A 52,777-nucleotide genomic window follows, 5' to 3' on the forward strand; every position below is an offset into this window, starting at 1 on the left:
TCAGTAGTCACTCTTCAAGACTTGATATTTGTTTGCATCCGAAGATGCTGAGATATCAATCCTGCGAGTGCCCACACAGATTGTCTGATAAATTGTTAAAGAGCAGTGAGTTAGGCGCTTTCGCTTGCTAACTCGAGGTGGCGTATATTACGCTTTCCTCTTTCAGAGTCAACCCCGATTTTCAGGATTTTTTCTCTTTATCGAACCGGCTAATTTGTGAAGTGATTCACTGTGCCGTCTCGATGGAGGCGCATTATAGGGATCCCACTTTTTAGCACAAGTACTTTTTCGATCTTTTTTTCTGAATGTTTAGTTTTCACTCTTTTCGCTGAGATCCTGTTCGATCAGCCCTCTTTATCGCCCTTTACTCCCTTGCCATTGCTCAAGAAAGCGGCCACAGTCTATTTCTGTAATGAATTTCCCTGAGGTGTTTATGTCTGCGGTACTGCGCGCTTTTCAAAAAACTTTCCCTCAACTCGATGAACGAGTCATGGTTGATCCCACCAGCGTGGTCATTGGTGACGTAAAACTGGCGGATGATGTCAGTATCTGGCCGTTAGTTGCTATTCGAGGGGACGTAAACACCGTGACAATTGGAGCACGCACCAACATCCAGGATGGCAGCGTGCTTCATGTTACCCATAAGTCCTCTTATAAACCTGAAGGGAACCCGCTGATCGTTGGTGAAGATGTGACGGTGGGCCATAAGGTAATGCTGCACGGCTGCACGATCGGCAATCGCGTCTTGGTTGGAATGGGGTCGATCCTATTGGATGGAGTAGTAGTAGAAGATGATGTGATGATTGGTGCCGGTAGCCTGGTCCCCCAGAACAAGCACCTGGAAAGCGGCTTTCTCTATTTAGGCAGTCCGGTGAAACAGATTCGCCGCCTGACTGAAGCGGAGCTGGCCGGATTAACCTACTCCGCTAACAATTATGTGCGCTGGAAAGATGAGTATCTGGCTCAGGATAGCCAGTACCACCCTTGATCGCCTTCCTGCTCACTTTCTATCAGGCCTTCGGCTTCTTCTTCAAGATCCCAACGATATTCCCGAAATAAAGAAAGCCACTCTTCGGCGCCATTGCCGCCGAAGCGGCTGGCAATGGCCAATGAGCTTATCGCGCACTCAACCTGGAACCCCTGCACCAGCGCAGGAAAACGGATAGCCTGCCGCTCTTCATCCCAGACTTCACGATCCGGGAACTGAATGGCCTGGTTCACGCCGCCATTTCTCTTTTCAACGCCTCAATAACTGGCGCGACATCTGGCATGACGCCGTGCCAAAGCATAAAAGCGTGTGCAGCCTGCCCCACCAGCATGCCAAGACCATCCGCGTAAGACACTACACCGTGACTCGTGGCCCAGTTCAAGAATGGCGTCAGCCCTTTCTGGTAAAACATGTCGTAGCAACTTACACGGTGGGAAAGGAGAGAAACCGGCAGCGCAGGGATCTCACCGCCAATCCCGCTGGACGTGGCGTTGATCAGTAAATCGAATTCATGCCCCTCGAGCTGATCCATTGCCACGGCGTTAACACTTCCCGTATGGCTGAATAAATCAGCTAGTTCTGCCGCTTTGGCAAACGTACGGTTGGTTATCGTGACCGCACAATCTAATGATAACAAGGGCAACAGTACACCACGCGCTGCGCCGCCGGCCCCCACCAGCAGAATACGATCGCCGGGTTTGATCAGTTTCAAACGTTCAAGATCGCTCAACAAGCCAATACCATCCGTATTGTCTCCAAGCAAACGTCCATCTTCCTGGCGCTTGAGCGTATTGACCGCACCTGCCAGCGCCGCCCGCTCTGTTAGCTCGTCTGCACGAGTAAAAGCTTGTTCTTTAAAAGGTACGGTGACGTTGGCTCCCCTTCCTCCTTTATTGAAGAAGGCTTCAAGTGTTTCAGCAAAAGTGTCTAACGGAGCAAGCACGCGTCCATAAGGATGTTCAATTCCCAATTGTTCTGCGAAAAGGCGATGAATAAGAGGAGATTTGCTGTGCTGAATAGGGTTACCAAAGACGGCGAAAGTTTCCATAATTACCCCTGACGGAAGAGTTCGCCGGTTAAGGCATCGCGTATTTCTGAAGGATTAAGCCGCCCACCGGTATCCCCCATAAGTACAGGGAAACTTTGGCCAAACTGCTGCTGAACTTCTTCCGAACTGCGACACGGAGGCAAGCCCGTAAGGTTCGCACTGGTAGACACCAGAGGCTTACCGTAGGCAAGACATAGCTCTTTCACAAGCGGATGATTGGTCACACGCACCGCCAAAGAATCAAAACGCCCGGTCAGCCACTTTGGGGTGGAAGGCAAAGCCGGGAAAACAAACGTCACCGGGCCAGGCCAGTTTGCAAACACCACCGAAAGCTGTGCTTCATTAAGCGCAGCGGCATCAATATAAGGTTTCAGCTGCTCAAAATTGGCGGCGATAAGGATAAGTCCCTTCTCTACCGGACGCTGTTTCAGCTCAAGCAGGCGAGTAACTGCGAGTTCACTATCGGGATCGCAACCAACGCCAAAGACGGCTTCGGTTGGGTAGGCGATGACTTGTTCTTCTTTCAGGGCCGCTACGATCTGCGCGAGCTGGCCTTCAGGCAGGTTATTATTCACTGGCTTGTTCCGTCGTTACCGGCTTTCCACATTGTTTATTGGCGCAGAAACGTTTCACGCCCTGAGCCGTTTTCTTTTCAATAAGCAGCGGATACTGACATTCAGAACAGATACCCGCTACCGGTTTAACATTAATGACAAACTGACAGTCCGGGTAGCTGTTACAGGACCAGAACGTTTTCCCGTAGCGAGAACGACGCTGAACCAGTTGCCCTTTTTGGCATTGGGGGCACGCTATTGCCGTCTCATCGGGTTTATCAATGATTTCCGTGTGTTCGCATTCAGGGTAATTGCTGCAGCCGATAAACATGCCAAACCGCCCCTGACGTAGCACGAGCGTCGACTGACATACCGGGCATTGCTGGCCATCAAGTACTTTAACAATATGCCCATCCGTCTGGCTCTTTAACGGGCGAACATAATCGCATTCCGGGTAATGGGAACAGCCCAAAAATGGGCCGTGTTTACCGGAACGTATTGCTAACTCTGCCCCGCATTGGGGGCAGGGTTCATTTTTTGGCACCGAGAACAGTGCTGACTTGGCCATAACATCTCATGCTGCAACTTAATTTAGTGCAGCATACCTTCATTTGCCTCGAAGAGTAATTCTTCCATTTGCTGGTAGGCGTTTTCACACCCCGGAATGTTGAACAGCACCATCAGTACAACCCACTTCAGATCTTCCAGTTCGAATTCTGCTGTGTCCAGCGCCAGCACGCGCTCAATCACCATTTCGCGGGTTTCGAGATTTAACACCTGAATCTGTTCAAGGAACAGTAAAAAGCCCCGACAGTCTGCATCAAGCCGCTGGCTCTCTTCTGCGGTAAAAATACGCATAGAGAGAGGATCGGCAGCAAGCTGCATCGGTTCGGTCAAGCCATCCTGATAGTCGGCCAGCTTTTCAAGCCACACTAATGCGTTAAAAATGTCCTCACGATCAAAACCAGCGTCGGTGAGATCGCTCGTCAGCTTATCCTGATCAACGCGCATTTCTGCTTCGCTGTGGATGTAGGTTTCAAATAAGTACATTAGTACGTCGAACATGGCATGCCCTCCTCAATCGGACATAGCCGCCGGGTACAGCTGCGATCCATCCTGCTAACTCCAGTTCGAGTAACTGAGCTACCGTCTCTGGCACAGGTTGGCCGGCACGTTCAGCGACGACGTCAACAGGTGTAACCTCATCTCCTACGTTAGCCAACAGATGGGGAAATGGCAATGCGCCGTCCTGTTGATTTGGCGAATATATTGACACATTGTGCGAAGCGGGAAGCCAATGGAGTTCAGAGGCGAGATAATCGAGGATATCCTGCGGACTTCGTACTAGATTAGCCCCTTGCTGAATAAGCCAGTGTGGGCCATCGCTCCCAGGACTTCCTACCGTACCGGGCAGAGCAAATACCTCTCTTCCCTGTTCAACGGCATAGCGGGCAGTCACCAGGGATCCACTTCGTTCACCGGCTTCTACGACAAAAACGGCTCTACTCAGCCCACTGATGACACGATTACGCCACGGAAAGTTCGAGGGCTAGGGCGTACAGGAAAGGGGAAACTCGGATAGCACTGCCCCTTCTTGCTCGAGAATTTTCCGGGCTAACATCGCATGACGTTTAGGATGAACGCTGCCTAATCCATTCCCCAACACAGCAATGGTTTTACCCTTGACTCTCAGTGCCGCACGGTGCGCCACCCCATCAATGCCCAATGCCAACCCGCTGGTTATCACCAGTCCAGACTGTGCAAGCGCTTCACTGAACTGCCGGCAAAAGCGCTCGCCGTAATCTGACAGGTTACGACTACCAACAACGGCAAGCTGGTTCTGGCTGAGTAGTGAAGGTTCACCGGCAACAAACAGAGCGGCAGGATAATCATTTATGGCTCTGAGCTGCTCAGGATAAAGGGCGTCTTCCGCCGTCAGCAGATGGTGATTTGGCTTATCGAGCCAAAGAAGGCTAGCTTCAAGCTGGCGCTCATCGAATGCAGTAAATAATGCACATTCTCGGGCATTTAATCCCGCCGCGAGCAGACTCTCCCTTTCTACCCTTGGGCATCGTTCCAGGAAGTGGGCTATTTTTAGGAACTTATCCCCACTCAGCCCCTTAACAGCCATAAGACGTAGCCAAATCTCCATTATCTGCACTCAATCCCCCTGCCACAGGCCATCAAAGCAATCCTTGCGATTGGTCACTGATGCTGTCAATCAGCCGGGGAAATGTCTAGAATAGAGGGAATAATCCTTTCTACTACTGAACACAGCTCTGGAAATTTATGGCAGTTTTGCAAGTATTACATATTCCCGACGAGCGCCTTCGCAAAGTCGCTAAACCGGTTGAAGAAGTGAATGCGGACATTCAGCGTATCGTTGATGATATGTTCGATACTATGTACGCCGAAGAAGGCATTGGCCTGGCGGCTACGCAGGTAGATATTCACCAACGCATCATCGTGATTGATGTATCCGAGAACCGTGACGAACAGCTGGTACTGATTAACCCGGAACTGCTGGAAAAAAGCGGTGAGACCGGTATTGAAGAAGGTTGTCTTTCCATCCCTGAACAGCGTGCGCTGGTACCTCGTGCGGAAAAAGTAAAAATTCGCGCGCTCGATCGTGACGGTAAAGCCTTTGAACTGGAAGCAGATGGCCTGCTGGCGATTTGTATCCAGCACGAAATGGATCACCTGGTCGGTAAACTGTTTATCGATTATCTGTCGCCGCTGAAACAGCAACGTATTCGCCAGAAAGTTGAAAAACTCGACCGTTTGAAAGCGAAAGCTTAAGGACAACAAACAACGTGTCAGATTCTCTGCGTATTATTTTTGCCGGAACCCCAGACTTCGCAGCGCGTCACCTTGACGCGCTGTTGTCTTCTCAGCACCAGGTCGTTGGTGTATTTACCCAACCAGATCGTCCGGCAGGCCGCGGTAAAAAACTCATGCCAGGCCCGGTAAAAGCGCTGGCAGAAGAGAAAGGCATTCCTGTCTTTCAGCCGGCTACGCTGCGTAAAGCGGAAAATCAGCAGTTGATTGCCGACCTCAACGCCGATGTTATGGTGGTGGTTGCATATGGCCTGATTTTGCCTCAGCCGGTACTCGATATGCCTCGCCTGGGCTGCGTAAATGTTCATGGTTCACTGCTGCCGCGCTGGCGTGGTGCGGCACCGATCCAACGTTCTTTGTGGGCCGGGGATGCTGAAACTGGCGTCACCATTATGCAAATGGATATCGGTCTCGATACCGGCGACATGCTGTATAAACTCTCTTGTCCGATTGAGGCAGAAGACACCAGCGGAACCCTCTACGATAAGCTAGCAGGGCTGGGTCCTAAAGGCCTTCTGGACACGCTGGAACAGCTAACCAACGGTACCGCTACGCCGGAGGTTCAAGACGAAGCGCTGGTGACCTATGCTGAGAAACTCAGCAAAGAAGAAGCCCGCATCAACTGGAACCTTTCTGCCGTTCAACTGGAACGCTGTATCCGTGCTTTTAACCCATGGCCAATGAGCTGGCTGGAAATCGACGGGCAGCCGCTAAAAGTCTGGCGCGCGTCGGCGATCAGCACCCAGACAAATTCAGCACCGGGCACCATTCTGGCCACCAGTAAACAAGGTATCCAGGTTGCGACCGCCGAGGGCATTCTGAATCTTGAAGAACTGCAGCCTGCAGGTAAAAAAGCCATGAAAGCGCAGGACCTACTGAACTCACGCCGTGAATGGTTTGAACCTGGTACAGTCCTCTCCTGATAAAGCCGCATTTATACGCCCAGGGTAACCTGGGCATTTTTGTTTATAGCGCTGGAAAAACCAGAGCACGATAATGAAAAAAACACTGAATCTTCGCAGCCTGGCTGCCCAAACAATTGAACAAGTTGTCGAGCAAGGACAATCATTAAGTAATGTACTGCCTGGGGCACAGCAGAAAGTGTCTGATAAAGACAGAGCCCTGCTGCAGGAGCTGTGCTTCGGCGTGCTGCGTACCCTTCCGCAGCTGGACTGGTTGGTTGGCAAACTCATGTCACGCCCGATGACTGGAAAGCAGCGCACAATCCATTACTTAATTATGGTCGGCATCTATCAGCTTCTGTATACCCGTATTCCTGCGCATGCTGCGCTGGCTGAAACCGTTGAAGGTGCCATCGCGATTAAGCGCCAGGCTTTTAAGGGCTTAATCAATGGCGTACTACGTCAGTTCCAGCGCCAGCAAGAAAACCTGATGGCAGAAGCTGCTAAGCATGAAAGCCGTTTTCTGCACCCGGCCTGGCTGCTGCAGCGTTTGAAAAAAGCTTACCCGGACTGCTGGGAATCCATTGTCGATGCTAATAACCAGCGCCCTCCAATGTGGCTGCGCGTAAATCGCCAGCACCATACGCGTGAAGCATGGATGGCTTTGCTGGCTGAGGCTGGTCTGGAAGGCCATATACATCCCAAATACCAGGATGCTGTTCGCCTTGATTCACCCGCCCCCGTTCAGGCATTACCTGGTTTTGAGCAAGGCTGGGTGACCGTGCAGGATGCTTCAGCTCAGGGCAGCGTCGATCTTTTAGATCCGCAAAACGGTGAAACTATTCTGGATCTTTGTGCCGCACCGGGCGGTAAGACAACGCATATTCTGGAAGCGGCCCCGAATGCAAAAGTGATGGCCGTCGACGTTGACACCCAGCGCCTGAAACGCGTGCATGAAAATCTTGAACGCCTTGGCATGAAAGCAGAAGTAAAACAGGGAGACGGCCGTTTCCCTGCTCAGTGGTGTGGCGAAACTAAGTTTGACCGTATTTTGCTTGATGCGCCATGCTCAGCAACCGGCGTTATTCGTCGCCATCCAGACATCAAATGGCTGCGTCGCGACAGGGATACCGCAGAACTCGTTGCTTTGCAGAAAGAGATTCTGGATGCTATCTGGCCTCACCTTAAAACCGGCGGGACGCTTGTCTATGCCACTTGTTCTATTCTCCCCGACGAGAATAAGGATCAGGTGAGCGCGTTTCTGGCACGTCATGCCGATGCCAAACTGGTAGAAACCGGTGACAATAAGGCTCCGGGCATTCAAAATCTGCCTGCAGCAGACGACGGTGACGGCTTCTATTACGCTAAGCTAATTAAGAGCTGACTCCCTGCAGGGTGAGTCATAAGTTTCATCACTCGTGAAGCGATAAACGATGAAAATAATCATTCTGGGTGCGGGCCAGGTCGGCGGCACTCTGGCAGAAAATCTGGTCGGTGAAAACAACGATATTACCGTCGTCGATACTAACCAGGCCCGCCTGCGCAGCCTGCAGGACAAGTTTGACCTCCGCGTAGTCCAGGGCCACGGCTCTCATCCCCGCGTACTTCGTGAAGCAGGGGCCGATGACGCAGACATGCTGGTCGCAGTCACCAGCTCTGACGAAACGAACATGATCGCATGTCAGGTCGCTTATTCGCTGTTTAATACACCGAACAGAATTGCCCGCATTCGAGCCCCCGATTATGTTCGCGATGCAGAAAAACTGTTCAATGCAGAAGCCGTTCCCATTGATCACCTGATTGCTCCTGAGCAGTTGGTTATCGACAATATTTACCGCCTGATTGAGTACCCGGGGGCACTTCAGGTCGTGAATTTTGCCGAAGGGAAAGTTAGCCTGGCAGTAGTAAAAGCCTACTATGGTGGTCCGCTGGTGGGTAATGCACTTTCCACCATGCGCGAACATATGCCGCACATCGATACTCGTGTCGCAGCCATTTTCCGTCACGACCGCCCTATTCGCCCGCAGGGTTCAACCATTGTTGAAGCCGGTGATGAAGTCTTCTTTATTGCCGCGTCACAAAATATCCGTGCGGTAATGAGCGAGCTTCAGCGCCTCGAAAAACCTTACAAGCGCATCATGCTGGTGGGCGGCGGTAATATCGGCGCAGGTTTAGCGCATCGTCTCGAGAAAGATTACAGCGTAAAACTGATCGAGCGCGATCAGCAGCGAGCTTCTGAACTTGCAGAAATGCTGCAAAATACCATCGTATTTTATGGTGACGCCTCAGATCAGGAACTGTTAGCAGAGGAACATATCGATCAGGTTGATCTCTTTATTGCGGTCACCAACGATGATGAAGCTAACATCATGTCGGCCATGCTGGCTAAGCGAATGGGCGCCAAAAAAGTCATGGTCCTCATACAGCGTAATGCCTATGTCGATTTAGTGCAGGGGAGCGTGATTGATATTGCGATTTCACCTCAGCAGGCAACCATTTCTGCTCTACTCGGGCACGTGCGTAAAGCCGATATTGTTGGCGTTTCATCTCTTCGCCGTGGCGTTGCAGAAGCCATTGAGGCCGTGGCTCATGGAGATGAAAGCACCTCTCGCGTTGTGGGTCGAGTCATCGATGAGATTAAACTGCCGCCTGGCACGATCATTGGTGCGGTTGTACGTGGCAATGATGTGATGATTGCCAACGACAACCTTCGTATAGAACAGGGCGATCACGTCATTATGTTCTTAACGGATAAGAAATTTGTCAGCGATGTCGAACGCCTGTTCCAGCCAAGCCCATTCTTCCTCTAAACTCATCAGAGCAGAAATATTTTCTGCTCTGTTTCTTCATATAAAAACCATTTTAAAATTATGGAATTAACAAAAAATTCTTATTTCTTGTAGCAATGGAAATTAAGATAACCTTTGTTAGAATTATTACTGTCAGCCGGCACAAGGAGAGATTAATGAGTATTTTAAAAGAGTTTCGCGAATTCGCGATGCGCGGGAACGTTGTTGATTTGGCAGTAGGTGTGATTATTGGCGCAGCATTCGGGAAGATTGTTTCCTCCCTGGTAGCGGATATTATTATGCCACCACTGGGTTTGCTGATTGGTGGCGTTGATTTTAAACAGTTTGCTTTAACATTGCGTGATGCCCAGGGTGATGTTCCTGCGGTAGTTATGCACTACGGCGTATTTATTCAGAATATTTTTGACTTCGTGATTGTCGCGTTTGCCATCTTCATGGCCATCAAAGTGATCAATAAACTGAATCGTAAAAAAGCGGAAGAGCCTGCCGCACCTCCGGCACCGTCTAAAGAGGAAGTTCTGCTGAGCGAGATTCGTGACCTGCTGAAAGAGCAGAACCAACGGAATTAATACTGGTTATTAAAAGCAGAAAGCCAGTGGTAAAAAAGCGAATTGCTTGTTTGCCACTGGCCTCCCAGTTACCTCTCTTACCGTGTTTCTCATTTCTCTGATAACTGCCTTTCCCTTTCTTATTCTTCTCAACTCTTTGCCTGAACAGTGGGTCATGTAATAGCGCTTCAATGGCGTTATCTTTAATTTGCCCTTTATGATGGCGATACTTGGTGCTCATAGTTACTCCAGATGGGTTAAACGATCGCCGCGAGTCTATGCCTGAGGCTGTAAAAGATCAAGCGGCTATTTTTTGTTGCTTGCTCCCTGTTCCAGCGCTTCAAGGATAGAACAATAAACGCTACTGTGTGCACTGCCACAACAAGCATCATTCAGACGCTGCAGCGAGCGCCGCATATTCTGCAATTCTTTGATTTTAGACTCAACCTCACTCAGCCGGCTCTGCACAATCCCTTTCGATTCCTGGCAAGTATGATGCTCAGGATCGATACGGATCGATAAAAGCTCCCGGATGGCCTCAAGCGTGAAACCAAGTTGCTTAGCGTAACGAATGAATTTAAGACGCTGAAGATCGCTGTCGCTATACAGGCGAAAACCACCTTCAGTTCGCACTTCGTGATCCATCATGTTTTGTTTTTCGTAGTAACGAATAGTATCCGGCGTCACATCCGCCAGTTTTGCCAGTTCACCTATACGAAACATCACCTTTCCTCATCGATATGCTGCATCAATTTTACGGCATACTCACCACGTAAGAAGTCGGTGCTTATACCCGCCTGTCGGAGCTTAAGCTCAAGCAGTGCGAGCTTTTTACCGATCGCCTGATATTCCTCGCTCTGAATATGCACCGTTTTTAGCAGATCAACCAGCTCAATGGCATCCTTCCGCTGCTGCATCTCTGCCGGCAAGCAACCTGCATTTTTTAGCAGACGGTATCCGGCACGGAGCTCGGGAGGAACATGACTGTCATCGTCGAGCAATATAGGCTCACCGCTACCGACTAGCCCCTCGAACTCTCCGTTTCGCTGCGCATCAAGAATATGCCGTTCTGCCCATTGATCAAGCAACCACATAGCGACCTCAAAATTATCGGGAGTAATACAAGAATACGGGGAAAAGAGAGAAGGGGATATTCTGGATATAAAAAAACCGGGCAAGCCCGGTTTTTCTACGTTACTACAGATTACTCTGCAGCAGCTTCTGTTTGAGACTCGGCGCGATCAACCAGCTCGATGTAAGCCATCGGAGCATTGTCACCAGCACGGAAGCCACACTTCAGAATACGAGTGTAACCACCTGCACGGCTCGCGAAACGCGGACCCAGTTCATTAAACAGTTTTGCCACGATCTCGTTATCACGAGTGCGGGCGAATGCCAGACGACGATTAGCAACGCTGTCAGTCTTGGCAAGAGTAATCAGCGGCTCAACTACGCGACGCAGCTCTTTCGCTTTAGGCAGGGTCGTCTTGATGATCTCATGACGAACCAGTGAACCTGCCATGTTGCGGAACATAGCCTGGCGATGGCTGCTGTTGCGGTTCAGTTGACGACCACTCTTACGATGGCGCATGACCTTATCCTTCTCAGTAAAACCTTAACCTGTGATCCGGTTACTCGTCAGCAATGCTTGCTGGTGGCCAGTTTTCCAGGCGCATGCCCAGAGACAAACCACGAGAAGCCAGCACGTCTTTAATCTCAGTAAGAGATTTTTTACCCAGGTTAGGCGTTTTGAGCAGCTCAACCTCGGTACGCTGTACCAGATCACCGATATAGTGGATAGCTTCTGCCTTAAGGCAGTTAGCAGAGCGGACAGTCAATTCCAGATCGTCAACAGGGCGCAGCAAGATCGGATCGAATTCTGGTTTCTCTTCTTTAACTTCCGGCTGACGTACATCACGTAGGTCAACGAAAGCTTCAAGTTGTTCTGCCAGAATGGTCGCCGCACGACGAATCGCCTCTTCAGGATCGATTGTGCCGTTGGTTTCCATTTCGATGACCAGCTTGTCCAGGTCGGTACGCTGTTCTACACGCGCGGCTTCAACATTGTAGGCAATACGCTCTACAGGGCTGTAGCAGGCGTCGACCAGCAGACGGCCGATTGGGCGCTCATCTTCTTCCGAATGAATTCGGGTAGAAGCCGGCACATAACCGCGACCGCGCTGAACTTTGATACGCATGCTAATAGCGGCGTTCTCATCGGTCAGGTGGCAGATCACATGCTGCGGCTTGACGATTTCGACATCACCATCATGCGTGATATCGGCTGCGGTCACAGGGCCAATGCCAGATTTATTCAGGGTAAGGATAACTTCATCTTTACCTTGAACTCTTACCGCCAGCCCTTTCAGGTTGAGCAGGATTTCCAGGATATCTTCCTGAACGCCTTCTTTGGTGCTGTACTCGTGCAGTACACCATCAATCTCAACCTCAGTCACCGCGCAACCCGGCATCGACGAAAGCAGAATACGGCGCAGTGCGTTACCAAGAGTATGGCCAAAGCCACGCTCTAACGGCTCAAGGGTCACCTTGGCGTGCGTCGAACTCACTTGCTCGATATCTACCAGGCGTGGTTTTAGAAACTCTGTCACAGAACCCTGCATTGTGTCCTCTCTTTGGTACTAAGCTTTACTTGGAGTAAAGCTCGACGATCAGGTGTTCGTTAATGTCCGCAGACAGATCGGTACGCTCAGGCTTACGCTTGAACACACCTTCCATCTTGGCAGCATCAACTTCCAGCCAGGTTGGCTTTTCACGCTGCTCAGCCAGCTCCAGAGCGGCCTTAACGCGAGATTGCTTTTTGGCTTTCTCACGGATGCTGACTACGTCATTCGGAGTTACCTGATAAGAAGCGATGTTAACAACGCGACCATTTACCATGATAGCTTTATGGCTAACCAGCTGACGTGCTTCCGCACGAGTAGCGCCGAAGCCCATACGGTAAACAACGTTGTCCAGACGGCCTTCCAGCAGAGCCAACAGGTTTTCACCGGTGTTGCCTTTCAGACGAGCTGCTTCTTTATAATAGTTACGGAACTGACGCTCCAGCACACCGTAGATACGGCGAACTTTCTGCTTTTCACGCAACTGCACACCATAGTCAGACAGACGCGGTTTACGCGCACCGTGCTGGCCAGGAGCTTGTTCAATTTTACACTTGGTATCGATCGCGCGAACGCCAGACTTAAGGAATAAGTCGGTGCCCTCACGACGGCTCAGCTTGAGCTTAGGACCCAAATATCTTGCCATTTTCTTTCTCCAACAATCCTAGAAAACGGACGCGTTATACGCGACGTTTTTTCGGCGGACGACAACCGTTATGAGGGATTGGAGTCACATCAGTAATATTAGTGATGCGGAAACCAGCGGCGTTCAGAGCACGAATAGTTGATTCGCGGCCTGGGCCAGGACCCTTAACCATAACTTCCAGGTTCTTGATACCGTATTCTTTCACGGCTTCTGCGCAACGCTCTGCTGCAACCTGAGCTGCAAACGGAGTGGATTTGCGAGAACCACGGAAACCGGAACCACCGGCAGTTGCCCAACCCAACGCATTACCCTGACGATCGGTAATAGTAACGATGGTGTTGTTGAAAGAAGCATGGACATGAGCCACGCCGTCAGAGACTGTTTTTCTTACACGTTTACGTGCACGAATTGGTGCCTTTGCCATTATTCAATCACCCCGATTATTTCTTGATCGGTTTGCGCGGACCCTTACGGGTACGTGCGTTGGTCTTAGTACGCTGACCGCGCACTGGCAGACCACGACGATGACGCAAACCGCGATAGCAACCAAGGTCCATCAGACGCTTGATGCTCATGCTCACTTCACGGCGCAGATCACCTTCAACGACAAATTTGGCAACTTCGTCACGCAGCGTGTCGATTTGTTCTTCAGACAGCTCACTGATCTTAACATCTTCAGCGATACCCGCCGCAGCGCAAATGGCCTTGGAGCGAGTCTTGCCGACACCGTAGATCGAGGTTAACGCGATCACGGCGTGTTTTTGATCAGGAATGTTAATGCCTGCTATACGGGCCACTATGCACTCCTACTATTTAGATTATGCGTCCCATGCCGAAAAGCCCGTTTTCAGGATACTCAAATGGAAACGCATAGACATACAAAAGATTGGCTGGCTAATCTAGCCAGCTCAACCCAACTTTGCAAGAAAAATATGCGAGATAATCAGCCTTGACGCTGTTTATGCTTCGGCTCTACGCTGCAAATCACGCGAATAACACCGTCACGCTTAACGATTTTGCAGTTACGACATAATTTCTTGACGGAAGCACGAACTTTCATTTTTACTCTCCGTAACTTCTCAAGCGACGATTAACGGCCGTAGCCTTTCAGGTTCGCTTTCTTCAATGCAGACTCGTACTGACTTGACATCATCAGAGTTTGCACTTGAGCCATAAAGTCCATGATAACGACAACAACGATCAGCAGTGAGGTCCCACCGAAGTAGAACGGCACTTTCATTGCATCGCGCATGAACTCCGGGATTAGGCAGATAAAGGTAATGTACAACGCACCAACCAGAGTCAGGCGGGTCATTACTTTATCGATGTACTTCGCCGTTTGTTCTCCCGGACGAATTCCTGGTACAAATGCACCGGACTTCTTCAGGTTATCTGCTGTTTCACGCGGGTTGAAGACCAACGCCGTGTAGAAGAAACAGAAGAAGATGATTGCAGACGCATAGAGTAACACATAAAGCGGTTGCCCAGGCTGCAAATACAGCGAAATTGTTGTCAGCCAGTTCCAACCGGTACCGCCCCCGAACCATGACGCGATGGTCGCCGGGAACAGAATAATACTGGAGGCGAAGATCGCAGGGATAACCCCGGCCATGTTCACTTTCAGCGGTAAATGTGTGCTCTGCGCAGCATAGACACGACGACCCTGTTGACGTTTAGCGTAGTTGACCACAATGCGGCGCTGGCCACGCTCAACAAAAACAACGAAGAAGGTCACTGCAAATACTAATACTGCAACCAACAGCAACAGGAGGAAGTGCAGGTCGCCTTGCCTTGCTTGCTCGATGGTATGGCCAATGGCCGGCGGAAGTCCCGCAACGATACCCGCGAAGATTATGATTGAGATACCGTTACCGATACCACGTTCAGTAATCTGTTCACCCAGCCACATCAGGAACATTGTCCCGGTGACAAGACTTACAACAGCGGTGAAATAGAATGCAAAGCCTGGGTTTAACACCAGGCCCTGCATACCAGGCATATTCGGTAAACCGGTAGCAATACCGATTGACTGGAATATTGCCAGCACCAGAGTGCCGTAACGGGTGTACTGGCTAATCTTACGACGACCAGATTCCCCTTCTTTCTTCAGCTCTGCCAACGCGGGATGAACCACGGTAAGCAGTTGAATGATGATCGATGCCGAAATGTACGGCATGATACCCAGCGCGAAGATAGAAGCACGGCTGAGAGCACCACCAGAGAACATGTTAAACATCTCAATGATGGTGCCTCGCTGTTGCTCAAGCAGTTTGGCAAGTACAGCGGCATCAATACCAGGGATCGGAATAAAAGAGCCAATACGAAACACAATCAGCGCACCGATAACAAACATCAGTCTGCGTTTCAGCTCGCCGAGGCCGCCTTTAGCACTTTGAAAATCTAATCCCGGTTGTTTTGCCATCTGCTACTTATTCCTCGATTTTACCGCCAGCAGCTTCGATAGCAGCACGAGCGCCTTTGGTCACACGCAGGCCGCTAACAGTTACCGGACGAGTTACCTCACCAGACAGGATCACTTTCGCGAACTCGATCTGAATACCGATAATGTTTGCTGCTTTCAGCGTGTTCAGGTCAACTACGTCGCCTTCAACTTTCGCCAGATCGGACAGACGAACTTCTGCCGTGATCATTGCTTTGCGAGAGGTGAAACCGAATTTCGGCAGACGACGGTACAACGGCATCTGACCGCCTTCGAAACCACGACGTACGCCACCACCAGAACGAGAGTTCTGACCTTTGTGACCACGACCGCCGGTTTTACCGAGGCCAGAACCGATACCACGACCCAGACGCTTGGAAGCGTGCTTAGACCCTTCGGCCGGAGACAGAGTATTTAAACGCATCTCTTACTCCTCAACTTTAACCATGTAGGAAACCGCGTTGACCATACCGCGTACAGCAGGAGTATCCTCGCGCTCTACGGTGTGGCCAATACGACGCAGACCCAGGCCAAGCAGCGTTGCCTTGTGTTTCGGCAGACGACCGATTGCACTGCGGGTTTGAGTGATTTTAATAGTCTTTGCCATGGTCAATTACCCCAGAATTTCTTCAACGGATTTACCACGCTTGGCAGCGACCATTTCTGGAGATTTCATATTCGCCAGGCCATCGATAGTTGCACGAACCACGTTAATCGGGTTAGTGGAACCATACGCTTTAGCCAGGACGTTATGAACACCAGCGACTTCCAGGACGGCGCGCATTGCACCACCGGCGATGATACCGGTACCTTCGGAAGCCGGCTGCATGAACACGCGGGAACCTGTGTGCACGCCTTTAACAGGGTGCTGCAGGGTGCCGCTGTTCAGCGCGACGTTAATCATGTTGCGACGGGCTTTTTCCATCGCTTTCTGGATCGCTGCTGGAACTTCACGCGCTTTACCGTAACCAAAACCAATACGACCGTTACCGTCGCCTACCACTGTCAGAGCAGTGAAGGAGAAAATACGACCGCCTTTAACGGTTTTAGATACGCGATTTACCGCGATCAGCTTTTCCTGCAGTTCGCCAGCTTGTTTTTCGATGTGAGACATCTTACACCTCTACCTTAGAACTGAAGGCCAGCTTCACGGGCAGCATCTGCCAGTGCCTGGACACGACCATGATATTGGAAACCAGCACGGTCAAAAGCAACAACGGTGATGCCTTTTTCCAGAGCGCGCTCAGCAACAGCTTTACCTACAGCTGCAGCGGCGTCTTTGTTTCCAGTGTACTTCAGTTGCTCAGTGATAGCTTTTTCTACAGTAGATGCAGCTACCAGAACTTCAGAACCATTTGGAGCAATTACCTGTGCGTAAATATGACGCGGGGTACGATGTACCACCAGGCGAGTTGCACCCAGCTCTTTGAGCTTGTGACGTGCGCGGGTCGCACGACGGATACGAGCAGATTTCTTATCCATAGTGTTACCTTACTTCTTCTTAGCCTCTTTGGTACGCACGACTTCGTCGGCGTAACGGACACCCTTGCCTTTGTAAGGCTCAGGACGACGGTAGGCGCGCAGATCAGCTGCAACCTGACCGATCATCTGCTTATCAGCGCCTTTCAGCACGATTTCAGTTTGAGTCGGACATTCAGCAGTGATACCCGCAGGCAGCTTATGCTCAACAGGGTGAGAGAAGCCCAGGGCTAAATTCACCACGTCGCCTTTAACGGCTGCACGATAACCTACACCAACCAGCTGCAGCTTCTTAGTGAAGCCTTCGGTAACACCGACAACCATTGCGTTCAACAGCGCACGAGTGGTACCCGCTTGGGCCCACGCGTTTGCAAAGCCTTCGCGCGGAGCGAAAGTCAGAGCATTTTCAGCGTGTTTAACTTCAACAGCATCGTTGATAGTACGAGTCAGCTCGCCGTTTTTACCTTTGATCGAAATAACCTGACCGTTGAGTTTTACCTCTACGCCTGCAGGAACAACGACCGGTGCTTTAGCAACACGAGACATTTTATTCCTCCAATTACGCTACGTAGCAGATAATTTCGCCACCAAGACCAGCCTGGCGCGCTGCACGATCAGTCATAACACCTTTAGAGGTAGAAACGACAGCAATACCCATGCCGGCCATAACTTTAGGCAGCTCATCTTTTTTCTTATAGATGCGCAGGCCTGGGCGGCTGACTCGCTGAATGCTCTCTACCACAGCCTTGCCCTGGAAATACTTAAGAGTCAGTTCCAGTTCAGGCTTGATGTCGCCTTCAATTTTAAATTCTTCAATATAACCTTCTTCCTTCAGCACGTTGGCGATTGCCACTTTCAGCTTGGAGGAAGGCATGGTGACCGCAACTTTGTTCGCGGCCTGACCGTTACGGATACGGGTCAGCATATCCGCGATCGGATCTTGCATGCTCATCTGTCTCTACTCCCGTGATTCAATTGGTGACAATTACCAGCTAGCCTTTTTCAAGCCAGGTACTTCACCGCGCATGGCGGCTTCACGTAACTTGATACGGCTCAACCCGAACTTGCCCACATAACCATGTGGACGACCAGTCTGGCGGCAGCGTTTACGCTGACGGGACGGGCTGGAATCACGCGGCAGAGTTTGCAGCTTGAGAACAGCGTTCCAACGGTCTTCGTCGGTCGCGTTCACATCAGAAATGATAGCTTTCAGTTCTGCGCGTTTAGCGAAGAATTTTTCAGCCAAAGCAACGCGCTTTACTTCGCGTGCTTTCATTGATTGCTTAGCCATGAAGTAACCCTACCTTACTTGCGGAACGGGAAGTCAAAGGCAGCCAGCAGAGCACGGCCTTCATCATCAGATTTCGCAGTAGTGGTAATGGTAATATCCAAACCACGGACGCGATCGACTTTGTCGTAATCGATTTCTGGGAAGATGATCTGCTCACGGACACCCATGCTGTAGTTACCACGACCGTCGAAAGACTTAGCGGACAGGCCACGGAAGTCACGGATACGAGGTACAGCAATAGTGATCAGACGCTCAAGGAACTCCCACATGCGTTCGCCACGCAGAGTTACTTTACAGCCGATCGGATAGCCCTGACGGATTTTGAAGCCTGCAACAGATTTGCGTGCTTTGGTGATCAACGGTTTTTGACCGGAGATTGCTGTCAGATCAGCTGCTGCGTTATCCAGCAGTTTCTTGTCAGCGATCGCTTCACCAACACCCATGTTCAGGGTGATCTTCTCGACCCGAGGGACTTGCATGACAGAATTGTAGTTAAACTCAGTCATGAGTTTCTTAACTACTTCGTCTTTGTAGTAATCATGCAGTTTCGCCATCGTACTACTCCAAATTACTTGATAGTTTCGCTGTTAGACTTGAAGAAACGGACTTTTTTGCCGTCTTCGAATCTAAAGCCTACACGGTCAGCCTTGCCGGTTGCCGCGTTGAAGAGAGCAACGTTAGAAACCTGAATTGCAGCTTCTTTTTCAACGATGCCGCCTGGTTGGTTCAGGGCCGGAACCGGCTTCTGATGTTTCTTAACCAGGTTGATACCTTCAACAATGACCTTGCCGGAAGACAGGACATTTTTTACTTTACCGCGCTTACCTTTATCTTTACCGGTTAACACGATAACTTCGTCATCACGACGGATTTTCGCTGCCATGATTCGCTCCTTAGAGTACTTCTGGTGCCAGAGAGATAATTTTCATGAACTTCTCATTACGCAGTTCACGAGTTACCGGCCCAAAAATACGCGTGCCGATTGGCTGCTCACTGTTATTATTTAAAATAACGCATGCATTGCCATCGAAGCGAATGACAGAACCGTCCGGGCGACGAACACCCTTCTTGGTGCGCACCACTACCGCTTTCAGCACATCGCCTTTCTTCACCTTACCGCGAGGAATTGCTTCCTTGATGGTAATTTTGATGATGTCGCCGACGCCTGCGTAGCGACGGTGCGAGCCACCCAGAACCTTGATACACATTACGCGACGTGCGCCGGAGTTGTCGGCCACGGTCAGCATAGTCTGTTCTTGGATCATTTCAGTGCTCCGCTAATGTCAACTACTACTTCGGGACCTGGAAATCAGGTCGTTAAAAAGCCCCATAAACGAGGGCGCGGCATTATAACACCGGTTCCAGGATATGGGTAGAAAAAATAAACGGCTCATCGCTGAGCCGTTTATTTGTTTGAGAAAGGGTACTGTATTACAGAACCGCTTTCTCTACAACGCGAACCAGCGTCCAGGACTTAGTCTTGGACAGCGGACGGCATTCGCGGATTTCAACCACGTCACCGATACCGCATTCGTTGTTCTCGTCATGTACGTGCAGTTTGGTCGTACGCTTGATGAATTTCCCGTAGATCGGGTGCTTCACAACACGTTCGATGGCAACAACAATGGATTTCTCCATTTTGTCGCTGACAACGCGACCTTGCAGAGTACGGATTTTATCGGTCATTACGCACCCGCCTTCTGAGTCAGTAAAGTCTTAACACGTGCAACATCACGACGAACCTGCTTCAGCAGGTGAGTCTGTTGCAGCTGGCCACTTGCAGCCTGCATGCGCAGATTGAACTGCTCACGCAGTAGGTTCAGCAGCTCGGTGTTCAGCTCTTCGACGCTCTTTTCACGCAGCTCTTTTGCTTTCATTACATCACCGTCTTAGTTACAAAGGTGGTTTTGATAGGCAGTTTTGCTGCTGCCAGCTTGAAGGCTTCACGGGCCAGCTCTTCAGGTACGCCGTCCATTTCATACAGGACTTTACCTGGCTGGATCAAGGCAACCCAATACTCCACGTTACCTTTACCTTTACCCATACGCACTTCAAGCGGCTTTTCGGTGATCGGTTTGTCCGGGAATACACGGATCCAGATCTTACCCTGACGCTTAACTGCACGGGTCATTGCACGACGTGCTGCTTCGATCTGACGGGCAGTCAGACGACCACGGCCAACAGCTTTCAGACCGAAAGTGCCGAAGCTAACATCCGTACCCTGCGCCAGACCACGGTTGCGGCCTTTGTGCACTTTACGGAATTTTGTACGCTTTGGTTGTAACATCAGCGACTCTCCTTACTTACGGCCTTTACGCTGCTGCTTTTTAGGTTGAGCAGCCGGTTCCGGTTGTTCAACAGCAGCCATACCACCCAGGATCTCACCTTTGAAGATCCATACCTTAACGCCGATTACACCATAAGTGGTGTGCGCTTCAGAGGTGTTGTAGTCGATGTCAGCACGCAGAGTGTGCAACGGCACGCGACCTTCACGGTACCATTCGGTACGTGCGATCTCGGCGCCGCCCAGACGGCCGCTAACTTCAACTTTGATACCTTTAGCGCCCAGACGCATTGCGTTCTGTACAGCACGCTTCATCGCACGACGGAACATCACACGACGCTCCAGCTGAGAAGTGATGCTGTCAGCAACCAATTTTGCGTCCAGTTCAGGTTTACGAACTTCGGCGATATTGATCTGTGCAGGAACGCCAGCGATATCCGCTACGACCTTGCGCAGTTTTTCTACGTCTTCACCTTTCTTACCGATAACGATACCTGGGCGAGCGGTGTGAATGGTCACACGGATGCTCTTAGCAGGACGCTCGATAACGATACGAGATACAGACGCCTTAGCCAGTTCCTTAGTCAGGTACTGACGTACTTTAAAATCGCTGTCCAGGTTGTCAGCGAATTCTTTGGTGTTCGCAAACCAGGTTGAGTTCCATGGTTTTACAATACCCAGGCGAATACCATTAGGATGTACTTTCTGACCCATTGCTAGTCTCCAGAGTCTCAGCGATCGGACACAACCACAGTAATGTGGCTGGTGCGCTTCAGGATGCGATCTGCACGACCTTTTGCACGAGGCATAATGCGCTTCATGCTAGGGCCTTCGTCTACGAAGATTTTCGCGACTTTCAGATCGTCAATGTCAGCGCCATCGTTGTGTTCAGCGTTAGCAATGGCAGATTCCAGTACTTTCTTAACCAATACAGCCGCTTTCTTATTGGTGTAGGTCAGAATATCCAGAGCCTGCGACACTTTCTTACCGCGAATCAGGTCAGCAACAAGGCGAACCTTCTGAGCAGAAGAACGAGCATGGCGATGTTGAGCTAAAGTTTCCATCTCTTCCTCCTACCTTATTTCTTCTTCGCTTTTTTATCAGCAGCGTGGCCGCGATAAGTACGAGTCGGTGCGAATTCACCCAGTTTGTGACCGACCATTTCGTCGGAAACAAAGACTGGAACGTGCTGACGACCATTATGGACAGCGATGGTCAAACCGATCATGTTAGGAAAGATCGTTGAACGACGGGACCAAGTGCGCAGGGGCTTCTTGTCACCGCTTTCCACCGCTTTCTCTACCTTCTTCAGCAAGTGCAGGTCAATAAAAGGACCTTTCTTGAGAGAACGTGGCATGGCTTATCCTCTAAAATTATTTGCTACGGCGACGTACGATAAATTTATCAGTACGCTTGTTGCTGCGGGTCTTCTTACCTTTGGTCTGAACGCCCCACGGGGATACCGGGTGCTTACCAAAGTTACGACCTTCACCACCACCATGTGGGTGATCGACTGGGTTCATCGCGGTACCGCGAACGGTAGGACGAACACCACGCCAGCGAGCAGCACCTGCTTTACCCAGAACGCGCAGCATATGCTCAGCGTTGCCAACTTCGCCCAGGGTTGCGCGGCAGTCAGCTTCGACTTTACGCATTTCACCGGAGCGCAGGCGCAGGGTAACGTAAGCACCATCACGAGCAACGATCTGCACGTAGGTACCAGCGGAACGAGCCAGCTGACCGCCTTTACCTGGTTTCATTTCTACGTTATGAACGGTAGAACCAACCGGGATATTGCGCATCGGCAGGGTGTTACCCGCTTTGATTGCAGCATCAACGCCAGACTGAATCTGGTCGCCAGCTTTCAGGCCTTTAGGGGCCAGGATGTAACGGCGTTCGCCATCTTTGTACAGAACCAGCGCGATGTTCGCGGAACGGTTCGGATCGTACTCAAGACGTTCAACAACTGCCGGGATACCATCTTTGTTGCGTTTAAAGTCAACAATACGGTATGCCTGCTTGTGACCACCACCGATATGACGGGTAGTGATACGACCATTGTTGTTACGGCCACCGGATTTGCTGTTTTTTTCCAGCAACGGAGCAAAAGGCTTGCCCTTGTGCAGCTCAGGGTTAACCACTTTAACTACGTGGCGACGACCCGGAGATGTCGGTTTACATTTAACAACTGCCATTGTCTTTCTCCTCCGACTTACTCAGCGCCGCCGACGAAGTCCAGATTCTGGCCTTCCTTCAGGGTGACGTAAGCTTTTTTCCAGTCGCTACGACGACCAACACGCTGTCCGTGACGTTTAGTTTTCCCTTTAACTACCAGGGTGTTAACGTCTTTTACTTCAACTTCGAACAGCTTCTGTACAGCAGCAACGATCTCTGCTTTGGTCGCGTCAGTCGCAACTTTGAGTACGATGGTGTTGGTTTTTTCCATCGCGGTAGACGCTTTTTCAGATACGTGCGGCGCGCGCAGTACTTTCAGCAGACGTTCTTCACGGATCATGCCAGCATCTCCTCAACTTGCTTAACTGCTTCCGCAGTCATAACGACTTTGTCGAAGGCGATCAGGCTAACTGGGTCGATTGCAGCTACATCGCGCACGTCAACCTTATGCAGGTTACGAGCAGCCAGGAACAGATTCTCATCCAGTTCACCGGTCACGATCAGCACATCTTCCAGAGCCATATCTTTCAGTTTCTGAGCAAGCAGCTTGGTTTTCGGTGCTTCAACAGAGAACTGCTCAACAACGATCAGACGATCCTGACGTACCAGTTCGGACAGGATGCTTTTCAGCGCGCCGCGGTACATCTTTTTGTTAACTTTTTGACTGTGGTCCTGCGGGCGAGCAGCGAAGGTTACGCCACCGGAACGCCAGATCGGGCTCTTGATAGAACCAGAACGCGCACGGCCGGTACCTTTCTGGCGCCACGGCTTTTTGCCGGAACCAGTTACTTCAGCACGGGTCTTCTGAGCACGAGTACCCTGACGGGCGCCTGCTGCATAAGCAACAACAACCTGGTGTACCAGCGCTTCGTTGAAGTCACGACCGAAGGTAGTTTCGGAAACAGTCAGCGCGCTTTGCGCGTCTTTCAATACTAATTCCATTGCTATCCCCTTACGCCTTCACAGCTGGTTTAACGATCAGGTCGCTACCGGTTGCACCCGGGACCGCACCTTTCACCAGCAGCAGGTTGCGCTCAGCGTCAACACGTACTACGTCCAGGCTCTGAACAGTGACACGTTCGTTACCCAGCTGGCCTGCCATTTTCTTGCCTTTGAACACTTTGCCCGGAGTCTGGTTCTGACCGATAGAACCCGGAACGCGGTGAGACAAGGAGTTACCGTGGGTCGCGTCCTGGGTACGGAAGTTCCAGCGCTTAACGGTACCTGCGAAACCTTTACCTTTAGAGGTACCGGTTACGTCAACTTTTTTAACGTCAGCAAACAGTTCAACGCTAATGTCCTGACCTACGGTGAACTCTTCGCCTTCAGCAAGACGGAATTCCCACAGACCACGGCCAGCTTCAACGCCAGCTTTAGCGAAGTGACCAGCTTCCGGCTTGGTTACACGGTTAGCTTTTTTAGCACCAGTGGTCACCTGAACAGCACGGTAGCCGTCGTTAGCCAGGTCTTTAACCTGAGTAACACGGTTTGCTTCTACTTCGATTACGGTTACTGGGATAGAAACGCCGTCTTCAGTGAAGATACGGGTCATACCCACTTTTTTACCGACTAAACCAATCATTGTTTCAACCTCTCAATCGTCAATGACCTGATTAACCCAGGCTGATCTGCACGTCTACACCGGCAGCCAGATCCAGACGCATCAGAGCATCAACGGTTTTCTCAGTTGGCTCAACGATGTCAACCAGACGCTTGTGAGTGCGGATCTCGTACTGATCACGCGCGTCTTTGTTGACGTGCGGGGAGATCAGAACGGTAAAGCGCTCTTTGCGGGTCGGCAGCGGGATCGGACCACGGACTTGCGCACCAGTGCGCTTAGCAGTCTCGACGATTTCCGCAGTTGATTGATCGATCAGACGATGATCAAACGCTTTAAGGCGGATACGGATTCTTTGGTTCTGCATGAGACCAGAGCTCCAATTATTTTATAGACGAAAAAAATTACTACTCACATCCATTACGATTGATGGAGGAGTGTAATCGTTCATACATAGTCCCCCAATTGGGGACATTGTTTGATAGCAACTGAATTGCTTCGACTGACTGCTATCAGGGTTCATATTGAACCAGCGGTCTATTAAGACAGCCCGCGCATTATACGGGTTTCAAGGCAGCTTGCAAGTCATATGGGTTGAAATTTCACCGGCATCCTGCATTTAGTGAGTTTCATGCCTTACCTTCCCTATATCTTCGAGGCATTGCGCATTATCACACGCCAAATTAGAAGGTTGATAGGTTTAGCCAGCACACCCGCGTAGCATCCGAGGGCTTAATCCTCAGCGGGATAAAAAGATGATACTGACCGACATACAGATCGCCTGGCTACTCCCCGTCGCTGCGTTGCTCTATTTTTGCCTGGCTCTGGCGCTAAGCTTAAGTGATTTCAAAACCATGCTTCTACCAGACAGACTTACCCTACCCTTACTGTGGCTGGGATTGTTGTTTCATAGTCTGGTTAACCCCCACCATGTTCATCATGCCGTATTCGGCGCGATAGCCGGCTACCTCTTCCTGTGGGTTATCTTTCAAGTATTCCGTTATGCTACCGGCAAAGAAGGATTAGGTTATGGTGATTTCAAACTGCTGGCGGCAATTGGAGCCTGGAGCTACTGGCAGCATCTGCCTGTCATCGTCGCTTTGGCATCTTCCCTGGGCATCGCTTATGCAGGAATACTTTATCTGATCGGGTACCGTGACAGCGCTGAAATGCCTTTTGGCCCCTGGCTTGCGCTCTCAGGATGGGGGAATTTTTGCTGGCAGGTATTTGGATAAGGTTTCAAAGAAGACAGAGGGAAATCCCTCTGCCTTGATCATACGAGGTTACTCTTCGCGTATCTGGGCCTGCAGGTAGTTCTGAATGCCCAGCTTCTGAATGAGGTCCAGTTCCGTTTCGAGCCAGTCGATATGGCCTTCTTCATCGGCCAGAATTTCGATCATCAGGTCACGGCTAACATAATCATGCACTTTATCGGCATAGGCGATGGCTTCACGCAAATCCTTTGCACCCTCCAGTTCCAGCCTCAGGTCAGAGCGAAGCATTTCTTCGACATCCTCCCCAATACCCAGCTTGCCGAGGTCCTGCAGATTTGGAATGCCTTCGAGGAAGAGAATACGTTCGATGTACTTATCGGCGTGCTTCATTTCATCGATGGACTCGTGGTACTCAACGTCGTTCAGACGTTTTAATCCCCAGTTTTTGAACATGCGGGCATGCAGAAAATACTGGTTAATTGCGACAAGCTCGTTTCCCAATAATTTATTGAGATAATTTATTATCTTAACATCACCTTTCATTTTGACATCCTCCGCTTCCACTTATTGAAGCGTAGATGTCACAGGGTGTAAGTCAAAAAAATGAGCGTGTTTTAAGCGATCTCTTTAAATTCCGGGATCTGCATCAGTTCGTCTTGCATGATTTCACGCGCCTGTCGAACGCACTTCCCGCACTGATTTCCCACCGGGATAAACTTTCTAAGTTGCTGAAAAGACTGCGGGTGATGTTGTCGCACCGCCTGACGAATTGTCTTATCGCTTACACCGTTACACAAGCAAACGTACATGATCACTCCCGCTCAAAAACCGCGCAAATTGTAAATGAGAATGATTGGCTTTACAAGGAGTACGGCGGGGCAGAAGACAGAGAATGGTAATCAAATGCAAAAACTGATGCCAACTGCAGTAAGCGATCGCTTTCACTGGCAAACAGCAAAGTTCAAACATAAAAAAGGGCATCCTAAGATGCCCTTTTCACTATTGCATTAAAGTATCAGAGGATTAGCTCAGAACTTTTGCAACAACACCAGCGCCAACGGTACGGCCGCCTTCACGGATTGCGAAACGCAGACCGTCGTCCATCGCGATTGGGTGAATCAGGGTAACAACCATTTTGATGTTGTCGCCTGGCATTACCATCTCTACGCCTTCTGGCAGTTCGATGGTACCGGTCACGTCAGTTGTACGGAAGTAGAACTGTGGACGGTAGCCTTTGAAGAACGGAGTATGACGGCCGCCTTCGTCTTTGGACAGGATGTACACTTCAGATTCGAACTTGGTGTGTGGCTTGATTGAGCCTGGCTTAGCCAGTACCTGACCACGTTCGATTTCTTCACGTTTGATACCACGCAGCAGAACACCTACGTTCTCACCAGCACGGCCTTCGTCCAGCAGTTTGCGGAACATTTCAACGCCGGTACAGGTAGATTTCGCAGTATCTTTGATACCAACGATTTCAACTTCTTCACCTACTTTAACGATACCGCGCTCTACACGACCAGTAACAACGGTACCACGACCGGAGATGGAGAATACGTCTTCGATTGGCAGCAGGAACGGCAGGTCGATTGCACGTACTGGTTCTGGGATGTAAGAATCCAGGAAGCCAGCCAGTTCAACGATTTTAGCTTCCCACTCAGCTTCGCCTTCCAGCGCTTTCAGAGCAGAACCACGGATGATTGGGGTGTCATCGCCTGGGAAGTCGTACTGAGACAGAAGTTCACGCACTTCCATTTCAACCAGCTCCAGCAGCTCTTCGTCATCAACCATGTCGCATTTGTTCAGGAACACGATGATGTAAGGAACGCCAACCTGACGACCCAGCAGGATGTGCTCACGGGTCTGAGGCATAGGGCCGTCAGTCGCAGCAACAACCAGGATAGCGCCGTCCATCTGAGCAGCACCGGTGATCATGTTTTTCACGTAGTCGGCGTGCCCTGGGCAGTCAACGTGCGCGTAGTGACGAGTCGGGGTGTCGTACTCAACGTGGGAGGTGTTGATGGTGATACCACGAGCTTTTTCTTCTGGTGCGTTATCGATCTGGTCGAATGCACGAGCAGAACCACCGTAGGTTTTAGCCAGAACGGTAGTGATTGCAGCGGTCAGAGTGGTTTTACCGTGGTCAACGTGGCCGATAGTACCAACGTTAACGTGCGGTTTTGTACGTTCAAATTTTTCTTTAGACACGGCTATATTCCTTACTATTGTGCCCTCCCCTTGTGGAGAGAGCACGGGATCATTGTGTTAAAAGCGTTGGCTTATTTGCCACGAGCTTCGATTACGGCCTGAGCAACGTTGTTAGGTGCGTCATCATACTTCAGGAATTCCATGGAGTAAGATGCACGACCTTTGGTCAGAGAACGCAGCTGAGTTGCGTACCCGAACATTTCAGACAACGGAACTTCAGCATGAATCTGTACGCCAGTAGCGTTAGATTCCTGGCCTTTCAGCTGACCACGACGACGGCTAAGGTCACCGATAACGTCACCGGTGTTCTCTTCCGGAGTTTCAACTTCAACCTTCATGATAGGCTCAAGCAGAACTGGTTTAGCTTTCTTAAAGCCATCTTTGAAGGCAATAGAAGCGGCCAGTTTAAACGCCAGTTCGGAGGAGTCAACGTCATGGTAAGAACCGAAGTGCAGACGCACGCCGAGATCAACAACCGGGTAACCCGCCAGTGGACCAGATTTCAGCTGCTCCTGGATGCCTTTATCAACGGCAGGGACGTATTCGCCAGGAATTACGCCGCCTTTGATGTCGTTGATGAACTCGTAACCTTTAGGGTTAGAGCCCGGCTCCAGTGGGTACATGTCGATAACAACATGACCGTACTGACCACGACCACCAGACTGCTTGGCGTGTTTACCTTCGATATCGGTAACTTTAGCGCGAATCGCTTCGCGGTAAGCAACCTGAGGTTTACCGACGTTCGCTTCAACGTTGAATTCACGCTTCATACGGTCAACGATGATGTCGAGGTGCAGTTCACCCATACCGGCGATGATGGTCTGGTTAGATTCTTCATCAGTCCATACGCGGAATGATGGGTCTTCTTTAGCCAGACGGCCCAGAGCCAGACCCATTTTTTCCTGGTCAGCTTTGGTTTTTGGTTCAACGGCGATGGAGATTACCGGCTCTGGGAATTCCATACGCTCCAGAATGATAGGCGAATCTGGATCACACAGGGTGTCACCAGTAGTTACGTCTTTCAGACCGATAGCAGCCGCGATGTCGCCTGCGCGAACTTCTTTGATCTCTTCACGTTTGTTAGCGTGCATCTGAACGATACGGCCAAAGCGCTCACGAGCAGCTTTAACGGAGTTCAGCACGGTATCACCGGAGTTAACAACGCCGGAGTAAACGCGGAAGAAGGTCAGGTTACCAACGAACGGGTCAGTGGCGATTTTGAATGCCAGAGCAGCAAACGGCTCGTCGTCAGTTGCGTGACGCTCAGCCGGCGTGTCTTTACCGTCATCCAGAATACCGTTGATTGCCGGTACGTCGGTTGGTGCTGGCAGGTAATCGATTACCGCATCCAGCATCGCCTGAACACCTTTGTTCTTAAATGCAGAACCACAGGTAACCAGGATGATTTCGTTGTTCAGAACGCGCTGACGCAGAGCTTTCTTGATTTCTTCCTCGGACAGCTCTTCGCCGCCCAGGTATTTTTCCATCAGCTCTTCAGAGGCTTCTGCAGCGGACTCGATCAGGTTCTGGTGCCATTCGTCAGCCAGGTCCTGCATGTCAGCTGGGATATCTTCGTATTCGAAGGTAACGCCCTGATCTGCATCGTTCCAGTTGATGGCTTTCATTTTCACCAGGTCGATAACGCCGGTGAAACCTTCTTCAGCACCAATCGCCAGCTGAAGCGGAACAGGGTTCGCGCCCAGACGGGATTTGATCTGGCCTACAACTTTCAGGAAGTTTGCACCCATACGGTCCATTTTGTTAACGAACGCGATGCGTGGAACTTTGTATTTGTTAGCCTGACGCCATACGGTTTCAGACTGTGGCTGAACACCACCAACTGCGCAGTAAACCATTACTGCACCGTCAAGAACACGCATGGAACGTTCTACTTCGATGGTGAAGTCAACGTGCCCTGGGGTGTCGATGATGTTTACGCGGTGCGGTTCATACTGCTTAGCCATACCAGACCAGAATGCAGTAGTTGCAGCGGAGGTAATGGTGATACCACGCTCCTGCTCCTGCTCCATCCAGTCCATGGTTGCAGCGCCGTCATGAACTTCACCGATTTTGTGGTTTACACCGGTGTAGAACAGAATACGTTCGGTAGTCGTGGTTTTACCGGCGTCGATGTGTGCACTGATACCGATGTTACGGTAGCGTGCAATGGGTGTTGTACGAGCCATTTGATTCCTCTATATCCTGGGACGTTCAAGTTAAGTAACCCAAAGCGGGCAGCTTCATGAAGCGCCCGCTTGGGTAACACTACGAAGGATTTATTACCAACGGTAGTGAGCGAACGCCTTGTTGGCTTCAGCCATACGGTGAACGTCTTCACGTTTCTTCACTGCAGTGCCTTTGTTTTCTGCAGCATCAGACAGTTCATTCGCCAGGCGAAGAGCCATGGATTTATCACCGCGTTTACGAGCAGCTTCAACGATCCAACGCATTGCCAGAGCATTACGACGAACCGGACGAACTTCAACTGGAACCTGGTAAGTAGAACCACCAACACGGCGGGACTTAACTTCGACGGTCGGACGGACGTTGTCCAGAGCGACTTCGAAAGCTTCCAGCTCGTTTTTACCAGAACGCTGAGCCAGGGTTTCCAGCGCGGTATAAACGATAGATTCTGCAGTAGATTTTTTACCATCTACCATCAGGATATTTACAAATTTAGCCAGCAGCTCTGATCCGAACTTAGGATCCGGCAGAATTTTACGCTGACCAATCACGCGACGACGTGGCATAGGAATACTCCGTTGTTAATTCAGGATTGTCCAAAACTCAAAGAGTTTATTTTGACATTAATTTAAAACGTTTGGCCTTACTTAACGGAGAACCATTAAGCCTTAGGACGCTTCACGCCATACTTGGAGCGAGATTGCTTACGGTCTTTAACGCCGGAGCAGTCAAGCGCACCACGAACGGTGTGGTAGCGAACACCTGGCAGGTCTTTAACACGACCACCACGGATCAGGATCACGGAGTGTTCCTGCAGGTTGTGACCTTCACCGCCGATGTAGGAGGTGACTTCAAAACCGTTAGTCAAACGCACACGGCAAACTTTACGCAGTGCGGAGTTTGGTTTTTTAGGAGTGGTGGTATATACACGGGTACATACACCACGTTTTTGCGGGCAAGCTTCCAGCGCAGGCACGTTGCTTTTTGCAACTTTGCGTACGCGTGGTTTGCGAACCAGCTGGTTAACTGTTGCCATTAAATAGCTCCTGGTTTTAGCTTTTGCTTCGTAAACACGTAATAAAACGGCCTCATATAATATGAGGACGCAGAATTTTAGGGCTGAGCCGAAAAGGTGTCAAGAAATATACAGCGATCCGCCCTCACCAGGCGAACTGCTGGCTATGTTTTATCGTTAATCTGACGAAGTCAGTATAGCCGACACGCTCAATTTTGGACGAAATTTGAGCAGAGAGGCCACGAGCCTCAACATCTTCTTGCAGAGCGCTAACAGTAATGGGGGCGGAAAGCAGTAATTCAAGCGCCCGGCTGCCATTCAGCGCGGCAATCACGCCGTCTTCAATCAGCAGTAAATCGTCACCAGGCTGGGCATAACGCAGAATCTCGGTGATATCACACTGGAAGGGCGACTGACGTAAGGTATGCAGCATAGGAGCCTCAGAAGGTAAGTACCACATCGTACTGATTCAGTTTTTCCCGAAGCGCATCAGGCTCAAGCGCTTCCACATCGATAACCCAGGATGCCTGACCCGAAAGCCCTCTTTCCCTTACTGAGGCAGCGCAAAGGAAACACTGCTCAATATCGTACAGCGGCAAAATGCGGAAAGTGGCAATGTAATCCCTGCCCAGCACTTTGGCAGGCTGTTGCCCCGGCAGCAGCTGTAGAACGCCATCGCCAACAAAGAACACGCCGATATCTTCTGACAGGGCCGACGTCGACAATAATGCATCCAGCCCTTCCCGGCCAGCCGTGCAGCCGTGCGGCGCCGATCGAAAAACAAAAGCGACACGTTTCATTAGAACTGCACCATTCTTTCGCAGGTAAGCGCGGATTCTGCCAGCGCCCCGAGGCCACTAAGCGTAAAGCCAGGCTGGAGATTACTCACCTTGAGCCCCAAAGATTTGGCCTGCTCTTCATCGGTCACACCGCGACGCAATGCCGCAGCCACGCAAATATGCAGTGCCACACCGTGCTGCGCGCTCAGCCTCTGCCACTCGCGAACAAGATCAACTTCGTCGCTTGCCGGGGCGGTCAGCTGATTGGCGTTATAAATCCCTTCACGGTAGAAAAAAACGCTCTCCAGCGAGTGTCCTTCCGCCAGCAACGCCCGGGCAAACAGCAATGCACTGCTTGCCTGCTGCGTCCCATAAGCCGGGCCAGTAACCATCAAGGCAAAACGCATTACTTATCCTGACCGAGGAAGTCGCCGTTTTTGAACTGGCGAATGTAGAGATAAACGGTGTGTTTGGAAATGTTCAGCCGATCGGCAACCTGGTTGATGGCATCTTTGATGTCGAAGATCCCTTTTTCATAGAGGTTGAGCACTATCTGGCGGTTCTTGGCGTTATTTGAGACGTTACGATCGGCATTCACTTCTTCAATCGTGAATTCCAGCGTTTGCATCACCAGATCCTCCACGGAGGACGCAAAGTTTACCGAAGACGGCACTTCCTGATCCTGAGTTTCCGGTGGAATAAAGGTCGACATGATCTGGGAGAACGGCACGTCGAGGTTCATGTTAATGCAAAGCAAACCAATCACACGCTGGTCGCGGTTGCGAATCGCAATCGTCACCGACTTCATCAGAACGCCGCTTTTTGCGCGAGTGAAGTAGCATTTAGAGACGCTGCTGTCGGCCCCGGTCATATCGTGCAGCATGCGCAAGGCCAGATCGGTAATTGGCGAGCCTATTTTTCGCCCGGTATGCTCACCATTAGCGATACGAATAGCTGAACATTTCAGGTCCTGCAGGGAGTGCAGAACGATTTCGCAATGGGAGCCAATCAGCATCGCTAACCCGTCCACGACCGCTTCATAGGATTTTAATATTTCGAAGTCGGTTTGTTCAAAAGGACGCTGGTCCAGCAAATCAAGTTCACTGGTTTCGTTGGTTAAAAGCGAATTGGACATGAAAAAATACCACCCTCTCAGATTGATGACAAACGTCCGGACAACGGGGTTCTCGGGCGTTTGGGGTAAATCAGCAGACTTCGTCCATTATTTTTATTGCTGCAAATTGAGCGTGTTATGGATAAAAGACGTTGCCAGCAATTTACTCTAAAGAGAGCCTGTCGCGCTTTGATGGTGTCAGGGCAGACTCATACTCGGTTGAAACGCTGCCCGCTAAGGTAATACAACGTAAGATGTGCTTTCCAGTCTTTATTCTCCTCATTACGCGTGGGGGGAATAAACGCTGGTGCCAAAAACAAAACCGCCGCCCGGTGGGCGGCGGCTCAAACGACCTGCTAATTACTTGCTTTTGGCTGCGTCAGCGGCTTTAGCATCTGCAGCAGCGGCTGGCTTAGCGTCAGCTTTTGGCGCTTGTTTAATGTCCAGCAGTTCAACTTCAAACACCAGCGTAGAGTTGGCAGGGATCCCCGGCACGCCGGTTTTGCCATAAGCCAACTCTGGTGGAATAACCAGCTTGATCTTGCCGCCTTTCTTGATGTTTTTCAGGCCTTCAGTCCAGCCTGGGATCACGCCATCAAGACGGAAGGACAGTGGCTCACCGCGGGTATAGGAGTTATCAAACTCTTTACCGTCGATCAGCGTACCTTTGTAGTTAACCACAACGGTATCGGTATCCTTCGGTGCATCACCGGTACCGTCTTTCTCAACTTTATACATCAGGCCGGTAGAAGACGTTTTAACGCCTTTCTCTTTGGCGAAAGCATCACGGAAGGCTTTACCTTTGTCCGCGTTCTCTTTAGCGTCTTTCTCCATTTTCTCCTGAGCGGAGGCTTTTACGCGAGTCTCGAACGCCTGCAGAGTCTGTTCGATTTCCTGGTCAGACAGTTTGCTCTTATCCGCAAATGCATCCTGTACGCCCGCGATCAGCTGAGCCTTGTCCAGGGTGATCCCCAGTTTCTCCTGCTCTTTCAGGGAGTTTTCCATGTAACGCCCGAGCGATGCGCCTAATGCATAGGCGGCTTTCTGGTCGTCGTTCTTAAAGGCCGCTTTGCTGTCAGCCTGAGCCGCAGGTGCATCTTTCGCTGCAGCAGGCGCCGCAAAAGCAGGGGCATTAAGGGCAACGGCCATTGTGGTCGCCAGAAGCGTTACTTTAAATAATGATTTCATCCATTTCTCCAAGGGCCGGGGCCTCTCACCCCAGGGTTTCAAATAAGCTAAGTGACGTACTATAACGTCGTGAAAGAAATCTACACAATCTCTCAGCGAGTTATCGAGTCAAATTGAGATTCTTTTTGTTTAAAGAAGTTTCCTTCAACGTGCTTCTGCGCTGTAAAGCTGGGTCATTTTCAGTAAAATCACCGCATATTGTCCATCGCGCAGGCAAAAGAGGAACCGCCATGCACACTAAATCCACCGAACAACGGCTGGAAGATCTCGAGAGTCGTCTTGCCTTTCAGGAGATTACGATTGAAGAGCTGAACCAGACCGTGACGGCGCACGAGCTTGAGATGGTCAAACTTCGCGAGCATTTCCGTCTGCTGGTTGAAAAGCTCAAGGCCAGCCAGCCGTCGATGATCGCTTCAGAGTCCGAAGAGACGCCGCCGCCACATTACTGAATAACAGACGTAAAAAAGGCCGCTAATGCGGCCTTTTCTCTTTCACAGCGATCAGTGGCAACCACAGCCGCCGTTACCGCAACCACCTTTACCATGCTCGTGACCATGGTCGTGATCGTGGCCGTGACCACCGCAGCAACCCTCGTGATCGTGGTCGTGATGATGGTCGTGCTCACCGTGAACGTGGCCATGGGCCAGCTCTTCAGCGGTCGCTTCGCGGATAGCAACAACTTCCACGTTGAATTTCAGGTTCTGGCCGGCCAGCATGTGGTTACCGTCAACCACAACGTGCTCGTCTTCCACTTCGGTAATTTCGACCGGCACTGGGCCCTGATCGGTTTCCGCCATAAAGCGCATACCAACCTGCAGCTCGTCAACGCCCATGAAGACGTCTTTCGGTACGCGCTGCACCAGGTTTTCGTCGTACTGACCGTAAGCGTCGTTCGCGCCCACTTCAACGTCAAACTTGTCGCCAACTTCGTGACCATCCAGCGCCGTTTCCAGGCCAGAAATCAGGGAGCCGTGACCGTGCAGGTAGTCCAGCGGCGCGCTCACCGGAGACTCATCGACCAACACACCGTCTTCTGTACGTACCTGATAGGCCAGGCTGACCACCAGGTCTTTTGCTACTTTCATGATATCTCCTGAACGAGCGTAGGGAAAAAACTGGCGCCGATTGTAGCGGAAATCTGCGCCGCTGTACCCTCTAGCTTAAAAAAAGCTGCTCCATCTCGCTAGTCGGGATGAAAAATCCCTATCACTTGCTCCTGCTCGCGAACGTGCTCGCGAACCTGCTTGTCGGCCTCTCGCATCTGATGGCCACACTTTACGCACTCAACGATATCAACGTTGTTCTCGCGCCACAGCGCGAGAGAATCCTTAGCCTGGCATTTGGGACAAACGGCCCCGGCAATAAAACGCTTACGCACTGACATTGGCTTCACCCTTATTCAAATTCGTCCCAGCCGTCCAGCTGCCGACGCTCTTGCTGCATTTCACGTTCAAAAATATCTTCCAGCTCACGCCGGGCTTCCCGCACCCTGGAAATCTGCGCACTGTCCGTGTGAATTGGCATCAGTTCACGCAGCATACGCATATCCAGTCGGCGGAAATGTAATTGAGCCCGGTGCGCCTGGTGAGGATGCATACCCAGCGTGAGCAAGGCCTTACGCCCAAGTTCAAGGGCGCTGGAGAAGGTTTCACGCGAGAACAGTTTAACGCCGGCCTGCAACAATTCATGTGCCTCAACGCGGCCGCGAGCACGCGCCAGTATGGCAAGATGTGGAAAGTGTTGTTGACAGAGATGGACTATCCGCATCGTATCTTCCGGCTCATTGCAGGTGATAACAATGGATTTGGCCTCTTCCGCTCCCGCCGAACGCAACAGTTCCACTTCCGTCGCATCGCCGTAATACACTTTATAACCGTATTTTCTCATCAGGCTTACGGCGCTGATATCCCGTTCAAGAACGGTGATACGCATCTTATTCGCCATCAACAGGCGGCCTATCACCTGACCAAAACGCCCAAATCCGACGATGATAACCTGCGGATGATCGTCCTCAACGTAAGGCGTCTCCTCTGTTTCCTCGCCCGGATTAAAGCGCCGGGCAAGAATCGCATCCACACCTTTCATCAGCAGCGGCGTGGTCATCATCGACAGAGTAACCGTGACCAGCAGCAGCGGCATTTGATCGCCCTGGAACAGCCTCTGTGAGGCCGCCGCGGAAAACAGCACGAAGGCAAACTCGCCGCCCTGGCTTAGCACGCCCGCAAACTGCAGCCGCTCAGAGCTACGCAAACCATACACCCGCGACAGGCCATACAAAATGGTGGCTTTCACCGCCACCAGCGCAACCACGCTCACTGCAATCCACAGTAAATGGGTGAACAAAACGCCCAGGTTCAGTGCCATGCCAACAGAGATAAAGAACAGCCCCAGCAGCAGGCCTTTGAACGGATCGATAGCAATCTCAAGCTCGTGACGATATTCACTTTCCGCCAGCAGCACGCCAGCCAGAAACGTTCCCAAGGCCATAGAAAACCCAAGCGCATCCATAAACAGCGCCGAGCCAAGGACCAGCAACAACGAAGCCGCGGTAAAGACTTCACGCACCCCGGACCCGGCAATAAAGCGGAAAACCGGGCGAAGCAAATAGCGCCCGCCCAATAGCATGCCGATAAACGCCAACGCCTTCAGGCCGACTTTAATCCAGTCGGTATGATCGTCGCCGTTCCCGGCCAGCAGCGGCACCAGCGCCAGCGCCGGGATCACCGCCAGATCCTGGAACAGAAGGACCGAAAAGCCTAGCTGACCGGATTCGCTGCGGTTCATGCTTTTATCGCGCATCAGCTGCAGCGCCATCGCTGTGGAAGACATCGCAAGGCCGATGCCGCCCACCACTGCCGCCTGCCAGGAAAAATTCGTCAGCATCAGCAGACCCGCGAGCACCACCGCGCTGAGAATCACCTGCGCCGCCCCAACGCCAAAGATAGAGCGCCTCAGTTGCCATAGCTTCGACGGATTCAGCTCCAGCCCGATGATAAACATCAGGAACACCACGCCCAGTTCGGAGAAATGCAGGATTTCATCAACATCGCTGATAAACCCTAAGCCCCAGGGGCCAATAGCGATACCTGCCAGCAAATAGCCCAGCACGGCGCCAATACCTAAACGTGCGGCAACCGGGACAGCAACAACCGCCGCGAAGAGAAACAACACCCCCGCCAACAGTAAATCAGAACCTTCCATCAACGGCCTCCCATCGGCAACGGATTCGCCAGCCACTCACCATAAGCTTTCGCGTGGCTTTGCAGCTCCGGCTTAGACTGGCGGCGAGCCCAGTAAACGATAATCGGCATCAGCCAGTGCATCTTGCACATCGCCGCGGTGAGCTCAAAAGGTCGTAAAATTTCGGTTAAGGGGAAACGGTTATAGCCGTCATAGCGATAGGCCCCTTCCGGCTCGCCGGTGGTGATCACGCTGCGCCAGTACTTTCCCGCCAGCGCGTTGCCTCCGATGCCGCTGGCAAAGTCCCGGCTTAAGACGCGATCCATCCACTCTTTCAGCAACGCAGGGCAGCTGTAGGTATAAAGAGGGTGTTGAAAAACAATGACATCGTGCTCCAGCAGCAATGACTGTTCGTGATAAATATCGATAAAGAAATCGGGATAGTGCGCGTAGAGATCGTGCACGGTCACATTTTCAAGCTGCAGAGCCGGCTGAAGCAAAACCCGGTTAGCCACCGAGTCCTGGGATTCCGGATGGGCATACAGCAGCAAAACTTTCGGCGGCTGCGACATCATTACCCTCCAGGGCGTCGTCATAGTCATTATTTTGGGCTACCATGCAGCCCGACCTGTTGCCCAGGCGACATGTTAACGAATTACAATGACAATTTAACATACTCTGAACATACGGCGCTTTATGATTGTTTTCTCCTCGTTACAAATTCGTCGCGGCACCCGCGTTCTGCTGGATAACGCCACCGCCACCATCAACCCCGGGCAAAAAGTCGGCCTGGTGGGTAAAAACGGCTGTGGAAAATCCACGCTGCTGGCGTTGCTGAAAAACGAGATAAGCGCCGATGGCGGGAGCGCAAGCTTTCCCGGCAACTGGCAGCTTGCCTGGGTGAATCAGGAAACGCCAGCCCTTGCGATGCCGGCGATAGAGTATGTGATCGACGGCGACCGTGAATTCCGCAAGCTGGAAGCCGAGCTAGACGTCGCCAACGAACGCAACGACGGTCACGCCATTGCGCTGGTTCACGGCAAGCTGGACGCGGTCGATGCGTGGACCATTCGCTCACGCGCCTCCAGCCTGCTGCACGGTCTGGGCTTCAGCAATGAACAGCTGGAACGCCCGGTAAGCGATTTCTCGGGCGGCTGGCGCATGCGTCTTAACCTTGCCCAGGCGCTCATTTGCCGTTCCGACCTGCTGCTGCTCGATGAACCAACCAACCACCTCGATCTGGACGCGGTCATCTGGCTGGAGCGCTGGCTGAAAAGCTACCAGGGTACCCTGATTCTTATCTCTCACGACCGGGACTTCCTCGATCCGGTGGTCGATAAAATTATCCACATCGAACAGGAAAATATGTTCGAGTACACCGGCAACTATTCGTCATTTGAGATCCAGCGCGCAACTCGCCTGTCTCAACAGCAGTCGATGTACGAAAGCCAGCAGCAAAAAGTGGCCCACCTGCAAAGCTTTATCGATCGCTTTAAAGCTAAAGCGTCCAAAGCCAAGCAGGCGCAGAGCCGCGTGAAAATGTTGGAGCGCATGGAGCTGATTGCCCCGGCTCACGTCGATAACCCGTTTCACTTCAGCTTCCGTGCGCCAGAAAACCTTCCCAATCCACTGCTGAGGATGGAAAAGGTCAGCGCAGGCTACGGTGAGCGAGTGATCCTCAACTCCATCAAGCTGAACCTTGTTCCTGGCTCGCGTATTGGCCTGCTGGGCCGAAACGGGGCGGGGAAATCCACGTTAATCAAACTGCTGGCCGGTGAATTGCAGCCGCTGCAGGGTGACATTGGCCTGGCCAAAGGCATCAAGCTCGGCTACTTCGCCCAGCATCAGTTGGAATACCTGCGCGCCGATGAATCGCCGCTTCAGCATCTGGCTCGTATTGCCCCACGCGAGCTGGAACAGCAATTGCGTGACTATCTGGGCGGCTTTGGTTTCCAGGGCGATAAAGTCACGGAACAAACGGCGCGTTTCTCCGGCGGTGAAAAAGCCCGGCTGGTGCTGGCGCTGATTGTCTGGCAGCGCCCTAACCTGCTGCTGCTCGATGAACCGACGAACCACCTCGATCTCGACATGCGCCAGGCGCTGACCGAAGCGCTAATCGACTTTGAGGGCGCGCTGGTTGTGGTTTCGCACGACCGCCACCTGCTGCGCTCCACCACGGACGATCTCTACCTGGTGCACGACGGCAAAGTGGAAGCTTTCGATGGCGACCTCGAGGATTACCAACAGTGGCTGAGCGACCTGCAAAAACAGGAGAATCAGCCCGCGGAATCAGCGAAAGATAACGCCAACAGCGCCCAGGCCCGCAAGGACCAGAAGCGCCGTGAAGCCGAACTTCGCACCCAAACTCAGCCGCTGCGCAAGCAAATTACCCAGCTTGAAAAGCAGATGGAAAAGCTGAACGCTCAGCTTGCAGAAGTAGAAGAGAAGCTGGCAGACAGCGCTATCTACGACCAGAGCCGTAAAGCCGAGATGAACGAATGCCTGCAAACGCAGGTAAAAGTGAAGTCGGCGCTGGAAGAGTGCGAGATGGAATGGCTGGATATTCAGGAACAGCTTGAACAGATGCTGCAGGCCGACTAAACGCGAACGTTTCCCTCTCCTCGCGAGGAGAGGGTTTGCCCTCAACGCCAGATAAGCAGCACGCAGGCGGCGGTTAACACGCCCATGCTGACGTTGAAAATAGCCCAGGAGCGACGGCTGCGCAGGAACAGGCCAATCAGGCTGCCAAAGGCTATCCAGATAACCCCGGCCACAATGTTCACCAGCGCAATCCCTACGCTAATCATCGCCACGGAATGCAGGTAGGCTGCGCCCGCCAGGCTGAAACTGGCTACCGCACCCAGCGCCATCAGCCACGCTTTAGGGTTAATCACCTGCAGCAGGCCACCTTGCCAGAAAGGTACCGGAGACGGCGGGGCCGCATCCGTTTCCAGGCGCTCGTATTTCGCGGTGCCAATTTTCCAGGCTAGCCACAAAAGGTAAACGCTCCCGGCAATCTTCAGGATAAGGTGCAGAGCGGGGTAAAGCAGGATTAAGCTGCCTACGCCGAAGGCAACAAGCACTAAAATGCACTGCATCCCAAGCATGATGCCAATCATCAGCGGCAGGCTGCGGAAGAAACCGTAATTCGCCCCGGATGCGGTAAGTAGCGTATTATTAGGGCCAGGTGTGATGGCGGCGACCCAGAGAAAGCCCAGCATCGAAAGAAAAAGCGTTAAGTCCATGAATTGGGTGCTCCACACCCGAAGAATAATTAGCGAACTAAACGAAACTAACAGTGTGATATGGCCAGTACAAGTCCTTTAGAATTGAATATTCATCATGATGAAGGTGACGATTTCCGCCCGATGCGCGGACTCAGTAACCCGCATCTGCAAACCATGATCCCACGTTTGATTCGTCGTCGAATCAATTTCAAACCCCACTGGCAGCGGCTGGATATGCCGGACGGGGATTTCGTCGATCTTGCGTGGAGCGAAGATCCGCAAACCGCTATGCACAAACCTCGCCTGGTCGTGTTTCACGGACTCGAAGGCAGCCTCCACAGCCCGTATGCTCACGGTATGATAGAAGCGGCGAAAAAACGCGGCTGGCTGGGCGTGGTGATGCATTTTCGCGGCTGCAGCGGCGTGCCGAACCGTAAAGAACGCATTTATCACTCCGGCGAAACCGAAGACGGTACTTACTTCCTCGAATGGTTAAACCAGCGCTACGGTGAAGTCCCCACCGCCGCAGTTGGTTTTTCGCTGGGTGGGAACATGCTCGCCTGCCTGATGGCAAAACAGGGCGCTGCCTGCACGCTGAAAGCCGGCGTGATTGTTTCCGCCCCGCTGATGCTTGAGCAGTGTTGCTACCACATGGAGCAGGGCTTCTCGCGCGTCTATCAGCATTACCTGCTGAATCTGCTGAAGAAAAATGCCGCCCGTAAGCTGAAGAGCTACCCTGGCTCGCTGCCAATCGACCTCCGCAAGCTGAAAAGCCTGCGCCGCATTCGCGAGTTCGATGACTTAATTACCTCGAAGATCCATGGCTTTGCCGACGCGCTGGACTACTATCGCCAGTGCAGCGCCATGCCGCTTTTACCGGAAATTGCCGCTCCGACGCTGATTATTCACGCCAAAGACGACCCGTTTATGGATCACCACGTCATCCCGGATCGCGAAACGCTGCCGCCCAATATCCACTACCAGCTCACGACTTACGGCGGCCACGTTGGCTTTGTCGGCGGGACTCTGCTGCGCCCACAGATGTGGCTTGAGCAGCGCATTCCCGACTGGCTAACCCGCTTCCTGGACCACTGAAATGATCATTCCCTGGCAAGATCTCGACCCTGAAACGCTCGACAATTTGATTGAATCTTTTGTATTACGGGAAGGCACCGATTATGGTGAGCAGGAGCGCTCGCTGACGCAAAAAGTCGCCGACGTGAAGCGCCAGTTACAAAGCGGCGAGGCCGTGCTGGTTTGGTCTGAACTCCATGAAACGGTGAACATTATGCCGCGCGGGCAGTTTCGCGGCTGACCGCTGACTGGCAGGGTGATCTATACTGGCTGAAAAGTATAACAAGCAGATACAGATCTCTTTTCCGATCCCTCACGGAGTTTTCACCCTATGTCAGCCAAACACCCGGTTATTGCGGTCACAGGTTCCAGCGGCGCCGGCACCACGACCACCAGCCTCGCTTTCCGCAAGATTTTCCAGCAGCTCAACCTGCGCGCCGCTGAAGTTGAAGGCGACAGTTTCCACCGCTATACCCGCCCGGAAATGGACATGGCTATCCGCAAAGCACGCGATGCTGGCCGCCATATTAGTTACTTTGGGCCAGACGCCAACGACTTCGGGTTACTGGAACGAACCTTTATCGAATACGGCCAGACCGGCAAAGGGCAAGCGCGTAAATACCTGCATACCTACGATGAAGCGGTGCCGTGGAACCAGGTGCCGGGCACTTTTACGCCCTGGCAGCCGCTCCCGGAGCCCACTGACGTCCTGTTTTACGAAGGCCTGCACGGCGGTGTAGTCACCCCTCAACATAACGTCGCCGACTGCGTCGATTTACTGGTAGGCGTGGTGCCCATCGTTAACCTGGAATGGATTCAGAAACTGGTGCGCGATACCAGCGAACGCGGCCATTCACGGGAAGCGGTGATGGATTCCGTAGTGCGCTCCATGGACGATTACATCAACTTCATTACGCCGCAGTTCTCACGTACCCATATCAACTTCCAGCGCGTTCCGACGGTAGACACCTCTAACCCGTTTGCCGCGCGAGCCATTCCGTCGCTGGACGAAAGCTTCGTGGTCATTCACTTCCGTGGGCTGGACGACATCGACTTCCCTTATCTGCTGGCGATGTTGCAGGGGTCGTTTATCTCCCACATCAATACATTGGTGGTACCGGGCGGGAAAATGGGGCTGGCGATGGAGCTGATCATGGCCCCGCTGGTGCAGCGGCTGGCAGAAGGCAGGAAAATTGCCTGATGGCGTAAGGGCGGTCTGTATACCGCCCTTTTCTACTTAGGCTTCAATAATTTCGTAGCTGTGGCTAATCTCTGCGGCTTTCTCCAGCATCAACGTCACCGAGCAATATTTCTCTGCCGTCAGCTCAACGGCGCGGGCAACCGCACTTTCTTTCAGCTCTTTCCCGGTCACAACAAAATGCAAATGAATGCGGGTAAACAGACGAGGTGCTTCTTCACGACGTTCGGAAGTCAGTTTCACCTCACAATCCGTCACATCGTGGCGGCCTTTTTGCAGAATCGACACCACGTCAATTGAGCTACAACCGCCCGCGGCCATCAGCAGCATTTCCATCGGGCTTGGCGCTTTATCCCCGGAGTTCCCGTCCATCAGAACTTGGTGGCCAGAAGCGGATTCGCCGAGGAAGGTCATGCCTTCCACCCATTTAACACGTGCCTGCATTTTACCTACTCCCGTAATAAAAATTTCTTTCAGATTACGCGTCTACGTGAAAACTGGCAACGTAAGGCGATCCAGGTCATGCTGAAACGAGACAATACAAGACACTAACCAAAAGCTATGCTAAAACAATCCGGATGCTGCTGCGATACAGAGACGTTTATGCCGTAAGCAGAGGAAACGACTAATTACAGGCCGCAGGGTTAACCTGCCCGCCAGCTCCCAGGGCTTGGGAAAATTTCACGATTGCAACGCCAGACAAGAGGTTCCGCGTCTTGTCTTTGGTAGCCAGTTTATAACAGAGGATAACCGCGCATGGTGCTTGGCAAACCGCAAACAGACCCGACTCTCGAATGGTTCTTGTCTCATTGCCACATTCATAAGTATCCGTCGAAGAGCACGCTGATTCACCAGGGTGAAAAGGCGGAGACGCTGTACTACATCGTCAAAGGCTCCGTAGCTGTTCTGATTAAAGATGAAGAAGGCAAGGAGATGATCCTTTCTTATCTGAATCAGGGTGATTTCATTGGTGAATTAGGTTTGTTCGAAGAAGGCCAGGAGCGTAGCGCCTGGGTTCGCGCCAAGTCAGCCTGTGAAGTAGCTGAAATTTCCTATAAAAAATTCCGTCAGCTGATTCAGGTCAACCCGGACATCCTGATGCGCCTTTCTTCCCAGATGGCGCGCCGCCTGCAGGTAACTTCTGAGAAAGTAGGCAACCTCGCCTTCCTCGACGTGACCGGCCGCATTGCTCAGACGCTGCTGAACCTGGCTAAACAGCCGGATGCCATGACCCATCCGGACGGGATGCAAATCAAAATCACCCGCCAGGAAATCGGTCAGATCGTGGGCTGCTCCCGCGAAACCGTTGGCCGTATTCTGAAAATGCTGGAAGATCAGAACCTCATTTCCGCCCACGGTAAAACGATTGTCGTTTACGGCACCCGTTAATTAGCCCTTATAAAGGCGTGTCGCTTCGGTAACACGCCTTTTTTGTCTCTACAATTCAGGCTATGTGGAAGAGATTAATTTACCACCCGGAAGTTAACTACGCGCTGCGGCAAACGATGGTGCTGTGTCTTCCCGTGGCTGTCGGCCTGCTGCTTGGCAGCCTGCAAAACGGTCTGCTCTTCTCGTTAGTTCCCGCCTGCTGCAACATTGCCGGGCTGGACACGCCGCACAAGCGCTTCTTCAAACGATTGATCATCGGCGGCAGTCTGTTCGCTCTCAGCAGCCTTATCCTGCAGCTTCTGCTGCTTTACACCCACATCCCGCTCCCGGCGATATTGATCGTCATGGCTCTGCTGCTCGGCGTGACGGCAGAAATCAGCTCACTTCACGCCCGCCTGCTGCCCGCATCGCTGATCGCCGCTATTTTTACGCTCAGCATGGCCGGGAATATGCCGATCTGGAAGCCCATGGTGCTCTATATCTTCGGCACCATCTGGTACGGCGCCTTCAACTGGTTCTGGTTCCGGCTATGGCGTGAACAACCGCTCAGGGAGTCGCTCAGCCTGCTGTACCGCCAGTTGGCAGATTACTGCGAAGCAAAGTACAGCCTGCTGACCCAGCATACCGACCCGGAAAAAGCGCTGCCGCCACTGCTGGCCCGCCAGCAAAAAGCCGTCGACCTGATCACTACCTGCTACCAGCAGCTGCATATGCTATCGGCCAATCAGCAAAACGGCTACAAGCGTCTGTTACGCGCTTTCCAGGTTGCGCTGGATCTGCAGGAACACATTTCGGTTAGCCTGCATCAGCCTGAAGAGGTGCAAAAACTGGTCGAGCAAAGCCATGCGGAAGCCGTGATCCGCTGGAATGCTCAAACCATCGCCGCGCGCCTGCGCGTGCTGGCAGACGATATTCTTTACCACCGCTATCCAACGCGCTTTACCATGGATAAGCAGATCGACGCCCTGGAAAAAATCGCCCGCCAGAATCCGGACAATCCAGTGGGGCAGTTCTGCCATTACCACTTCAGCCGCATTGCCCGGGTACTGAAAACCCAGCGGCCGCTGTACGTGAGGGATTTAATGGAGGACAGGGAACGCCGTTTACCGTTTTTCCCGGCCCTGAAAAGCTATCTCTCGTTTAAATCCTCCGCTTTGCGCAGCTCCGCGCGCTTAGGTGTGATGCTGACCATTGCCAGCCTGCTGGGCTCCTTCTTACACCTGCCAAAGCCGTATTGGATCCTAATGACGGTGATGTTCGTGACGCAAAACGGCTACGGTGCAACGCGGGTGCGCATTGTTCACAGGGCGGCAGGTACCATGGCGGGGCTGTGTATCGCGGGTATCACCCTGCACTTCCACGTCCCGGACAGCTACACCCTGCTGGCGATGTTAATGATTACGCTGGTGAGTTACCTGTTTATCCGCAAAAGCTACGGCTGGGCCACCATTGGCTTCACCGTCACGGCGGTATATACCCTGCAGCTCATCACCCTCAGCGCTGAGAGTTACATTATTCCCAGGCTGATAGACACTCTGCTTGGCTGCCTGATCGCCTTTGGCGGCATGATCTGGCTGTGGCCACAGTGGCAAACCGGCCTGCTGCGTCAGAACGCCCACGACGCGCTGGAGGCGGACCAGGACGCTATTCGGCTGATACTAAGCAACGATCCAGAGCCCACGCCGCTGGCCTGGCAGCGTATGCGGGTCAACCAGGCGCACAATGCGCTGTTCAACTCGCTCAATCAGGCGATGCAGGAGCCAGGCTTTAACTCCCACTACCTAGCAGACATGAAACTTTGGGTGACGCACAGCCAGTTCATCGTCGAGCATATCAACGCCATGACCACGCTGGCGCGCGAACACAACATGCTGACGCCGGACCTGGCGCAGAAATATCTACAGTCTTGTGAGATTGGGTTACAGCGGTGCCAGCAAAGGCTGGAGTATGACGGGCCTGGCGGGTCGAACGACACGAATATCCTGGAATCGGACACGCTGCCCACGGGGCCGTTAAGCACCATGGAGCAGCATTTACAGCGGATTATTGGCCACCTGAACACCATGCATACCATCTCCTCGGTCGCCTGGCGCCAGCGGCCTCATCATGGGATCTGGCTCAACCGCCGTCTGCGACGCTCGGGTTAGCCTTAGCTGGCTACCACGCTGGCAACCGCTTTGGCGAAGCGCTGCATCCCTTCCAGGATATCCGCGTCCTCGACAATAAGCGAAGGCGCGAAGCGCATAACGTCCGGTCCGGCGTTCAATACCATCACACCTTCTGCCGCGCCAGCGTAGAGAAACTCACGGGCGCGCCCTTTGTACTTCTCGTTAAGCTCTGCGCCAATCAACAGCCCCATGCCGCGAATGTCGCTGAACAGATCGAACTGTGCGTTTATCTTTTGCAGTTGTTCAACGAAAAGCTGACGTTTGTCCGCCACACCTTTGAGGACTTCCGGCGTGTTGATGATATCGAAAGCCGCCCCGGCCACCGCACAGGCCAATGGGTTGCCGCCGTAGGTAGAACCGTGGCTGCCGACGTGGAACGCGGAGGCAATTTCATGGGTGGTCAGCATAGCGCTTACCGGGAAACCACCGCCAAGCGCTTTGGCGCTGGTCAGAATATCTGGCGTGACGCCGTAGTTGATGTAAGCGAAAAGCTCGCCCGTGCGGCCCATGCCGGACTGCACTTCATCAAAGACCAGCAGCGCCTGGTGCTCATCACACAAATCGCGCAGCCCCTGCAGGAATTCCGGCGTCGCGGCGGTCACGCCACCCTCGCCCTGAATCGGCTCCACCACCACCGCGCAGGTATGATCGTCCATCACCGCTTTCACCGCCGCGAGGTCGTTATACGGCACATGAATAATATCGGCAGGTTTCGGGCCGAAGCCGTCGGAGTATTTAGCCTGTCCCCCCACGGAAACGGTGAACAGCGAACGCCCGTGAAACGCATTGTAAAAGGCGATGATTTTGCTTTTGTACGGGCTATGGCGGGTCGAAGCATAATAGCGAGCCAGCTTGAAAGCCGTCTCGTTCGCTTCCGTACCGGAGTTCATGAAGACGACGCGCTCGGCAAAGGTGGCATCAATCAGCTTACGGGCAAGTTTCAGGGCGGGCTCATTAGTAAAAACGTTGCTGGTGTGCCACAGGGTTTCACCCTGGGTTTTCAGCGCCTCCACCAGCGCAGGGTGGCAATGCCCCAGTGCGGTCACGGCGATGCCTCCGGCAAAATCCACGTACTCCTTCCCGGCGGTGTCCCACACGCGGCTGCCTTTCCCTTTCACTGGAATAAATTCTGCTGGTGCATAAATCGGCAGAATCACTTCATCGAAGGTTGCCCGCGTAACCGCTGATTGTTCAGTTGTCATTTATTCCCCACCCGTTGTTATGCGTTAGACACCAATGAAAATATAATCACGAAATATGCATAAAAAACCAAAAACAGGCAAGTAACAATTCATCTCTGGAGGAAATTCGCCAGCAGCGCATGCCCCTGCTCGCTGAGAATACTTTCCGGGTGGAACTGCACGCCCTCAAGATCCAGCGAGCGGTGACGGATGCCCATGATTTCCTGTTTGTCAGTCCTGGCCGTGACCTCAAAACAGTCAGGCAGAGTATCGGGATCAATGAGCAGCGAATGATAGCGCGTCACGGTCAGCGGATTATTCAGCCCACGGAATACGCCGCTGCCGTTATGGCTGATGGCAGAGGTTTTGCCATGCATCACCTGTTCGGCCCGCACGATAGTCGCCCCAAACACCTGCGCAATAGCCTGATGTCCGAGACAAACGCCAAGAATCGGTAGCTGCCCGGCAAAGTGATTAATGGCGGCAAGTGAAATACCCGCCTCGGTCGGGGTACAAGGGCCTGGAGAGATCACCAACTTGTCAGGGGTCAGGCGCTCAATATCGTCCAGCCCAATTTCATCGTTACGCTTAACCAACACTTCCTCACCCAGTTCGCAAAAATACTGGTAGAGGTTCCAGGTGAAGGAATCATAGTTGTCGATAAGCAGTAACATGGCAGCTCCAGGGCAAAAAAGAACGCGCTATTCTAGTCGCTTTCCAACGCCAGGCTCACCACTTATTGAAATTCTCTGCTTCAGGGAGGGCGTAGCGCGGGCGATCGAGGCCCGCGCAGAAATACTTAAGGCAGGACCTTCGCGGAAAGAATCACGATAGGTTTAGTCGGCACATTCTGGTACGGGCCGACGTCATGGCTTGGCGCCTGGGAAATTTTATCGGCAACGTCCAGACCTTTGACCACTTTACCAAATACGGCGTAGCCAAAGTCACGCTGGCCGTGGTCCAGGAAGGCATTATCGGCCACATTGATAAAGAACTGGCTGGTGGCGCTGTCTTTGTCTGCGGTACGCGCCATAGAAATGGTGCCGCGGGTATTGCGCAGGCCATTGTCCGCTTCGTTTTTGATAGGCGGGTTAGGCTGCTTCTGATTCATATCTTCGGTGAAACCGCCGCCCTGAATCATAAAGCCCGGGATTACGCGGTGGAAGGTCGTGTTGTTATAAAAACCGCTGTTGACGTAATCCACGAAGTTTTTGACCGAAACCGGCGCTTTTTGGCTATTTAACTCAAGCTCAATATTGCCAGCCGAGGTGGTCAACAGGACGTGCGGATCGCCTTTTGCAGCCAGCGCCGCAGGTGAAAGCGCAGAGAGGGCGAATACAGCTGCAACAGCCGCCAGTGTCGATTTGAGCATGAACAATTCCTTACGAAGGCAGTGAGTGAAGCAAGTGGCTTGATTGTAAAGAGGCACCGCAGCCGACGCCAGCCATTTACGGTTTTTTACTTACACGCAAATCAACGAGTTGCCGCGCCAACACGCTGAAATAGATTGAAATATGTGACACACCTCATGATTCAGTCAGTTTATTTCAGCAATAAATTCATAATTCATTTAAATAGATCACGCAAATGACTAAAATCTGCCCGTCCGCCGCGCTGTCAATGCGCTTTACATTTCCTTGCACAGGCTCGTTATGACTAACAGCAACCGAACCAAGCTCTTATGGATTAGCTTCTTCTCCTACGCCCTGACTGGCGCGTTGGTGATCGTCACCGGGATGGTGATGGGAAACATCGCAGAGTACTTCAATCTGCCGGTGTCCAGCATGAGTAATACCTTTACGTTCCTTAATGCCGGTATTTTAATCTCTATCTTCCTGAACGCCTGGCTGATGGAAATCGTGCCGCTGAAAACCCAGCTGCGCTTTGGTTTCCTGCTGATGGTGCTGGCCGTCGCTGGCCTGATCTTCGGTCATAACCTGGCTATCTTCTCCGCATCCATGTTCGTACTGGGCCTTGTGAGCGGGATAACCATGTCGATTGGTACCTTCCTGATCACCCATATGTATGAAGGGCGTCAGCGCGGTTCCCGCCTGCTGTTTACCGACTCCTTCTTCAGCATGGCCGGGATGATTTTCCCGATGGTCGCCGCTATTCTGCTGGCTCGCAGCATCAACTGGTACTGGGTCTACGTATGTATCGGCCTGGTCTATGTCGCTATCTTCCTGCTGACCCTGGGCTGTGAATTCCCGGCGCTGGGCAAACATGCGAAGAAAGACGACCAGCCTGTCACCAAAGAAAAATGGGGCATCGGCGTGCTGTTCCTGTCCATCGCGGCGCTGTGCTACATCCTCGGCCAGCTGGGCTTTATTTCCTGGGTTCCGGAATATGCCAAAGGCCTGGGCATGAGCATCAACGATGCCGGTAAGCTGGTGAGTGACTTCTGGATGTCTTACATGTTCGGCATGTGGGCGTTCAGTTTCATCCTGCGTTTCTTCGACCTGCAGCGCATTCTGACCGTGCTCGCCGGGGCAGCCACCGTGCTGATGTACCTGTTCAACCACGGTGACCCGGCTCACCTGGCGTGGTTTATTCTGTCGCTTGGTTTCTTCTCCAGCGCCATTTACACCACGATCATCACCCTGGGTTCACAGCAGACCAAAGTCTCTTCCCCGAAACTGGTTAACTTTGTCCTGACCTGCGGCACCGTGGGCACCATGCTGACCTTCATCGTCACTGGTCCAATCGTGGCGCACAGTGGCCCTCTGGCTGCTCTGCACACCGCCAATGGCCTGTACGCTGTCGTCTTCGTCATGTGCCTGCTGCTTGGGTTCGTCACCAGGCACCGCCGCCATGGCGCAGAAGCTGCGGCACACTGATAGTCCTGCGACTCACCCTCTCCTTTAACGGGGAGAGGGTTCTTTCACTCTCCCTCCCGCTATTATTACGTTTTTCGCAATAATGAATTGCCGATAAGGCTTATTCCTGCCCATTATTGCCTGTGGCAACCTGTTTGCATCGTTCGGGGATCTTCCCGCTCAGCCAATCAGGACTCTAAGCATGAAACTCTATAGCTTCCCTCTCTCAGGCCATGCCCACCGCGCACGCTTATTCATTTCCCTGCTCGGTCTCCCCCATGAAGTTGTTGAACTGGATCTGAAAACGGGCGCCAACAAACAGCCGGAATACCTGGCGCTTAACCCGTTTGGACAGGTGCCACTGCTGGATGACGAAGGCACGCTGATCCCTGACTCCAATGCCATTCTTGTCTACCTGGCGAAAAAAAGCGGCCAAAGTGCATGGTTACCGGAAGACCCGCAGGGTGCGGCAGCCGTTCAACGCTGGCTTTCCGTCGCGGCGGGAGACCTCGCTTTTGGTCCGGCAGCTGCGCGCCTGGTGACGGTTTTCGGCGCAAAATTTAATCCCGATGAGGTGATTGCCCGGGCACACGTGGTCCTGGGGCGACTTGAGCAACATCTTGCCGGCCGTGAATGGCTGGTCGGCGACCACCCGACCATCGCCGACGTTGCCATTTACAGCTACACCTCCAGCGCACCTGAAGGGAATGTTGATCTTTCTGCTTACCCGGCCGTTAACGCCTTCCTGCGCCGTATCGAAGCACTGCCGGGATTTGTGCCTTTCGTGAAAACGGCCGCCGGTCTGAACGCCGTCGCCTGATCTCGAGCTTCCGGGGAGAGCAAATAAATGAGCGATAAGCTGGCGAAGAAGTCCGTCTGGCATGACGGTGAAATATTCCTTCAGGACAAGGTCGGCGTAACCGAACGCATGGCGGAGGTAGGCCAGCGAGTGATACGCGATCACATGCCCGAGCAGCATCGTGACTTCTACGCTCAGTTGCCTTTTATCGTCATCGGCAGCGTCTCCCCAACGGGTGAAGCGTGGGCAACATTTCTGGAAGGCGATCCCGGTTTTATCACATCTCCGACGTCGACCCGTCTGACAATTGCGGCGTCGTTGACAACGGAAGATCCGGCCGCCGAAGGAATGCGGGATGGCGCCTCCATTGGCCTGCTGGGAATCGAGCTTCATACCCGGCGGCGTAACCGGATGAACGGCACGCTCCTGCAAACGGACAACGGTTTTCAGGTCGAGGTCGACCAAAGCTTTGGCAACTGCCCGCGCTATATTCAGCTCCGCGAGTTCACTTTTAGCCGCGCGCCCGGTAGTCATGCAGGTGGTACGGTAGAGACCCTTCCGGGGCTGGACGCTGAAGCAAGCGCAATGATTCAGGCAGCTGATGCCTTTTTTGTCGCCTCCTGGGCCGAAAGAGAAGGTAAGCGACAGGCCGACGTTTCCCACCGCGGCGGTAAACCGGGCTTCATCCGGGTCGGCGACGACGGCACGCTGACCATTCCCGATTTCAACGGCAATCTCTTTTTTGCCACGCTCGGTAACATCCTGCTTAACGGCCAGGCTGGCCTGCTGTTCGTGGACTTTAACACCGGCGACATGCTGCAAATGACCGGCGAAGCAAAAGTCATTCTGGACTCACCGGAAATCGCCGCCTTCCAGGGCGCAGAACGGCTATGGACGTTTAAAGCCCGTCGGGTTGTACGCCGCCGCAACGCGCTGGCGCTGCGCTGGAAGTTTGAAGCCGAGGGGCTTTCTCCTCATTCGCTGATGACCGGAGACTGGCAGGCAGCCAGCAACCGCCTGAAAGCGACGGAACTCGCCACCCGCTGGCGGCCTTTTCGCGTGGCGAAGATTGAGGATGAGAGCCGCTCGATTCGCTCTTTCTATCTTCAACCTGACGACGATGCTGGCCTGCTGCCTCATCTCGCCGGGCAGCATTTACCCATTCGCGTGAAGCCTGATGCCGCAGGGGCGCCGGTTATCCGCACTTACACACTTTCCTCGGCTCCCTCAGATGCTTTTTACCGCATCAGCGTTAAGCGGGACGGAAGTGTCTCCCGGCACTTGCACGACAGCGTTTCCATTGGCGATAGCATTGACGTCCGTGCTCCGGCGGGTGATTTCACCCTGAATGCCCACGAGCCACGTCCGGCCGTCCTGTTGGCGGGCGGCGTCGGCATTACCCCGATGCTCGCCATGCTGCGGCACATTGTCTATGAAGGGTTACGCAAACAACGTATTCGACAAACCTTTTTGTTCCAGGCATCAAGACAGCGGGAAGATTTACCTTTTACTCACGAGATTGGCGAACTGGTCGCGGCGGCTAAAGGCGCCGTACAGGCGATTCGCGTCCTCAGCCAGCCAGGCGATGCCCGGCCAGATAAAGACTATGACGTGCATGGTCATATTGATATGTCGCTGCTCACGAGCCGTCTGCCGTTTAACGACTACGATTTCTATGTTTGCGGCCCGGCGGCGTTCACCCAATCTCTCTATGACGGACTGCGGAAATACAACATCGGCGATGACAGAATCCATGCCGAAGCCTTTGGTCCCTCAGCGTTGGTTCGCACCACAGCCAGCCAAATGCCAAAATCTGACGCCCTGCCTCCGGCCACCAGCCCCGTGCCAGTTGCTTTTATGC

General features: G+C 52.4%; 73 protein-coding genes and 1 pseudogene (1 of these 74 cut by a window edge). 17 read left to right on the top strand and 57 right to left on the bottom strand.

The genetic code is table 11. The features are described 5' to 3' along the window. Nucleotides 1-433 precede the first annotated feature (433 nt). Nucleotides 434-988 (top strand): gamma carbonic anhydrase family protein, encoded by a 555-nt coding sequence (locus tag WFN87_RS12375; protein WP_008457228.1) that lies wholly within the window; start codon nucleotides 434-436, stop codon nucleotides 986-988. Here the strand turns inward: WFN87_RS12375 and WFN87_RS12380 are convergent. The 6 genes and pseudogenes from WFN87_RS12380 to dprA form a co-directional block, all read right to left on the bottom strand. Then, a complete protein-coding gene (locus WFN87_RS12380; protein WP_166995988.1) occupies nucleotides 964-1,221 on the bottom strand; it encodes a DUF1488 family protein in 258 nt (85 codons plus the stop codon). The two genes, WFN87_RS12375 and WFN87_RS12380, sit on opposite strands and share 25 nt — an antisense overlap. Then, on the bottom strand, nucleotides 1,218-2,036 hold the full coding sequence (gene aroE, locus WFN87_RS12385; RefSeq protein ID WP_166995990.1) for a shikimate dehydrogenase: 819 nt from the start codon (nucleotides 2,034-2,036) through the stop codon (nucleotides 1,218-1,220). The genes WFN87_RS12380 and aroE overlap by 4 nt, the downstream gene beginning before the upstream one ends. Before the next feature lie 2 nt (nucleotides 2,037-2,038). Next, nucleotides 2,039-2,611, bottom strand: coding sequence for an L-threonylcarbamoyladenylate synthase type 1 TsaC (gene tsaC, locus WFN87_RS12390; protein WP_166879808.1), 573 nt, complete (start codon nucleotides 2,609-2,611; stop codon nucleotides 2,039-2,041). Further along, complete coding sequence (locus WFN87_RS12395; protein ID WP_336983148.1) at nucleotides 2,604-3,158, bottom strand: DNA topoisomerase family protein; 555 nt, start codon at nucleotides 3,156-3,158, stop codon at nucleotides 2,604-2,606. Before WFN87_RS12395 ends, tsaC begins: the two co-directional genes overlap by 8 nt. A gap of 23 nt (nucleotides 3,159-3,181) precedes the next feature. Next, nucleotides 3,182-3,655, bottom strand: coding sequence for a DUF494 family protein Smg (gene smg / locus WFN87_RS12400; RefSeq protein ID WP_008457217.1), 474 nt, complete (start codon nucleotides 3,653-3,655; stop codon nucleotides 3,182-3,184). Next, nucleotides 3,627-4,742: pseudogene (dprA, locus tag WFN87_RS12405) on the bottom strand (DNA-protecting protein DprA). Before dprA ends, smg begins: the two are co-directional and overlap by 29 nt. 137 nt (nucleotides 4,743-4,879) lie before the next feature. On the opposite strand from dprA, the gene def reads away from it, so the two are divergent. The 5 genes from def (at nucleotide 4,880) to mscL (ending at nucleotide 9,709) form a co-directional block, all read left to right on the top strand. Beyond that, a complete protein-coding gene (def, locus tag WFN87_RS12410) occupies nucleotides 4,880-5,389 on the top strand; it encodes a peptide deformylase (protein ID WP_039288271.1) in 510 nt (169 codons plus the stop codon). Nucleotides 5,390-5,403: 14 nt separating this feature from the next. After that, nucleotides 5,404-6,351, top strand: coding sequence for a methionyl-tRNA formyltransferase (gene fmt / locus WFN87_RS12415; protein ID WP_166995992.1), 948 nt, complete (start codon nucleotides 5,404-5,406; stop codon nucleotides 6,349-6,351). Between the two features lie 73 nt (nucleotides 6,352-6,424). Continuing rightward, the gene (gene rsmB, locus WFN87_RS12420) at nucleotides 6,425-7,714 is read left to right on the top strand and encodes a 16S rRNA (cytosine(967)-C(5))-methyltransferase RsmB (RefSeq protein ID WP_336983146.1); all 1,290 of its coding nucleotides are present in this window, start codon (nucleotides 6,425-6,427) and stop codon (nucleotides 7,712-7,714) included. Nucleotides 7,715-7,763: 49 nt separating this feature from the next. Beyond that, complete coding sequence (trkA, locus tag WFN87_RS12425; protein WP_008457209.1) at nucleotides 7,764-9,140, top strand: Trk system potassium transporter TrkA; 1,377 nt, start codon at nucleotides 7,764-7,766, stop codon at nucleotides 9,138-9,140. A 155-nt stretch (nucleotides 9,141-9,295) separates the two neighbouring features. Next, the gene (gene mscL, locus WFN87_RS12430) at nucleotides 9,296-9,709 is read left to right on the top strand and encodes a large-conductance mechanosensitive channel protein MscL (RefSeq protein ID WP_008457207.1); all 414 of its coding nucleotides are present in this window, start codon (nucleotides 9,296-9,298) and stop codon (nucleotides 9,707-9,709) included. Here mscL and WFN87_RS12435 read toward each other — a convergent pair. The 31 genes from WFN87_RS12435 to rpsJ form a co-directional block, all read right to left on the bottom strand. Further along, entirely contained in the window at nucleotides 9,645-9,929 is a 285-nt protein-coding gene (locus WFN87_RS12435; RefSeq protein ID WP_336983145.1) for an alternative ribosome-rescue factor A, read from the bottom strand. The genes mscL and WFN87_RS12435 overlap by 65 nt on opposite strands. A 65-nt stretch (nucleotides 9,930-9,994) precedes the next feature. Beyond that, on the bottom strand, nucleotides 9,995-10,411 hold the full coding sequence (zntR, locus tag WFN87_RS12440) for a Zn(2+)-responsive transcriptional regulator (protein WP_166995996.1): 417 nt from the start codon (nucleotides 10,409-10,411) through the stop codon (nucleotides 9,995-9,997). Continuing rightward, nucleotides 10,411-10,782 (bottom strand): DUF1992 domain-containing protein, encoded by a 372-nt coding sequence (locus tag WFN87_RS12445; RefSeq protein ID WP_336709775.1) that lies wholly within the window; start codon nucleotides 10,780-10,782, stop codon nucleotides 10,411-10,413. Before WFN87_RS12445 ends, zntR begins: the two co-directional genes overlap by 1 nt. Before the next feature lie 110 nt (nucleotides 10,783-10,892). Further along, nucleotides 10,893-11,279 carry a 50S ribosomal protein L17 gene (gene rplQ / locus WFN87_RS12450; protein WP_008457198.1) on the bottom strand — a complete coding sequence of 129 codons (387 nt, stop codon included), beginning with the start codon at nucleotides 11,277-11,279 and terminating at the stop codon, nucleotides 10,893-10,895. 40 nt (nucleotides 11,280-11,319) lie between these two features. Next, nucleotides 11,320-12,309, bottom strand: coding sequence for a DNA-directed RNA polymerase subunit alpha (locus tag WFN87_RS12455; RefSeq protein WP_008457196.1), 990 nt, complete (start codon nucleotides 12,307-12,309; stop codon nucleotides 11,320-11,322). A gap of 25 nt (nucleotides 12,310-12,334) precedes the next feature. Next, a complete protein-coding gene (gene rpsD / locus WFN87_RS12460; RefSeq protein ID WP_008457194.1) occupies nucleotides 12,335-12,955 on the bottom strand; it encodes a 30S ribosomal protein S4 in 621 nt (206 codons plus the stop codon). A gap of 34 nt (nucleotides 12,956-12,989) precedes the next feature. Continuing rightward, entirely contained in the window at nucleotides 12,990-13,379 is a 390-nt protein-coding gene (gene rpsK / locus WFN87_RS12465) for a 30S ribosomal protein S11 (RefSeq protein WP_008457192.1), read from the bottom strand. Nucleotides 13,380-13,395: 16 nt separating this feature from the next. Beyond that, nucleotides 13,396-13,752: a 30S ribosomal protein S13 gene (gene rpsM / locus WFN87_RS12470; RefSeq protein WP_008457189.1), complete on the bottom strand. Its 357-nt coding sequence runs from the start codon at nucleotides 13,750-13,752 to the stop codon at nucleotides 13,396-13,398. Between the two features lie 146 nt (nucleotides 13,753-13,898). Next, a complete protein-coding gene (gene rpmJ / locus WFN87_RS12475) occupies nucleotides 13,899-14,015 on the bottom strand; it encodes a 50S ribosomal protein L36 (RefSeq protein WP_008457187.1) in 117 nt (38 codons plus the stop codon). A gap of 30 nt (nucleotides 14,016-14,045) precedes the next feature. After that, nucleotides 14,046-15,377, bottom strand: a complete 1,332-nt coding sequence (secY, locus tag WFN87_RS12480) for a preprotein translocase subunit SecY (protein ID WP_008457186.1) — start codon at nucleotides 15,375-15,377, stop codon at nucleotides 14,046-14,048. 7 nt (nucleotides 15,378-15,384) lie between these two features. Next, nucleotides 15,385-15,819, bottom strand: a complete 435-nt coding sequence (gene rplO / locus WFN87_RS12485) for a 50S ribosomal protein L15 (RefSeq protein ID WP_008457184.1) — start codon at nucleotides 15,817-15,819, stop codon at nucleotides 15,385-15,387. Nucleotides 15,820-15,822: 3 nt separating this feature from the next. Further along, on the bottom strand, nucleotides 15,823-16,002 hold the full coding sequence (rpmD, locus tag WFN87_RS12490) for a 50S ribosomal protein L30 (protein ID WP_004846568.1): 180 nt from the start codon (nucleotides 16,000-16,002) through the stop codon (nucleotides 15,823-15,825). Between the two features lie 6 nt (nucleotides 16,003-16,008). Then, the gene (gene rpsE, locus WFN87_RS12495) at nucleotides 16,009-16,509 is read right to left on the bottom strand and encodes a 30S ribosomal protein S5 (RefSeq protein ID WP_008457179.1); all 501 of its coding nucleotides are present in this window, start codon (nucleotides 16,507-16,509) and stop codon (nucleotides 16,009-16,011) included. A gap of 14 nt (nucleotides 16,510-16,523) precedes the next feature. Continuing rightward, nucleotides 16,524-16,877 (bottom strand): 50S ribosomal protein L18, encoded by a 354-nt coding sequence (gene rplR / locus WFN87_RS12500; protein ID WP_008457177.1) that lies wholly within the window; start codon nucleotides 16,875-16,877, stop codon nucleotides 16,524-16,526. 9 nt (nucleotides 16,878-16,886) lie between these two features. Then, nucleotides 16,887-17,420, bottom strand: coding sequence for a 50S ribosomal protein L6 (rplF, locus tag WFN87_RS12505; RefSeq protein ID WP_008457175.1), 534 nt, complete (start codon nucleotides 17,418-17,420; stop codon nucleotides 16,887-16,889). Nucleotides 17,421-17,433: 13 nt separating this feature from the next. Continuing rightward, nucleotides 17,434-17,826, bottom strand: a complete 393-nt coding sequence (rpsH, locus tag WFN87_RS12510; protein WP_008457173.1) for a 30S ribosomal protein S8 — start codon at nucleotides 17,824-17,826, stop codon at nucleotides 17,434-17,436. A gap of 33 nt (nucleotides 17,827-17,859) precedes the next feature. Continuing rightward, entirely contained in the window at nucleotides 17,860-18,165 is a 306-nt protein-coding gene (gene rpsN, locus WFN87_RS12515) for a 30S ribosomal protein S14 (protein ID WP_008457171.1), read from the bottom strand. Nucleotides 18,166-18,179: 14 nt separating this feature from the next. Continuing rightward, nucleotides 18,180-18,719 carry a 50S ribosomal protein L5 gene (gene rplE, locus WFN87_RS12520; RefSeq protein WP_008457169.1) on the bottom strand — a complete coding sequence of 180 codons (540 nt, stop codon included), beginning with the start codon at nucleotides 18,717-18,719 and terminating at the stop codon, nucleotides 18,180-18,182. A gap of 14 nt (nucleotides 18,720-18,733) precedes the next feature. Next, nucleotides 18,734-19,048: a 50S ribosomal protein L24 gene (rplX, locus tag WFN87_RS12525; protein ID WP_007724317.1), complete on the bottom strand. Its 315-nt coding sequence runs from the start codon at nucleotides 19,046-19,048 to the stop codon at nucleotides 18,734-18,736. A gap of 10 nt (nucleotides 19,049-19,058) precedes the next feature. Then, entirely contained in the window at nucleotides 19,059-19,430 is a 372-nt protein-coding gene (gene rplN, locus WFN87_RS12530) for a 50S ribosomal protein L14 (protein WP_008457164.1), read from the bottom strand. Nucleotides 19,431-19,596: 166 nt separating this feature from the next. Then, on the bottom strand, nucleotides 19,597-19,851 hold the full coding sequence (rpsQ, locus tag WFN87_RS12535) for a 30S ribosomal protein S17 (protein WP_008457160.1): 255 nt from the start codon (nucleotides 19,849-19,851) through the stop codon (nucleotides 19,597-19,599). Beyond that, nucleotides 19,851-20,042, bottom strand: coding sequence for a 50S ribosomal protein L29 (rpmC, locus tag WFN87_RS12540; protein WP_008457158.1), 192 nt, complete (start codon nucleotides 20,040-20,042; stop codon nucleotides 19,851-19,853). The genes rpsQ and rpmC overlap by 1 nt, the downstream gene beginning before the upstream one ends. Continuing rightward, entirely contained in the window at nucleotides 20,042-20,452 is a 411-nt protein-coding gene (gene rplP, locus WFN87_RS12545) for a 50S ribosomal protein L16 (RefSeq protein WP_002438716.1), read from the bottom strand. Before rplP ends, rpmC begins: the two co-directional genes overlap by 1 nt. 12 nt (nucleotides 20,453-20,464) lie before the next feature. Then, nucleotides 20,465-21,163 carry a 30S ribosomal protein S3 gene (gene rpsC / locus WFN87_RS12550; RefSeq protein ID WP_006817277.1) on the bottom strand — a complete coding sequence of 233 codons (699 nt, stop codon included), beginning with the start codon at nucleotides 21,161-21,163 and terminating at the stop codon, nucleotides 20,465-20,467. A gap of 17 nt (nucleotides 21,164-21,180) precedes the next feature. After that, nucleotides 21,181-21,513 (bottom strand): 50S ribosomal protein L22, encoded by a 333-nt coding sequence (rplV, locus tag WFN87_RS12555; RefSeq protein ID WP_002919773.1) that lies wholly within the window; start codon nucleotides 21,511-21,513, stop codon nucleotides 21,181-21,183. Between the two features lie 14 nt (nucleotides 21,514-21,527). Then, nucleotides 21,528-21,806, bottom strand: coding sequence for a 30S ribosomal protein S19 (gene rpsS / locus WFN87_RS12560; protein WP_001138115.1), 279 nt, complete (start codon nucleotides 21,804-21,806; stop codon nucleotides 21,528-21,530). 16 nt (nucleotides 21,807-21,822) lie between these two features. Then, a complete protein-coding gene (rplB, locus tag WFN87_RS12565) occupies nucleotides 21,823-22,644 on the bottom strand; it encodes a 50S ribosomal protein L2 (protein ID WP_008457150.1) in 822 nt (273 codons plus the stop codon). Between the two features lie 17 nt (nucleotides 22,645-22,661). Beyond that, complete coding sequence (rplW, locus tag WFN87_RS12570; RefSeq protein WP_008457148.1) at nucleotides 22,662-22,964, bottom strand: 50S ribosomal protein L23; 303 nt, start codon at nucleotides 22,962-22,964, stop codon at nucleotides 22,662-22,664. Beyond that, nucleotides 22,961-23,566 carry a 50S ribosomal protein L4 gene (gene rplD, locus WFN87_RS12575; RefSeq protein ID WP_008457145.1) on the bottom strand — a complete coding sequence of 202 codons (606 nt, stop codon included), beginning with the start codon at nucleotides 23,564-23,566 and terminating at the stop codon, nucleotides 22,961-22,963. The genes rplW and rplD overlap by 4 nt, the downstream gene beginning before the upstream one ends. A gap of 10 nt (nucleotides 23,567-23,576) precedes the next feature. Further along, on the bottom strand, nucleotides 23,577-24,206 hold the full coding sequence (gene rplC / locus WFN87_RS12580; protein ID WP_006178923.1) for a 50S ribosomal protein L3: 630 nt from the start codon (nucleotides 24,204-24,206) through the stop codon (nucleotides 23,577-23,579). Between the two features lie 31 nt (nucleotides 24,207-24,237). Then, on the bottom strand, nucleotides 24,238-24,549 hold the full coding sequence (gene rpsJ / locus WFN87_RS12585; protein WP_001181005.1) for a 30S ribosomal protein S10: 312 nt from the start codon (nucleotides 24,547-24,549) through the stop codon (nucleotides 24,238-24,240). A gap of 388 nt (nucleotides 24,550-24,937) precedes the next feature. On the opposite strand from rpsJ, the gene WFN87_RS12590 reads away from it, so the two are divergent. Next, complete coding sequence (locus WFN87_RS12590) at nucleotides 24,938-25,417, top strand: prepilin peptidase (protein WP_336983137.1); 480 nt, start codon at nucleotides 24,938-24,940, stop codon at nucleotides 25,415-25,417. A 48-nt stretch (nucleotides 25,418-25,465) separates the two neighbouring features. Here the strand turns inward: WFN87_RS12590 and bfr are convergent, their stop codons facing one another. The 11 genes from bfr to fkpA form a co-directional block, all read right to left on the bottom strand. Beyond that, nucleotides 25,466-25,939 (bottom strand): bacterioferritin, encoded by a 474-nt coding sequence (gene bfr / locus WFN87_RS12595; protein WP_166996004.1) that lies wholly within the window; start codon nucleotides 25,937-25,939, stop codon nucleotides 25,466-25,468. Between the two features lie 71 nt (nucleotides 25,940-26,010). Then, complete coding sequence (bfd, locus tag WFN87_RS12600) at nucleotides 26,011-26,205, bottom strand: bacterioferritin-associated ferredoxin (protein WP_008457135.1); 195 nt, start codon at nucleotides 26,203-26,205, stop codon at nucleotides 26,011-26,013. A gap of 214 nt (nucleotides 26,206-26,419) precedes the next feature. Continuing rightward, on the bottom strand, nucleotides 26,420-27,604 hold the full coding sequence (gene tuf, locus WFN87_RS12605) for an elongation factor Tu (RefSeq protein WP_038478205.1): 1,185 nt from the start codon (nucleotides 27,602-27,604) through the stop codon (nucleotides 26,420-26,422). 71 nt (nucleotides 27,605-27,675) lie between these two features. Continuing rightward, complete coding sequence (gene fusA, locus WFN87_RS12610; protein ID WP_008457107.1) at nucleotides 27,676-29,790, bottom strand: elongation factor G; 2,115 nt, start codon at nucleotides 29,788-29,790, stop codon at nucleotides 27,676-27,678. A gap of 93 nt (nucleotides 29,791-29,883) precedes the next feature. Continuing rightward, entirely contained in the window at nucleotides 29,884-30,354 is a 471-nt protein-coding gene (rpsG, locus tag WFN87_RS12615; RefSeq protein ID WP_008457106.1) for a 30S ribosomal protein S7, read from the bottom strand. Nucleotides 30,355-30,449: 95 nt separating this feature from the next. After that, nucleotides 30,450-30,824 carry a 30S ribosomal protein S12 gene (rpsL, locus tag WFN87_RS12620; RefSeq protein WP_008457105.1) on the bottom strand — a complete coding sequence of 125 codons (375 nt, stop codon included), beginning with the start codon at nucleotides 30,822-30,824 and terminating at the stop codon, nucleotides 30,450-30,452. 124 nt (nucleotides 30,825-30,948) lie between these two features. Continuing rightward, on the bottom strand, nucleotides 30,949-31,236 hold the full coding sequence (tusB, locus tag WFN87_RS12625) for a sulfurtransferase complex subunit TusB (RefSeq protein ID WP_166994595.1): 288 nt from the start codon (nucleotides 31,234-31,236) through the stop codon (nucleotides 30,949-30,951). Between the two features lie 7 nt (nucleotides 31,237-31,243). Next, complete coding sequence (gene tusC, locus WFN87_RS12630) at nucleotides 31,244-31,603, bottom strand: sulfurtransferase complex subunit TusC (RefSeq protein ID WP_336983135.1); 360 nt, start codon at nucleotides 31,601-31,603, stop codon at nucleotides 31,244-31,246. After that, nucleotides 31,603-31,989, bottom strand: a complete 387-nt coding sequence (gene tusD / locus WFN87_RS12635) for a sulfurtransferase complex subunit TusD (protein ID WP_336983134.1) — start codon at nucleotides 31,987-31,989, stop codon at nucleotides 31,603-31,605. Before tusD ends, tusC begins: the two co-directional genes overlap by 1 nt. Then, entirely contained in the window at nucleotides 31,989-32,717 is a 729-nt protein-coding gene (locus WFN87_RS12640; protein WP_008457101.1) for a helix-turn-helix transcriptional regulator, read from the bottom strand. The genes tusD and WFN87_RS12640 overlap by 1 nt, the downstream gene beginning before the upstream one ends. A 339-nt stretch (nucleotides 32,718-33,056) precedes the next feature. Further along, nucleotides 33,057-33,884 (bottom strand): FKBP-type peptidyl-prolyl cis-trans isomerase, encoded by an 828-nt coding sequence (fkpA, locus tag WFN87_RS12645; protein ID WP_008457100.1) that lies wholly within the window; start codon nucleotides 33,882-33,884, stop codon nucleotides 33,057-33,059. Between the two features lie 230 nt (nucleotides 33,885-34,114). Here fkpA and WFN87_RS12650 point away from each other — a divergent pair, with 230 nt between their 5' ends. After that, nucleotides 34,115-34,333 carry a protein SlyX gene (locus WFN87_RS12650; RefSeq protein ID WP_008457099.1) on the top strand — a complete coding sequence of 73 codons (219 nt, stop codon included), beginning with the start codon at nucleotides 34,115-34,117 and terminating at the stop codon, nucleotides 34,331-34,333. 51 nt (nucleotides 34,334-34,384) lie between these two features. On the opposite strand, the gene slyD is transcribed toward WFN87_RS12650, so the two are convergent. The 4 genes from slyD to kefG form a co-directional block, all read right to left on the bottom strand. Beyond that, complete coding sequence (gene slyD / locus WFN87_RS12655; RefSeq protein ID WP_008457098.1) at nucleotides 34,385-34,969, bottom strand: peptidylprolyl isomerase; 585 nt, start codon at nucleotides 34,967-34,969, stop codon at nucleotides 34,385-34,387. A 98-nt stretch (nucleotides 34,970-35,067) separates the two neighbouring features. Beyond that, a complete protein-coding gene (locus WFN87_RS12660) occupies nucleotides 35,068-35,268 on the bottom strand; it encodes a YheV family putative zinc ribbon protein (protein ID WP_016538480.1) in 201 nt (66 codons plus the stop codon). Between the two features lie 11 nt (nucleotides 35,269-35,279). Then, nucleotides 35,280-37,085 (bottom strand): glutathione-regulated potassium-efflux system protein KefB, encoded by a 1,806-nt coding sequence (gene kefB / locus WFN87_RS12665; RefSeq protein WP_336983133.1) that lies wholly within the window; start codon nucleotides 37,083-37,085, stop codon nucleotides 35,280-35,282. After that, entirely contained in the window at nucleotides 37,085-37,636 is a 552-nt protein-coding gene (gene kefG, locus WFN87_RS12670) for a glutathione-regulated potassium-efflux system ancillary protein KefG (RefSeq protein WP_008457093.1), read from the bottom strand. The genes kefB and kefG overlap by 1 nt, the downstream gene beginning before the upstream one ends. Before the next feature lie 124 nt (nucleotides 37,637-37,760). On the opposite strand from kefG, the gene WFN87_RS12675 reads away from it, so the two are divergent. Further along, nucleotides 37,761-39,665, top strand: a complete 1,905-nt coding sequence (locus WFN87_RS12675; protein ID WP_336706432.1) for an ABC transporter ATP-binding protein — start codon at nucleotides 37,761-37,763, stop codon at nucleotides 39,663-39,665. 41 nt (nucleotides 39,666-39,706) lie between these two features. Here WFN87_RS12675 and WFN87_RS12680 read toward each other — a convergent pair whose 3' ends face one another. Further along, nucleotides 39,707-40,309 carry a LysE family translocator gene (locus tag WFN87_RS12680; RefSeq protein ID WP_008457089.1) on the bottom strand — a complete coding sequence of 201 codons (603 nt, stop codon included), beginning with the start codon at nucleotides 40,307-40,309 and terminating at the stop codon, nucleotides 39,707-39,709. 60 nt (nucleotides 40,310-40,369) lie between these two features. Between WFN87_RS12680 and WFN87_RS12685 the strand changes: the two genes are divergently transcribed. The 3 genes from WFN87_RS12685 (at nucleotide 40,370) to WFN87_RS12695 (ending at nucleotide 42,566) form a co-directional block, all read left to right on the top strand. Beyond that, on the top strand, nucleotides 40,370-41,386 hold the full coding sequence (locus tag WFN87_RS12685) for a hydrolase (protein WP_008457087.1): 1,017 nt from the start codon (nucleotides 40,370-40,372) through the stop codon (nucleotides 41,384-41,386). 1 nt (nucleotide 41,387) lies between these two features. Continuing rightward, nucleotides 41,388-41,606 (top strand): YheU family protein, encoded by a 219-nt coding sequence (locus WFN87_RS12690; protein ID WP_008457083.1) that lies wholly within the window; start codon nucleotides 41,388-41,390, stop codon nucleotides 41,604-41,606. 90 nt (nucleotides 41,607-41,696) lie between these two features. Then, nucleotides 41,697-42,566 (top strand): phosphoribulokinase, encoded by an 870-nt coding sequence (locus tag WFN87_RS12695; protein WP_008457077.1) that lies wholly within the window; start codon nucleotides 41,697-41,699, stop codon nucleotides 42,564-42,566. A 36-nt stretch (nucleotides 42,567-42,602) separates the two neighbouring features. Here the strand turns inward: WFN87_RS12695 and WFN87_RS12700 are convergent, their stop codons facing one another. Continuing rightward, the gene (locus WFN87_RS12700; protein WP_166868079.1) at nucleotides 42,603-43,007 is read right to left on the bottom strand and encodes an OsmC family protein; all 405 of its coding nucleotides are present in this window, start codon (nucleotides 43,005-43,007) and stop codon (nucleotides 42,603-42,605) included. A gap of 312 nt (nucleotides 43,008-43,319) precedes the next feature. On the opposite strand from WFN87_RS12700, the gene crp reads away from it, so the two are divergent. Beyond that, entirely contained in the window at nucleotides 43,320-43,952 is a 633-nt protein-coding gene (gene crp, locus WFN87_RS12705) for a cAMP-activated global transcriptional regulator CRP (protein ID WP_003852956.1), read from the top strand. Nucleotides 43,953-44,014: 62 nt separating this feature from the next. Further along, complete coding sequence (locus WFN87_RS12710; RefSeq protein WP_336983132.1) at nucleotides 44,015-46,099, top strand: YccS/YhfK family putative transporter; 2,085 nt, start codon at nucleotides 44,015-44,017, stop codon at nucleotides 46,097-46,099. A 2-nt stretch (nucleotides 46,100-46,101) separates the two neighbouring features. Here WFN87_RS12710 and argD read toward each other — a convergent pair whose 3' ends face one another. The 3 genes from argD to ppiA form a co-directional block, all read right to left on the bottom strand. Next, nucleotides 46,102-47,322, bottom strand: coding sequence for a bifunctional acetylornithine/succinyldiaminopimelate transaminase (gene argD / locus WFN87_RS12715; RefSeq protein ID WP_166878393.1), 1,221 nt, complete (start codon nucleotides 47,320-47,322; stop codon nucleotides 46,102-46,104). An 89-nt stretch (nucleotides 47,323-47,411) separates the two neighbouring features. Beyond that, nucleotides 47,412-47,975, bottom strand: coding sequence for an aminodeoxychorismate synthase component 2 (gene pabA, locus WFN87_RS12720; protein ID WP_336983130.1), 564 nt, complete (start codon nucleotides 47,973-47,975; stop codon nucleotides 47,412-47,414). A 125-nt stretch (nucleotides 47,976-48,100) separates the two neighbouring features. After that, nucleotides 48,101-48,673: a peptidylprolyl isomerase A gene (ppiA, locus tag WFN87_RS12725; RefSeq protein WP_008457067.1), complete on the bottom strand. Its 573-nt coding sequence runs from the start codon at nucleotides 48,671-48,673 to the stop codon at nucleotides 48,101-48,103. A gap of 280 nt (nucleotides 48,674-48,953) precedes the next feature. Between ppiA and tsgA the strand changes: the two genes are divergently transcribed. The 3 genes from tsgA to WFN87_RS12740 all read left to right on the top strand — a co-directional run. Further along, a complete protein-coding gene (tsgA, locus tag WFN87_RS12730; protein WP_008457065.1) occupies nucleotides 48,954-50,138 on the top strand; it encodes an MFS transporter TsgA in 1,185 nt (394 codons plus the stop codon). Between the two features lie 181 nt (nucleotides 50,139-50,319). After that, nucleotides 50,320-50,937 (top strand): glutathione S-transferase family protein, encoded by a 618-nt coding sequence (locus WFN87_RS12735; RefSeq protein ID WP_336983129.1) that lies wholly within the window; start codon nucleotides 50,320-50,322, stop codon nucleotides 50,935-50,937. Nucleotides 50,938-50,964: 27 nt separating this feature from the next. Beyond that, nucleotides 50,965-52,777, top strand: the 5' portion of a protein-coding gene (locus tag WFN87_RS12740) for an FAD-binding oxidoreductase (protein WP_336983128.1). Its footprint extends 254 nt past the window's final position; 1,813 of the gene's 2,067 nt are visible here — the first part of the coding sequence; it begins with the start codon at nucleotides 50,965-50,967; its stop codon lies beyond the right edge, outside the window.

The sequence above is a fragment of the Cedecea sp. AS113 genome (genome assembly GCF_037152415.1).
Classification (GTDB): Bacteria; Pseudomonadota; Gammaproteobacteria; order Enterobacterales; family Enterobacteriaceae; genus Cedecea.

Excerpts from the sequence above, each read along its gene's own strand:
- fkpA (WP_008457100.1), bottom strand. The coding sequence starts at position 33,884 with ATGAAATCATTATTTAAAGTAACGCTTCTGGCGACCACAATGGCCGTT.
- rpsQ (WP_008457160.1), bottom strand. The coding sequence starts at position 19,851 with ATGACCGATAAAATCCGTACTCTGCAAGGTCGCGTTGTCAGCGACAAA.
- rpmC (WP_008457158.1), bottom strand. The coding sequence starts at position 20,042 with ATGAAAGCAAAAGAGCTGCGTGAAAAGAGCGTCGAAGAGCTGAACACC.
- mscL (WP_008457207.1), top strand. The coding sequence starts at position 9,296 with ATGAGTATTTTAAAAGAGTTTCGCGAATTCGCGATGCGCGGGAACGTT.
- tusD (WP_336983134.1), bottom strand. The coding sequence starts at position 31,989 with ATGCGTTTTGCCTTGATGGTTACTGGCCCGGCTTATGGGACGCAGCAG.
- WFN87_RS12455 (WP_008457196.1), bottom strand. The coding sequence starts at position 12,309 with ATGCAGGGTTCTGTGACAGAGTTTCTAAAACCACGCCTGGTAGATATC.
- rpsE (WP_008457179.1), bottom strand. The coding sequence starts at position 16,509 with ATGTCTCACATCGAAAAACAAGCTGGCGAACTGCAGGAAAAGCTGATC.
- rpmJ (WP_008457187.1), bottom strand. The coding sequence starts at position 14,015 with ATGAAAGTTCGTGCTTCCGTCAAGAAATTATGTCGTAACTGCAAAATC.
- WFN87_RS12435 (WP_336983145.1), bottom strand. The coding sequence starts at position 9,929 with ATGAGCACCAAGTATCGCCATCATAAAGGGCAAATTAAAGATAACGCC.
- WFN87_RS12685 (WP_008457087.1), top strand. The coding sequence starts at position 40,370 with ATGGCCAGTACAAGTCCTTTAGAATTGAATATTCATCATGATGAAGGT.
- rpsK (WP_008457192.1), bottom strand. The coding sequence starts at position 13,379 with ATGGCAAAGGCACCAATTCGTGCACGTAAACGTGTAAGAAAAACAGTC.
- rpsL (WP_008457105.1), bottom strand. The coding sequence starts at position 30,824 with ATGGCAACAGTTAACCAGCTGGTTCGCAAACCACGCGTACGCAAAGTT.
- rpmD (WP_004846568.1), bottom strand. The coding sequence starts at position 16,002 with ATGGCAAAGACTATTAAAATCACTCAAACCCGCAGTGCAATCGGTCGT.
- trkA (WP_008457209.1), top strand. The coding sequence starts at position 7,764 with ATGAAAATAATCATTCTGGGTGCGGGCCAGGTCGGCGGCACTCTGGCA.
- zntR (WP_166995996.1), bottom strand. The coding sequence starts at position 10,411 with ATGTTTCGTATAGGTGAACTGGCAAAACTGGCGGATGTGACGCCGGAT.
- rplR (WP_008457177.1), bottom strand. The coding sequence starts at position 16,877 with ATGGATAAGAAATCTGCTCGTATCCGTCGTGCGACCCGCGCACGTCAC.
- rplX (WP_007724317.1), bottom strand. The coding sequence starts at position 19,048 with ATGGCAGCGAAAATCCGTCGTGATGACGAAGTTATCGTGTTAACCGGT.
- WFN87_RS12675 (WP_336706432.1), top strand. The coding sequence starts at position 37,761 with ATGATTGTTTTCTCCTCGTTACAAATTCGTCGCGGCACCCGCGTTCTG.
- WFN87_RS12395 (WP_336983148.1), bottom strand. The coding sequence starts at position 3,158 with ATGGCCAAGTCAGCACTGTTCTCGGTGCCAAAAAATGAACCCTGCCCC.
- pabA (WP_336983130.1), bottom strand. The coding sequence starts at position 47,975 with ATGTTACTGCTTATCGACAACTATGATTCCTTCACCTGGAACCTCTAC.
- WFN87_RS12700 (WP_166868079.1), bottom strand. The coding sequence starts at position 43,007 with ATGCAGGCACGTGTTAAATGGGTGGAAGGCATGACCTTCCTCGGCGAA.
- smg (WP_008457217.1), bottom strand. The coding sequence starts at position 3,655 with ATGTTCGACGTACTAATGTACTTATTTGAAACCTACATCCACAGCGAA.
- rplN (WP_008457164.1), bottom strand. The coding sequence starts at position 19,430 with ATGATCCAAGAACAGACTATGCTGACCGTGGCCGACAACTCCGGCGCA.
- aroE (WP_166995990.1), bottom strand. The coding sequence starts at position 2,036 with ATGGAAACTTTCGCCGTCTTTGGTAACCCTATTCAGCACAGCAAATCT.
- rpsN (WP_008457171.1), bottom strand. The coding sequence starts at position 18,165 with ATGGCTAAGCAATCAATGAAAGCACGCGAAGTAAAGCGCGTTGCTTTG.
- rpsC (WP_006817277.1), bottom strand. The coding sequence starts at position 21,163 with ATGGGTCAGAAAGTACATCCTAATGGTATTCGCCTGGGTATTGTAAAA.
- rpsG (WP_008457106.1), bottom strand. The coding sequence starts at position 30,354 with ATGCCACGTCGTCGCGTGATTGGTCAGCGTAAAATTCTGCCGGATCCT.
- WFN87_RS12640 (WP_008457101.1), bottom strand. The coding sequence starts at position 32,717 with ATGTCCAATTCGCTTTTAACCAACGAAACCAGTGAACTTGATTTGCTG.
- rplP (WP_002438716.1), bottom strand. The coding sequence starts at position 20,452 with ATGTTACAACCAAAGCGTACAAAATTCCGTAAAGTGCACAAAGGCCGC.
- fusA (WP_008457107.1), bottom strand. The coding sequence starts at position 29,790 with ATGGCTCGTACAACACCCATTGCACGCTACCGTAACATCGGTATCAGT.
- kefG (WP_008457093.1), bottom strand. The coding sequence starts at position 37,636 with ATGTCGCAGCCGCCGAAAGTTTTGCTGCTGTATGCCCATCCGGAATCC.
- WFN87_RS12735 (WP_336983129.1), top strand. The coding sequence starts at position 50,320 with ATGAAACTCTATAGCTTCCCTCTCTCAGGCCATGCCCACCGCGCACGC.
- rpsS (WP_001138115.1), bottom strand. The coding sequence starts at position 21,806 with ATGCCACGTTCTCTCAAGAAAGGTCCTTTTATTGACCTGCACTTGCTG.
- rsmB (WP_336983146.1), top strand. The coding sequence starts at position 6,425 with ATGAAAAAAACACTGAATCTTCGCAGCCTGGCTGCCCAAACAATTGAA.
- ppiA (WP_008457067.1), bottom strand. The coding sequence starts at position 48,673 with ATGCTCAAATCGACACTGGCGGCTGTTGCAGCTGTATTCGCCCTCTCT.
- rpsD (WP_008457194.1), bottom strand. The coding sequence starts at position 12,955 with ATGGCAAGATATTTGGGTCCTAAGCTCAAGCTGAGCCGTCGTGAGGGC.
- kefB (WP_336983133.1), bottom strand. The coding sequence starts at position 37,085 with ATGGAAGGTTCTGATTTACTGTTGGCGGGGGTGTTGTTTCTCTTCGCG.
- rplC (WP_006178923.1), bottom strand. The coding sequence starts at position 24,206 with ATGATTGGTTTAGTCGGTAAAAAAGTGGGTATGACCCGTATCTTCACT.
- WFN87_RS12680 (WP_008457089.1), bottom strand. The coding sequence starts at position 40,309 with ATGGACTTAACGCTTTTTCTTTCGATGCTGGGCTTTCTCTGGGTCGCC.
- crp (WP_003852956.1), top strand. The coding sequence starts at position 43,320 with ATGGTGCTTGGCAAACCGCAAACAGACCCGACTCTCGAATGGTTCTTG.
- tusC (WP_336983135.1), bottom strand. The coding sequence starts at position 31,603 with ATGAAACGTGTCGCTTTTGTTTTTCGATCGGCGCCGCACGGCTGCACG.
- bfr (WP_166996004.1), bottom strand. The coding sequence starts at position 25,939 with ATGAAAGGTGATGTTAAGATAATAAATTATCTCAATAAATTATTGGGA.
- rplD (WP_008457145.1), bottom strand. The coding sequence starts at position 23,566 with ATGGAATTAGTATTGAAAGACGCGCAAAGCGCGCTGACTGTTTCCGAA.
- WFN87_RS12650 (WP_008457099.1), top strand. The coding sequence starts at position 34,115 with ATGCACACTAAATCCACCGAACAACGGCTGGAAGATCTCGAGAGTCGT.
- WFN87_RS12445 (WP_336709775.1), bottom strand. The coding sequence starts at position 10,782 with ATGTGGTTGCTTGATCAATGGGCAGAACGGCATATTCTTGATGCGCAG.
- rplB (WP_008457150.1), bottom strand. The coding sequence starts at position 22,644 with ATGGCAGTTGTTAAATGTAAACCGACATCTCCGGGTCGTCGCCACGTA.
- tsgA (WP_008457065.1), top strand. The coding sequence starts at position 48,954 with ATGACTAACAGCAACCGAACCAAGCTCTTATGGATTAGCTTCTTCTCC.
- rpsJ (WP_001181005.1), bottom strand. The coding sequence starts at position 24,549 with ATGCAGAACCAAAGAATCCGTATCCGCCTTAAAGCGTTTGATCATCGT.
- argD (WP_166878393.1), bottom strand. The coding sequence starts at position 47,322 with ATGACAACTGAACAATCAGCGGTTACGCGGGCAACCTTCGATGAAGTG.
- WFN87_RS12590 (WP_336983137.1), top strand. The coding sequence starts at position 24,938 with ATGATACTGACCGACATACAGATCGCCTGGCTACTCCCCGTCGCTGCG.
- WFN87_RS12695 (WP_008457077.1), top strand. The coding sequence starts at position 41,697 with ATGTCAGCCAAACACCCGGTTATTGCGGTCACAGGTTCCAGCGGCGCC.
- rplW (WP_008457148.1), bottom strand. The coding sequence starts at position 22,964 with ATGATCCGTGAAGAACGTCTGCTGAAAGTACTGCGCGCGCCGCACGTA.
- def (WP_039288271.1), top strand. The coding sequence starts at position 4,880 with ATGGCAGTTTTGCAAGTATTACATATTCCCGACGAGCGCCTTCGCAAA.
- tusB (WP_166994595.1), bottom strand. The coding sequence starts at position 31,236 with ATGCTGCATACCTTACGTCAGTCGCCCTTCCAGTGTGATATCACCGAG.
- WFN87_RS12690 (WP_008457083.1), top strand. The coding sequence starts at position 41,388 with ATGATCATTCCCTGGCAAGATCTCGACCCTGAAACGCTCGACAATTTG.
- rplE (WP_008457169.1), bottom strand. The coding sequence starts at position 18,719 with ATGGCGAAACTGCATGATTACTACAAAGACGAAGTAGTTAAGAAACTC.
- bfd (WP_008457135.1), bottom strand. The coding sequence starts at position 26,205 with ATGTACGTTTGCTTGTGTAACGGTGTAAGCGATAAGACAATTCGTCAG.
- WFN87_RS12710 (WP_336983132.1), top strand. The coding sequence starts at position 44,015 with ATGTGGAAGAGATTAATTTACCACCCGGAAGTTAACTACGCGCTGCGG.
- secY (WP_008457186.1), bottom strand. The coding sequence starts at position 15,377 with ATGGCAAAACAACCGGGATTAGATTTTCAAAGTGCTAAAGGCGGCCTC.
- WFN87_RS12660 (WP_016538480.1), bottom strand. The coding sequence starts at position 35,268 with ATGTCAGTGCGTAAGCGTTTTATTGCCGGGGCCGTTTGTCCCAAATGC.
- rpsH (WP_008457173.1), bottom strand. The coding sequence starts at position 17,826 with ATGAGCATGCAAGATCCGATCGCGGATATGCTGACCCGTATCCGTAAC.
- rplF (WP_008457175.1), bottom strand. The coding sequence starts at position 17,420 with ATGTCTCGTGTTGCTAAAGCACCGGTCGTTGTTCCTGCAGGCGTAGAG.
- rplV (WP_002919773.1), bottom strand. The coding sequence starts at position 21,513 with ATGGAAACTTTAGCTCAACATCGCCATGCTCGTTCTTCTGCTCAGAAG.
- WFN87_RS12375 (WP_008457228.1), top strand. The coding sequence starts at position 434 with ATGTCTGCGGTACTGCGCGCTTTTCAAAAAACTTTCCCTCAACTCGAT.
- rplQ (WP_008457198.1), bottom strand. The coding sequence starts at position 11,279 with ATGCGCCATCGTAAGAGTGGTCGTCAACTGAACCGCAACAGCAGCCAT.
- slyD (WP_008457098.1), bottom strand. The coding sequence starts at position 34,969 with ATGAAAGTAGCAAAAGACCTGGTGGTCAGCCTGGCCTATCAGGTACGT.
- rplO (WP_008457184.1), bottom strand. The coding sequence starts at position 15,819 with ATGCGTTTAAATACTCTGTCTCCGGCCGAAGGGTCTAAGCACGCTTCC.